Annotated in this window: 55 protein-coding genes and 2 pseudogenes (1 of these 57 cut by a window edge); 28 read left to right on the forward strand and 29 right to left on the reverse strand. The window is 73.1% G+C overall.

The annotated features are described in order from the left end of the window. Positions 1-211 precede the first annotated feature (211 nt). Both AC0VYN_RS18810 and AC0VYN_RS18815 read left to right on the forward strand, forming a co-directional pair. On the forward strand, positions 212-769 hold the full coding sequence (locus tag AC0VYN_RS18810; protein WP_386921053.1) for a YceI family protein: 558 nt from the start codon (positions 212-214) through the stop codon (positions 767-769). Positions 770-900: 131 nt separating this feature from the next. After that, a complete protein-coding gene (locus AC0VYN_RS18815; RefSeq protein WP_475531861.1) occupies positions 901-1866 on the forward strand; it encodes an alpha/beta hydrolase in 966 nt (321 codons plus the stop codon). A 201-nt stretch (positions 1867-2067) separates the two neighbouring features. Here AC0VYN_RS18815 and AC0VYN_RS18820 read toward each other — a convergent pair whose 3' ends face one another. The 6 genes from AC0VYN_RS18820 to AC0VYN_RS18845 all read right to left on the reverse strand — a co-directional run bounded on the left by AC0VYN_RS18820 (position 2068) and on the right by AC0VYN_RS18845 (position 8958). Further along, the gene (locus AC0VYN_RS18820) at positions 2068-3648 is read right to left on the reverse strand and encodes an IS1182 family transposase (RefSeq protein ID WP_475536814.1); all 1581 of its coding nucleotides are present in this window, start codon (positions 3646-3648) and stop codon (positions 2068-2070) included. Between the two features lie 69 nt (positions 3649-3717). After that, positions 3718-5391: a sodium/solute symporter gene (locus AC0VYN_RS18825; protein ID WP_475531862.1), complete on the reverse strand. Its 1674-nt coding sequence runs from the start codon at positions 5389-5391 to the stop codon at positions 3718-3720. Beyond that, positions 5388-5831, reverse strand: coding sequence for a DUF485 domain-containing protein (locus AC0VYN_RS18830; RefSeq protein WP_475531863.1), 444 nt, complete (start codon positions 5829-5831; stop codon positions 5388-5390). Before AC0VYN_RS18830 ends, AC0VYN_RS18825 begins: the two co-directional genes overlap by 4 nt. A gap of 285 nt (positions 5832-6116) precedes the next feature. Next, entirely contained in the window at positions 6117-6728 is a 612-nt protein-coding gene (locus AC0VYN_RS18835; RefSeq protein ID WP_475531864.1) for a hypothetical protein, read from the reverse strand. A 238-nt stretch (positions 6729-6966) separates the two neighbouring features. Then, positions 6967-7938 (reverse strand): hypothetical protein, encoded by a 972-nt coding sequence (locus AC0VYN_RS18840; RefSeq protein WP_475531865.1) that lies wholly within the window; start codon positions 7936-7938, stop codon positions 6967-6969. A 297-nt stretch (positions 7939-8235) separates the two neighbouring features. Continuing rightward, positions 8236-8958 carry a VOC family protein gene (locus AC0VYN_RS18845; RefSeq protein WP_475531866.1) on the reverse strand — a complete coding sequence of 241 codons (723 nt, stop codon included), beginning with the start codon at positions 8956-8958 and terminating at the stop codon, positions 8236-8238. 232 nt (positions 8959-9190) lie between these two features. Here AC0VYN_RS18845 and AC0VYN_RS18850 point away from each other — a divergent pair, with 232 nt between their 5' ends. Together AC0VYN_RS18850 and AC0VYN_RS18855 are read left to right on the forward strand one after the other, a co-directional pair. Next, a complete protein-coding gene (locus AC0VYN_RS18850; RefSeq protein ID WP_475531867.1) occupies positions 9191-11143 on the forward strand; it encodes an APC family permease in 1953 nt (650 codons plus the stop codon). Positions 11144-11279: 136 nt separating this feature from the next. Beyond that, complete coding sequence (locus AC0VYN_RS18855; protein WP_475531868.1) at positions 11280-11774, forward strand: COG4315 family predicted lipoprotein; 495 nt, start codon at positions 11280-11282, stop codon at positions 11772-11774. Between the two features lie 72 nt (positions 11775-11846). Here the strand turns inward: AC0VYN_RS18855 and AC0VYN_RS18860 are convergent, their stop codons facing one another. The 4 genes from AC0VYN_RS18860 to AC0VYN_RS18875 all read right to left on the reverse strand — a co-directional run bounded on the left by AC0VYN_RS18860 (position 11847) and on the right by AC0VYN_RS18875 (position 15112). Next, positions 11847-12569 (reverse strand): dienelactone hydrolase family protein, encoded by a 723-nt coding sequence (locus AC0VYN_RS18860; RefSeq protein WP_475531869.1) that lies wholly within the window; start codon positions 12567-12569, stop codon positions 11847-11849. A gap of 230 nt (positions 12570-12799) precedes the next feature. Then, positions 12800-13798, reverse strand: coding sequence for an aldo/keto reductase family protein (locus tag AC0VYN_RS18865; RefSeq protein ID WP_475531870.1), 999 nt, complete (start codon positions 13796-13798; stop codon positions 12800-12802). A 198-nt stretch (positions 13799-13996) separates the two neighbouring features. Beyond that, positions 13997-14578, reverse strand: a complete 582-nt coding sequence (locus tag AC0VYN_RS18870; protein ID WP_386921071.1) for a TMEM165/GDT1 family protein — start codon at positions 14576-14578, stop codon at positions 13997-13999. Positions 14579-14902: 324 nt separating this feature from the next. Beyond that, the gene (locus tag AC0VYN_RS18875) at positions 14903-15112 is read right to left on the reverse strand and encodes a hypothetical protein (protein ID WP_451689040.1); all 210 of its coding nucleotides are present in this window, start codon (positions 15110-15112) and stop codon (positions 14903-14905) included. A 167-nt stretch (positions 15113-15279) separates the two neighbouring features. Here AC0VYN_RS18875 and AC0VYN_RS18880 point away from each other — a divergent pair, with 167 nt between their 5' ends. Both AC0VYN_RS18880 and AC0VYN_RS18885 read left to right on the forward strand, forming a co-directional pair. Next, the gene (locus AC0VYN_RS18880; protein WP_475531871.1) at positions 15280-15714 is read left to right on the forward strand and encodes a hypothetical protein; all 435 of its coding nucleotides are present in this window, start codon (positions 15280-15282) and stop codon (positions 15712-15714) included. A gap of 74 nt (positions 15715-15788) precedes the next feature. Further along, positions 15789-16340 carry a YciI family protein gene (locus tag AC0VYN_RS18885; RefSeq protein WP_475531872.1) on the forward strand — a complete coding sequence of 184 codons (552 nt, stop codon included), beginning with the start codon at positions 15789-15791 and terminating at the stop codon, positions 16338-16340. A gap of 17 nt (positions 16341-16357) precedes the next feature. Here the strand turns inward: AC0VYN_RS18885 and AC0VYN_RS18890 are convergent, their stop codons facing one another. After that, the gene (locus AC0VYN_RS18890; protein WP_475531873.1) at positions 16358-17245 is read right to left on the reverse strand and encodes a LysR family transcriptional regulator; all 888 of its coding nucleotides are present in this window, start codon (positions 17243-17245) and stop codon (positions 16358-16360) included. A 151-nt stretch (positions 17246-17396) separates the two neighbouring features. On the opposite strand from AC0VYN_RS18890, the gene AC0VYN_RS18895 reads away from it, so the two are divergent. From AC0VYN_RS18895 to AC0VYN_RS18925, 7 genes are all read left to right on the forward strand, one after another. Continuing rightward, complete coding sequence (locus tag AC0VYN_RS18895) at positions 17397-17786, forward strand: VOC family protein (protein WP_475531874.1); 390 nt, start codon at positions 17397-17399, stop codon at positions 17784-17786. A gap of 114 nt (positions 17787-17900) precedes the next feature. Next, positions 17901-19361, forward strand: coding sequence for a hypothetical protein (locus tag AC0VYN_RS18900; RefSeq protein WP_475531875.1), 1461 nt, complete (start codon positions 17901-17903; stop codon positions 19359-19361). A gap of 112 nt (positions 19362-19473) precedes the next feature. Continuing rightward, positions 19474-20742 (forward strand): AAA family ATPase, encoded by a 1269-nt coding sequence (locus AC0VYN_RS18905; protein WP_475531876.1) that lies wholly within the window; start codon positions 19474-19476, stop codon positions 20740-20742. Between the two features lie 194 nt (positions 20743-20936). Further along, positions 20937-22142 (forward strand): vWA domain-containing protein, encoded by a 1206-nt coding sequence (locus AC0VYN_RS18910; protein WP_475536921.1) that lies wholly within the window; start codon positions 20937-20939, stop codon positions 22140-22142. Positions 22143-22303: 161 nt separating this feature from the next. After that, on the forward strand, positions 22304-23095 hold the full coding sequence (locus AC0VYN_RS18915) for an alpha/beta fold hydrolase (RefSeq protein ID WP_475531877.1): 792 nt from the start codon (positions 22304-22306) through the stop codon (positions 23093-23095). 40 nt (positions 23096-23135) lie between these two features. After that, on the forward strand, positions 23136-23897 hold the full coding sequence (locus tag AC0VYN_RS18920; protein WP_475531878.1) for a ZIP family metal transporter: 762 nt from the start codon (positions 23136-23138) through the stop codon (positions 23895-23897). Between the two features lie 221 nt (positions 23898-24118). After that, positions 24119-24523, forward strand: coding sequence for a PGPGW domain-containing protein (locus tag AC0VYN_RS18925; RefSeq protein WP_475531879.1), 405 nt, complete (start codon positions 24119-24121; stop codon positions 24521-24523). On the opposite strand, the gene AC0VYN_RS18930 is transcribed toward AC0VYN_RS18925, so the two are convergent. Together AC0VYN_RS18930 and AC0VYN_RS18935 are read right to left on the reverse strand one after the other, a co-directional pair. Beyond that, on the reverse strand, positions 24474-25106 hold the full coding sequence (locus AC0VYN_RS18930; protein ID WP_475531880.1) for a pyridoxamine 5'-phosphate oxidase family protein: 633 nt from the start codon (positions 25104-25106) through the stop codon (positions 24474-24476). The two genes, AC0VYN_RS18925 and AC0VYN_RS18930, sit on opposite strands and share 50 nt — an antisense overlap. A 130-nt stretch (positions 25107-25236) precedes the next feature. After that, positions 25237-25614, reverse strand: coding sequence for a winged helix-turn-helix transcriptional regulator (locus AC0VYN_RS18935; protein WP_475536922.1), 378 nt, complete (start codon positions 25612-25614; stop codon positions 25237-25239). Positions 25615-25745: 131 nt separating this feature from the next. On the opposite strand from AC0VYN_RS18935, the gene AC0VYN_RS18940 reads away from it, so the two are divergent. From AC0VYN_RS18940 to AC0VYN_RS18965, 6 genes are all read left to right on the forward strand, one after another. Continuing rightward, positions 25746-26603 carry an NAD(P)-dependent oxidoreductase gene (locus tag AC0VYN_RS18940; RefSeq protein ID WP_475536923.1) on the forward strand — a complete coding sequence of 286 codons (858 nt, stop codon included), beginning with the start codon at positions 25746-25748 and terminating at the stop codon, positions 26601-26603. A 143-nt stretch (positions 26604-26746) separates the two neighbouring features. Beyond that, positions 26747-27319 (forward strand): TetR/AcrR family transcriptional regulator, encoded by a 573-nt coding sequence (locus tag AC0VYN_RS18945; RefSeq protein WP_385457400.1) that lies wholly within the window; start codon positions 26747-26749, stop codon positions 27317-27319. Next, complete coding sequence (locus AC0VYN_RS18950; protein ID WP_475531881.1) at positions 27309-28499, forward strand: GDSL-type esterase/lipase family protein; 1191 nt, start codon at positions 27309-27311, stop codon at positions 28497-28499. Before AC0VYN_RS18945 ends, AC0VYN_RS18950 begins: the two co-directional genes overlap by 11 nt. A gap of 165 nt (positions 28500-28664) precedes the next feature. Continuing rightward, positions 28665-28862, forward strand: a complete 198-nt coding sequence (locus tag AC0VYN_RS18955) for a hypothetical protein (RefSeq protein ID WP_475531882.1) — start codon at positions 28665-28667, stop codon at positions 28860-28862. 260 nt (positions 28863-29122) lie between these two features. Beyond that, positions 29123-30106, forward strand: coding sequence for an NUDIX domain-containing protein (locus tag AC0VYN_RS18960; protein WP_475531883.1), 984 nt, complete (start codon positions 29123-29125; stop codon positions 30104-30106). 95 nt (positions 30107-30201) lie between these two features. Beyond that, entirely contained in the window at positions 30202-31242 is a 1041-nt protein-coding gene (locus AC0VYN_RS18965) for a LacI family DNA-binding transcriptional regulator (protein ID WP_475531884.1), read from the forward strand. A gap of 59 nt (positions 31243-31301) precedes the next feature. Here the strand turns inward: AC0VYN_RS18965 and AC0VYN_RS18970 are convergent, their stop codons facing one another. The 4 genes from AC0VYN_RS18970 to AC0VYN_RS18985 all read right to left on the reverse strand — a co-directional run bounded on the left by AC0VYN_RS18970 (position 31302) and on the right by AC0VYN_RS18985 (position 36666). Continuing rightward, positions 31302-32012, reverse strand: coding sequence for a TSUP family transporter (locus AC0VYN_RS18970; RefSeq protein WP_475531885.1), 711 nt, complete (start codon positions 32010-32012; stop codon positions 31302-31304). Next, positions 32009-33424, reverse strand: a complete 1416-nt coding sequence (locus AC0VYN_RS18975) for an amidohydrolase family protein (RefSeq protein WP_475531886.1) — start codon at positions 33422-33424, stop codon at positions 32009-32011. Before AC0VYN_RS18975 ends, AC0VYN_RS18970 begins: the two co-directional genes overlap by 4 nt. Continuing rightward, positions 33421-34749, reverse strand: coding sequence for a uracil-xanthine permease family protein (locus tag AC0VYN_RS18980; RefSeq protein ID WP_475536924.1), 1329 nt, complete (start codon positions 34747-34749; stop codon positions 33421-33423). Before AC0VYN_RS18980 ends, AC0VYN_RS18975 begins: the two co-directional genes overlap by 4 nt. Before the next feature lie 708 nt (positions 34750-35457). Next, a complete protein-coding gene (locus AC0VYN_RS18985) occupies positions 35458-36666 on the reverse strand; it encodes a Cmx/CmrA family chloramphenicol efflux MFS transporter (protein WP_475536925.1) in 1209 nt (402 codons plus the stop codon). A 240-nt stretch (positions 36667-36906) separates the two neighbouring features. On the opposite strand from AC0VYN_RS18985, the pseudogene AC0VYN_RS18990 reads away from it, so the two are divergent. After that, a pseudogene (locus AC0VYN_RS18990) lies at positions 36907-38906 on the forward strand (SpoIIE family protein phosphatase). 48 nt (positions 38907-38954) lie between these two features. Here AC0VYN_RS18990 and AC0VYN_RS18995 read toward each other — a convergent pair. Next, on the reverse strand, positions 38955-39617 hold the full coding sequence (locus AC0VYN_RS18995; RefSeq protein ID WP_475531887.1) for a VOC family protein: 663 nt from the start codon (positions 39615-39617) through the stop codon (positions 38955-38957). A 176-nt stretch (positions 39618-39793) separates the two neighbouring features. Between AC0VYN_RS18995 and AC0VYN_RS19000 the strand changes: the two genes are divergently transcribed. Continuing rightward, entirely contained in the window at positions 39794-40462 is a 669-nt protein-coding gene (locus AC0VYN_RS19000) for a CBS domain-containing protein (RefSeq protein ID WP_475531888.1), read from the forward strand. 43 nt (positions 40463-40505) lie between these two features. On the opposite strand, the gene AC0VYN_RS19005 is transcribed toward AC0VYN_RS19000, so the two are convergent. The 4 genes and pseudogenes from AC0VYN_RS19005 to AC0VYN_RS19020 all read right to left on the reverse strand — a co-directional run. After that, a complete protein-coding gene (locus tag AC0VYN_RS19005) occupies positions 40506-41117 on the reverse strand; it encodes a DUF998 domain-containing protein (protein WP_475531889.1) in 612 nt (203 codons plus the stop codon). A 69-nt stretch (positions 41118-41186) separates the two neighbouring features. Then, a complete protein-coding gene (locus AC0VYN_RS19010; RefSeq protein WP_385457423.1) occupies positions 41187-41744 on the reverse strand; it encodes a TetR/AcrR family transcriptional regulator in 558 nt (185 codons plus the stop codon). Positions 41745-41756: 12 nt separating this feature from the next. Beyond that, the gene (locus AC0VYN_RS19015; protein WP_475531890.1) at positions 41757-42338 is read right to left on the reverse strand and encodes a sugar O-acetyltransferase; all 582 of its coding nucleotides are present in this window, start codon (positions 42336-42338) and stop codon (positions 41757-41759) included. Positions 42339-42417: 79 nt separating this feature from the next. Then, positions 42418-42729, reverse strand: a pseudogene (locus tag AC0VYN_RS19020) (MFS transporter); the annotation flags it as partial. Between the two features lie 216 nt (positions 42730-42945). Between AC0VYN_RS19020 and AC0VYN_RS19025 the strand changes: the two are divergent. Both AC0VYN_RS19025 and AC0VYN_RS19030 read left to right on the forward strand, forming a co-directional pair. Next, positions 42946-43758, forward strand: a complete 813-nt coding sequence (locus tag AC0VYN_RS19025; RefSeq protein WP_475531891.1) for an SAM-dependent methyltransferase — start codon at positions 42946-42948, stop codon at positions 43756-43758. A 65-nt stretch (positions 43759-43823) separates the two neighbouring features. Continuing rightward, positions 43824-44726, forward strand: coding sequence for an endonuclease/exonuclease/phosphatase family protein (locus AC0VYN_RS19030; RefSeq protein WP_475531892.1), 903 nt, complete (start codon positions 43824-43826; stop codon positions 44724-44726). Positions 44727-44949: 223 nt separating this feature from the next. Here the strand turns inward: AC0VYN_RS19030 and AC0VYN_RS19035 are convergent, their stop codons facing one another. Further along, entirely contained in the window at positions 44950-45462 is a 513-nt protein-coding gene (locus tag AC0VYN_RS19035) for a GtrA family protein (protein ID WP_475531893.1), read from the reverse strand. A gap of 281 nt (positions 45463-45743) precedes the next feature. Here AC0VYN_RS19035 and AC0VYN_RS19040 point away from each other — a divergent pair, with 281 nt between their 5' ends. After that, positions 45744-46310: a tellurite resistance TerB family protein gene (locus AC0VYN_RS19040; protein WP_475536926.1), complete on the forward strand. Its 567-nt coding sequence runs from the start codon at positions 45744-45746 to the stop codon at positions 46308-46310. A 65-nt stretch (positions 46311-46375) separates the two neighbouring features. Further along, entirely contained in the window at positions 46376-47311 is a 936-nt protein-coding gene (locus AC0VYN_RS19045) for an aminoglycoside phosphotransferase family protein (RefSeq protein WP_475531894.1), read from the forward strand. Here the strand turns inward: AC0VYN_RS19045 and paaE are convergent. From paaE to paaA, 5 genes are read right to left on the reverse strand one after another with little or no spacing between them, the layout of a single operon-like run. Next, entirely contained in the window at positions 47299-48405 is a 1107-nt protein-coding gene (paaE, locus tag AC0VYN_RS19050; RefSeq protein ID WP_451689083.1) for a 1,2-phenylacetyl-CoA epoxidase subunit PaaE, read from the reverse strand. The two genes, AC0VYN_RS19045 and paaE, sit on opposite strands and share 13 nt — an antisense overlap. After that, entirely contained in the window at positions 48405-48911 is a 507-nt protein-coding gene (gene paaD / locus AC0VYN_RS19055; protein ID WP_385457437.1) for a 1,2-phenylacetyl-CoA epoxidase subunit PaaD, read from the reverse strand. The genes paaE and paaD overlap by 1 nt, the downstream gene beginning before the upstream one ends. Next, complete coding sequence (gene paaC, locus AC0VYN_RS19060) at positions 48905-49732, reverse strand: 1,2-phenylacetyl-CoA epoxidase subunit PaaC (protein WP_475531895.1); 828 nt, start codon at positions 49730-49732, stop codon at positions 48905-48907. The genes paaD and paaC overlap by 7 nt, the downstream gene beginning before the upstream one ends. A gap of 9 nt (positions 49733-49741) precedes the next feature. Next, positions 49742-50035, reverse strand: a complete 294-nt coding sequence (paaB, locus tag AC0VYN_RS19065) for a 1,2-phenylacetyl-CoA epoxidase subunit PaaB (RefSeq protein WP_385457441.1) — start codon at positions 50033-50035, stop codon at positions 49742-49744. Then, positions 50032-51009: a 1,2-phenylacetyl-CoA epoxidase subunit PaaA gene (gene paaA / locus AC0VYN_RS19070; protein WP_475531896.1), complete on the reverse strand. Its 978-nt coding sequence runs from the start codon at positions 51007-51009 to the stop codon at positions 50032-50034. The genes paaB and paaA overlap by 4 nt, the downstream gene beginning before the upstream one ends. A gap of 245 nt (positions 51010-51254) precedes the next feature. Between paaA and paaI the strand changes: the two genes are divergently transcribed. From paaI to AC0VYN_RS19085, 3 genes are all read left to right on the forward strand, one after another. Then, positions 51255-51689 (forward strand): hydroxyphenylacetyl-CoA thioesterase PaaI, encoded by a 435-nt coding sequence (paaI, locus tag AC0VYN_RS19075; RefSeq protein WP_385457528.1) that lies wholly within the window; start codon positions 51255-51257, stop codon positions 51687-51689. Next, entirely contained in the window at positions 51686-53038 is a 1353-nt protein-coding gene (paaK, locus tag AC0VYN_RS19080; RefSeq protein ID WP_475531897.1) for a phenylacetate--CoA ligase PaaK, read from the forward strand. The genes paaI and paaK overlap by 4 nt, the downstream gene beginning before the upstream one ends. A 164-nt stretch (positions 53039-53202) precedes the next feature. Beyond that, complete coding sequence (locus tag AC0VYN_RS19085) at positions 53203-54501, forward strand: flavin-containing monooxygenase (RefSeq protein WP_475531898.1); 1299 nt, start codon at positions 53203-53205, stop codon at positions 54499-54501. Positions 54502-54589: 88 nt separating this feature from the next. Here AC0VYN_RS19085 and AC0VYN_RS19090 read toward each other — a convergent pair whose 3' ends face one another. Next, positions 54590-55473, reverse strand: the 3' portion of a protein-coding gene (locus AC0VYN_RS19090) for a tryptophan dimethylallyltransferase family protein (protein ID WP_475531899.1). 244 nt of this gene lie beyond the right edge of the window; only the last 884 of its 1128 coding nucleotides appear in the window; its start codon lies off the right edge, out of view; the stop codon is at positions 54590-54592.

Below are 55473 nucleotides of genomic sequence, written 5' to 3' on the forward strand. Positions count from 1 at the left end.
CGGGTGACCCGGCAGTGGGGTCCCGGAGGGAAGGGACGCCGAACGGGGCCCCGCTGTGGAGACGACTCAACCGATGGCTCGACATCACCGGTCAGAGTGCACTCCGGGAGTAGTTCGCGCGTCCGGGCGAGCCGGGGACGCGCGACGGCCTAGCGTGCTTCGGGAACGTTCCGGACGATCGCCGCCGTGATGCCGACCTTCAAGGAGAACCATGACCACGCCCGCCGGCCACGCCGACCTCACCGGGGACTACGTCCTCGACCCCGCCCACACCCGTATCGGTTTCGTGGCCCGCCACGCCATGGTGACCAAGGTCCGCGGGGCGTTCCACGAGTTCGAGGGCACCGCCCATCTGGACGGCGCCGAACCGGCCCGCTCCACCGCTCACGTGGTGATCAAGACCCAGAGCATCGACACCGGGGTCGAGCAGCGCGACGAGCACCTGCGCACCAACGACTTCCTCGACGCCCCCAACTTCCCCGACATCACCTTCCGCACCACCTCGGTCGAGCCGCGCTCCGGCACCGAGTACCGCGTCACCGGGGACCTCACCATCAAGGACACCACCCGGCCGGTCACCATCGACTTCGAATACACGGGCAACGCCGTCGACCCCTTCGGCAACCAGCGCGTCGGTCTGGAGGGATCGGTGACGATCTCCCGCAAGGACTTCGGTGTGACCTGGAACGCGGCCCTGGAAGGCGGCGGCGTGCTGGTCGGCGACAAGATCGTCCTGGAGTTCGACATCTCCGCGATCAAACAGGGGTAGGCGGAGCGCGGCCTGGCGAGAGTGGCGAGTTCGTCGGTTCGCGTGGGCAGGCCGCGCCTGTTCCATCGGTCCCGCCGGACGGCCGAGTCCCCGGCTCGCCGCCCACCGCCATCCCCTACGAGGAGCGACCCATGTCCGAGTCCGCCACCCGTCCCGTGCTGGAGCCTGCCGCCGCTGCTTTCGCCGAGGCCACCGCGAACCCGCCGTACCTCTTCGACCTGGGGCCGGTCGAAGGCCGGAAGACGGTCGACGAGGTCCAGTCCGGTGAGATCGGCAAGCCGGAGATCGCGGAGGAGTGGGTGACCGTCCCCGGCGGCCCCACGGGATCGGTCAAGGTCCGCATCGTCCGCCCCGCCGACGCTCGGAGCGTCCTGCCGGTGATCCTCTACATCCACGGCGCCGGCTGGGTCTTCGGCAACGCCCACACCCACGACCGACTGGTCCGCGAACTGGCCGTCGGCGCCGGAGCGGCCGTGGTCTTCCCCGAGTACGACCTCTCGCCCGAGGCCCGCTACCCCGTCGCCATCGAGCAGAACTTCGCCGTCGCCCGCTGGATCGTCACCGAAGGCGCCGCGAACAACCTGGACGCCACCCGTATCGCCGTGGCCGGCGACTCCGTGGGCGGCAACATGACCGCGGCGCTGACCCTCATGGCCAAGGAGCGCGGTGGCGTCCCCCTGGTGCAGCAGGTGCTGTTCTACCCGGTCACCGACGCGAGCTTCGACACCGCCTCCTACCACCAGTTCGCCGAGGGCTACTTCCTGCGCCGCGACGGCATGCAGTGGTTCTGGGACCAGTACACGACCGACGCGAGCGAGCGCGCCCAGATCACCGCCTCCCCGCTGCGCGCCACCACCGAGCAGCTCACCGGCCTGCCCCCGGCCCTGGTCATCACCGGCGAGGCCGACGTGCTGCGCGACGAGGGCGAGGCCTACGCCAACAAGCTCCGCGAGGCCGGCGTCCCCGTCACCGCCGTCCGCCACCAGGGCGTCATCCACGACTTCGTGATGCTCAACGCCCTGCGCGAGACCCACGCCGCCCAGGCCGCCATCACCCAGGCCATCACCACGCTGCGCGACGCCCTGGGCACCAACTGACCAGGTAGCGCTGAGGCCGGCCGTCCCGTTTTCGCGGGCGGCGGGTGGGCCGACCACCGCCGCCCGCTCGGGCCACCGCGTGGAGACACCGCCTGGCCGATCGCCCCCCGTCGGCCAAGAGGTCGTTCACTTGGACACCTAGAAGACTCATGAAGATCTTGGTGAGGGGCTGTCCGGCCGTAGGCCGGGCGGCCCCTTGGTCTATGCGGTTGCTGGGTTGATCGTCCAGGTGCTGCCTGTTCGGGTGAGTCCGAGGTTGATCAGTCGGCGGAGGTTGAGGGCTGCTGCTCGGGTGTGTAGCCAGGTGTTGTTGGCGATGGTGCCGCGATAGCGCAGGCGGCGGTTACCGTGCTGGACGAGCCAGGCGACGGCGCGTTCGACCGGGGGTCTCCAGCGCCTGTAGTGGGCTTGCCAGTCGGGGTCGGTGGCGGCCTGGTCGCGGGCGGCTGCCTGGAGGTCGTGGTGCGGGCGGATGGTCAGGATGCGTCCGGCCTTGGCCTTGGTGCACCGCTCGCGCAGGGGACATCCGGAGCACAGGTCCTTGAAAGCGGCCTTGCGCTGCTGGTGCTGTCCTCCGGACTCGGAGAGGGGAACGGTGTGTCCGGCCGGGCAGGTCACGGTGGCGGCGGTGGTGTCGATAGCGAAGTCGTCGGGGGTGAAGCCGCCGGGGACGGCCGGCCGCAGCGGGGCCGGTTTGAGGAACAGCCGGTGACCTTGCTGCTGAAGGGTGTGGCGGACGTCGCTGGTGGAGTAGGCGGTGTCGCCGAAGAGATCGAGGGCAGTGTCCTCGTCGGCGAGCAGGTCCAGGCCCACCTTGGCCTCGTGGTGCTCGGGCCCGGCCCCGGGTGTGAGGGCGACGGCGGTGTATAACCCCGTCTCCGGCTCGATCGCGAGGTGGGCTTTGTATCCGTCCTGCCGGCGGGTGCGGCTCTTGTGGACGTGCCGGGACTGAGGATCGACGGTGGAGACGGTCCGGTCGTAGGCGGTGCCGCGGGTGATGCGCCAGCGGCCGTCGCGGCCGTCGGAGTCCTCGGCCGGCTCCACGTCCTGCCCGGCGACCAGGGCCAGCAGGCCGACCGCGTTCGCGGCCCTCTCGCCCAGTTCCTGCTCGGGAAGGTGGCCCAGCAGCCTGAGCGCGTCGCCGACGAGGGCGTCGACGAGAGCGGCGCGGGCCTGTTCGTCATTCCAGGCGATGCGGGGTTTGCCGGGATCGGTGTAGTCATGGGCGGTGCACTGCACGGCCGCGACCCGGTCGGCGCCGGGGACTTCGCGGATCACCGCGCGGACGGCGGCGATCAGCTGGGTGACGGTGTCCTGGGTGGCGACCGCGTCGTCCAGCACGGTGGAGTCCAGAGCCCGCCGGTGCTTGCCCTTGAGGACCCCGGTGGCCTTGACCACCTCCCGCACCGCCTCGAAGACGCGGTCGGGCCGGGCGGAGCGGGAAAGGCGGCGCCGGAAGTAGGCCAGCAGCGAGGGGTCGAACGCCATGTCATGCAGACCGAGCCCGCAAGCGGCCTTCCACCGCAGGTCACACCGCAGCTCCTGGACCGTCTCGAAGTCCGACAGCCCGTGCAGGGCCTGCAGTGTGATCGCCGAGGCGAGGATCTGCGGCGGCATACTCGGCCGCCCGTTCGCCGAGGGGTACATGTCCGCGAACATCTCCGCCGGGAACAGCGCACCACGGTGCTCGGCCAGGAACGCGAACACACTCCCGGCCGGGATCAACTCCCGGCAGGTCTCCCACACATCCGGCCCGACCGTCTCCCCGGCCCATTCCCCCATCACCACGAAACGAGTCTGGCCCCGCCGCTCACGCGGCGGGGCCAGAACCCCAAGATCTTCATGAGCCTTCTAGGGCTTGTCCCGCCGATCACGTACGGAGCGGGAGATCGCGGTGGTCCCGTCCGGGCTCCATTCCGGCCGGCGCCTCGGTGGGCCGGCGAGGATGCGGTGCTCGACGGCGGCGTACCGGTCGCGCTCGCGCCGTGCGCCGCGGCGGCCGCCCAGGAGGGTGCCCAGCCAGCCGAACACGAAGCCCAGCGGCACCGACACCAGGGCGGTCGTCGTGAACGGGAACCAGTCGAAGTCGGCCTCCGGGAAGGCCGAGGTCGGCGAACCGGAGACCAGCCGGGTGCCCGACATGAGCACCAGGACAGTGACCGAACCGCCGATCAGCGTGCACAGCAGACCGGTGCGGCTGAAACGGCGCCAGAACAGCGAGTACACCAGGGCCGGGGCGATGGCCGAGGCGCCCATGCAGAAGGACAGCGTCGCGAGCGGCTGCAGGCTGCGGTGCTGGAAGAGGGCCGCCAGCAGGACCACCGGTACGCCGACGACGAGCGCCGAGACGCGTGCCAGGGTCATCTCGCGCGGCGGCGCCATGCCGGCGGACCGGGAGGCCGCCACGTCGTGCGCCAGCGAGTTGGCGCAGGCGAGCGTCATGCCTGCCACCGACGCGAGGAGGGTGAGGAAGACCGCCGTCGTGACCGTGCCGAACAGCAGGCTCTCCACGCGGGACACCTCGGGCCCGAACGCCGCCCGCGCGCCCAGCAGATAGGCGGTGCTGCCGCGCGGGTCGGCCGCGGTGATCCGCTGCCGGCCGACGAGCGCCGTGGCGCCGATGCCGATGACGGTGATCACCAGCATGAACAGGGCGACCGCCGACACCGCCCAGGACATGGTGCGCATCACCTGCCGGGCACTGCCCGCGGTGTACATGCGCATGGTGACGTGCGGCAGATAGGCGCCGCCCAGCACGATGGCGACCTGGGTGCTGACCATGTCGGCCGCGGGGTGCGGCCCGTCCGCGAACTGCAGTCCGTAGCGCAGGAACGCCTCACCGGCCCCGCTGCGCCGTGCGGCCGTGTCGACCATCGTCCCGGGGTGCCAGCCGAAGGTGTGGAGGATGAGCACGGCGACCACGAGACCGGAGCCGAGGAGGATCACCGTCTTGAGGATCTGGATCAGTGCGGTGCCCTTCATCCCGCCCAGGGCCGCGTAACTGATCATGAGCGTTCCCGCCCCGACGATGCAGCCCGTCTTCAGGACGCTGCCGGAGAAGCCCAGGACGAACGCCAGCAGCTGTCCCACGCCCGCCAGTTGCACGATCATCATCGGCATCAGCGACAGCAAGGTCACGGCGCAGGCGGTGACGCGCACGGACCGGCCCGCCGTGCGCCGGCCCAGCGCGTCGCCCATCGTGAAACGGCCCGTGTTGTGCAGCGGTTCGGCGAACAGGACCATCAGCAGCAGCAGGGACAGCAGCGTGCTGAGGGCCAGTACGACACCGTCGTAGCCGCACAGCGCGATGACGCCGCCGATGGTGAGCACCGTCGCCGCGGAGATGTAGTCGCCGGCGACGGCCAGGCCGTTGCGCATCGGGGACAGCGAACGGTAGCCGGTGTAGAACTCCTCCAGGTCGTCGCGGCCGGGGCCGGTGACCACGCACAGCAGCAGCGTGACGGTGACGACACTGCAGAAGGCGACGAGGGACCAGGACTGCGCGGAGCCGCCGAGTTCCGTCATCCGCGCGGCTTCCCGTCACCGTCGTCCGGGGCTGCGTACCGGCCGACTCTCCGGGCCAGGGGATCGACGTACCGTCGCGCCGTGTACTCGAACAGGACGACGGCCAGCCAGGTCACCGGAACCTGCACCAGGGCGAGCAGCAGTCCCGTGGGCAGACCGCCGAGGACGGGGCGCGCCATCAGGGCGGGGGCTTCGACGGTGAGCGTGAGGAAGACGGCGAAGTACCCGAGGGCGACGAGGGTGGCCACCCTTCGCTGCCATCGGCCGGCGCGGCGCAGTACTCGCAGCGCGCGATGGTAGCCGTAGGCCGAACCACGACGGGCCCCGCTTCCCGGTCGCTCGTCGGCCGGTGGGAGCTGAACCGGCAGGTACGAGGAGGCGGAGGGGGCCCGTCCGTTCTGCTGTCGTAAGGGGGGTGACTCGGAGCGGTCGTAGGACATCTCGAACTCCTGGGGCGGCCGGGGCCCGACGTGCACGGACCGCGCGAGGGTGGGGGCGGTTCGGGTCTCCGCACGCTATGCGGGCGGTCGGCCCACGCGGAGGGTTTCCGTTGAACTTCGCGAGGGCGGCCCGGGGCGGCGTCGCCCTCGGTCGTTGCCCGTGGTGCTGCTGTGCCGCCGGTGTCCTGAGGGGCTGGCGGCGACTCCCCCCCCCCCCCCCCCCCCCCCCCCGCACACTGTCGATCCCCAGTTCGTCGTACAAATGCTCGGACGCCTGTCCACGGCTCAGCGGAGATCGATCAGCCGGTGCAGCGGGGTGCCGTACGCCCAACGCCTCAGCAGGCTGCCGTCCATCAGGCGGGTGTTCTCCTCGGCCCGCGCCCACCGGACGTCGCGCCCGGTGAAGGTGCCGCGGTGCACGACCAGCCGGAGCCGTGGCGGGAGGCCCCCGCGGTGTGCCGGGGCGGGCGGCGGATCCTCGTCCGGGAGCGGCTCGGCCACCGGGCGGAACGCGACCTCCAGCCGGTGCCCGCGGTCGTGGCGGGCCCGTACTCGCGGCCGGACGCCGTCGTCTGCCGACCGCCGCACGGTCCAGCCGTCCCGGCGGAGCATGCGGCACACGGCCAGCGCGAGGCCGTCGGTGTCGAGTTCCGCGATCTCCTGCGGCGTGTAGTACCCGCGGCGGCGCCGGGTCAGCGGCCGACGGCGCCGGACGACCACCGGTACGACGACCGCCCCGAGGGCGAGCACGGCCAGCGGCACCGCCGGGCCGAGGAAGCGGTAGGCCACCACGAGGCCGGTGAACGCGCCGCACGCCGTGAGGACCGTTCCGGCCAGCGCCGGAAGTACCTCCCGCAGCTCGGGTCCGTACGTGCCGCCGGCTCTCAGCAGGCGCACCGCCTGGCGTCGCCGTGCTCTCCTGGACTCCTGGACTCCGGTTCCCGGACGGCACCATGTCACGGGCCAGTTCCCCCCAACCCCGCGCACGCACGCGTGGACGAGACATACCCGAGGTGTCAGGGACGCATCCCCGAGGGGGCGGCTTTCGGACAGGCCTCCCGACGCCTGCGCGGCACACGGCTGTTCCCGGCGAGCGCCCTGCCGCCGGACGGGAGACGGTGAGGACCATGAACCGTCACCGACGCCCACCCCGGCGGGCCCCCTGGATCGCCGGCGGCGCCGCCGTGCTCGTCCTCGGTGGCGTCGGCGTGTGGGCGTGGGTGGCGCAGAACGGCGGTACGCCGAGTCCGGCGCCGTCGGCCTCGGCCGACCTCTCTCTGCCGACCCTGGCTCCGCTGCCGTCCCCGTCCTCCCCGTCGCCCTCGTCGTCGACGCCCGAGACGTCGAGCACGGCGCTGCCGAGACCGCCCCGTGCCTCGAACCCCGCCCCGAAGACACCGGCCGGTCCCCGGCCGCCGGCACCGCCCAGCGACCAGACATCGCGTTCCCGGGGCGCCGTCGCCCCGTCGGCCGCGCGGACACCCGGAGCGGTGCCCGTCCCCTCCCCCGCGTCTTCGCGGACCGGGACAGCCGCGCGCCGGGAGCCGACGCCGCCGCGATCGCGTCCCAGCGCCGGTCCGACGCCGCCGCGATTGCACTCCAGCGCCGCCCCGACGGCCCCACGATCGCGGACGACCACTCCGACGGCCCCGCGTCCCCGCACCACCACCGCCCCGACGCCCCGGAGGACGGCCGCCCCGTCCGCAGCGTCCTCGCGGGACGGGACCAGCCCACGGCCGCCTCGGACGCCGTCGCCTCCCAGGACCACCACCGCTCCGGAGACCGGGCGGACACCGAAGGCCACGCCCGGTTCCCCCGCGGCACCGTCCTCCCGGGCGAGGGCGACCCCCACGCGCTCCGCAGCACCGTCCTCGCGCGGTGCGGTGCCGCCCCCCGCCCGGAGCACGGCATCACCGCCCGCACCGCCAGGGGCGTCGGTCACCCGCGCACCGAAGCCGAAGCCGACGCCGAGGCGCCAGGCCTCCGCCGCACCGACGTCGAGCACCGGCGGGACGGCGACCACGACGTGGTACACGTCCCCGGCCGCGGTGGCCGCCGCCCGGCGGATGGCCGTCGCGGGAGTGGTGGGCGACCCCGCCTGCTCCATGGCTTCCGTCGGACGACCGGACCCGGTCCTGCTCCCTCGCACCGGCCGCATCGGCCTCGGACAGAGCGGCCGCTACACGTGCCTCATCGCCTGAGGCCGGGCGTGCCTCCGGCGTCCGCGGCGTCCCGGAGCCGCGCACTCGGCCGGAGGTAGAGAAGTTCGGGATCTCCCTCGTCCAGGCCGTGGAGCAGACCGGCCGGGCGCCAGCAGGCGCGTCGGAGCAGCCGCTGCATGGGGTGATTCGACACGTTGGTCGAGGTGAACAGCTTGGCGGTGGTGCACGCGGCCTCACCCCCGTTACCGGGACCTCCGCACGAAGAACTCGTTGCCGTCGGGGTCGAGCAGGAGCGCCCGGCCGCCGGCGCTCTCGCCGGTGCCGGTGCGCGTCGCGCCGAGCGAGACCAGGCGGGCGGCCTCCGCCTCCCAGTCGGCGCCTGCGGGGAGCGCCAGCTCGAAGCACAGCCTGTTCGTGCCCTTCTTCGGCGCCACCGGCGGACCACCCCAGGTGATCTTCGTACCGCCGCCCGGTGACTGGATCGCGGTCTCCTGGTCCTGGTCCCAGACCAGGGGCCACCGCAGCGCCTTGCTCCAGAAGTAGCCGACCTCCTGCGTACCGTCGCACGCCAGCGCTCCGATGAAGCCGGTGTCGGCGAGGAACCTGTTGCCGGCCTCGATGACGCAGAACTCGTTGCCGTCCGGATCGGCGAGCACCACGTGTCCCTCTTCGGGGAGTTGACCCACGTCGATGTGCTTCCCGCCGAGCTCAAGTGCCCTGGCCACGGTCCGCCGCTGATCCTCCGGCGAGGCGCTCGTCAGGTCGAAGTGCGCGCGGTTCTGGCCGTTCTTGGGCTTCTGGCCCGGCAGGAAGAGTATGCGGAACCCGGCGGGACCGGGCGGCGCGATCGCGACGTCGCCGTCCGGCTCGTCGGCCTGCTCCCAGCCCAGGACCCCGGACCAGAACCGCGCCAGGTCCGAGGGTCGGGTCGCGTGGAAACAGATCGCGGACAGTCGACTGGTCATACCCCGTGCATCTCCGATCCACCAACGACGGCACGGGGCTTCGCCTCCCCCGCGAGCGCAGCCTAGGGTGGCCGGTCGGTACCCGCATCCGAGTTTCCGCCGCGGGCCCGGCGGCTCTGCTGACCTGCCGCTGCCGGGTCCCGGGCCGGCGCCCTCCCCCGCTCGCCGCAGCCTTCGGGCCTGCCGGTGGTGTCTGCCCGGTCCCGGGGCGAACGCCCGCTTGGATGGCGGCATGACCCTCGACCGGCCCGCGTACCGCGTCAAGCGACGCCTCCTCGGCGAACCGCTCACCACCGAGCACGTCAGCGACGAGAAGCTGACCAACCGGACGGCGCTCGGGGTGCTCGCCTCCGACTGCATCAGCTCGTCGGCGTACGGCTCCGAGGAGATGCTCCGCGTCCTCGTCCCGGTCGTCGGGGTCGCGGCCTTCACCATGATCCTGCCGTTGACCGGCGCGATCCTGCTGGTCCTGCTGCTCCTGACCCTCTGCTACAGCGACGTGGTCACGCTCTACACCCGGGCCGGCGGCTCCTACGTGGTCGCCCGGGAGAACTTCGGGCCGAACGTCGCGCAGGTCGCCGCGGTGGCGCTGCTCGTCGACTACATCGTGACCGTCGCCGTCCAGGTGTCGGCCGGCACCAACGCCCTCATCTCGCTCGCCCACCTGGCCGGCAACGGCTGGACGGGCCTGGACCACCTGCAGCTGCCGGTCTCCGTGGCGGTGATTCTCCTGCTCGCGTACGGCAATCTCCGCGGAGTGCGCGAGGCGGGCCGGATGTTCGCGCTGCCCGCCTATCTGTTCATGGCCGCCATTGGTCTCGTCCTCCTCGTCGCGGCCGTACGCGGGCTCACGGGCGAGCTGCCGCACGCCGACCTGGAGGCCGCCGGAGTCGTCCCCCTGGGGAGCCCCGGCGACGGGTGGCTCCAAGGGGCGTCCCTGTTCATCGTGCTGCGCTCCTTCGCCAACGGCGGCTCGTCCCTCACCGGGCTAGAAGCGATCTCGAACGGCATCTCCGCCTTCCGGGAACCGCAGGGCCGCAACGCCCGGCGCACCCTCATCGCCATGAGCTGCGTGCTCGCCGTCCTGGTCCTGGGCGTGTCCACCCTGGCGCACTACACGCACGCCGTCCCCTACACCGACGGCACCCCGACCGTCATCGCGCAGGAGGCACGGCTCGCCTTCGGGGCGGGACCGCTGGGGACGGCCGGACTGGTCCTCGTCCAGCTCGCGACCGCGCTGGTGCTCTACACCGGCGCCAACACCCCGTTCACCGGTTTCCCGTTTCTGGCCAGCTTCGTCGCGGAGGACCGGTTCCTGCCGCGGGTACTGACCCGGCGCGGGCACCGGCTCGCCTTCTCCAACGGCATCATCGCGCTGACCGCCGTCTCGCTGGCTCTGCTGCTCGTCACGGGCGCCAACGTGGACAGGCTGGTGGCCCTGTACGCGATCGGCGTGTTCACCGCGTTCACCATGGCGGGCTCCGGTCTCACGGCGTACCACCTGCGTCGGCGTGAGCCCATGCGCCGGGTGAAGATCACGGTTAACGCGCTGGCGGCGGTCATCTCCGCGGCCGTGGTGCTGATCTTCGCGGTGACCAAGTTCACCGAGGGCGCCTGGCTGGTCGTGGTGATCTTTCCACTCGGTGTCTGGGCGCTGGTGCGGATCAACCGCGAGTACCGGCACGAGACCGCCGCGCTGCAACGGCTGCCCGCGCACGGAGACCGGCCGCGGTCCCGCCGCCACCGTGTTCTCGTCCTCGTCGAGACGCTGGACCTGGCCACGCTGAAGGCCCTGCGCTACGCCCATGAGCTGCGGCCCGACAGCGTCCTGGCGGTGCACTTCGCCATCGACGAGGCGCACGCCCAGCGGTTGTCCGACGCGTGGGAGTCGACGTCCGCGACCTCGGTGCCTCTGGAGCTGGTGGCGTGTCCGGACCGCCGGCTACGTCACGCGATGCGGGAGCTGGCCGTCCGTACCACGCAGGACGGGGACACCTCGCTGACCGTGCTCGTGCCCCGCCGGATGTACGCCAACGCCCTGGGCAAGCTCCTCCACCGGGGTACCGGCGAGGCGATGGCCAGGACGCTGGAGCAGTTGCCGCACGTCGCGGTGACCATCCTGCCGTTCGACGCGTCACGCGCTCTGAAGACGCTGGAGTCCGGCCGGACGCCCGGGCTGGACTGACTCGACCCGAACGTCCGGCTCTCCGCGTGCCCGGCCATTGCGCTGGAGGAGTGCTCTTGGCCGGAGCCCCGGGGGCTTCCCGGCGCCGGAGGGAAGGCATACCGGGCCCCGTCGCACCGACCCCCGGAGCCCTCTGATGAAGCGCACCATCCCGACCGCGACCTGCGCCGCCGCCGTTCTGCTCGCCGCCGTCCTCACGGGCTGCTCCGACAGCTCCGCCGGCTCCTCCGAGGCGGGCTACGGCACGACCTCGAACTCGGACACGAAGCAGGCCACCGTCGACACGAAGAAGGCGGGTGACCTCGGCACCATCCTCGTCGACGACAAGGACCGCACCCTCTACCTGTTCCTCGCCGACAAGAAGAACAAGTCGAACTGCGACGGTGACTGCGCCAAGGCGTGGCCGCCGCTGCTCACCAAGGGCGCGGCCAAGGCCGGCAAGGGGGTGGACGACAAGCTGCTCGACACCGCCAAGCGCTCCGACGGCGCCGAGCAGGTCACCTACAACGGCCACCCCCTCTACTACTACGCCGGTGACTCCAAGCCGGGGCAGACCAACGGCCAGGGCCTCGACCAGTTCGGCGCCGTCTGGTACGTGCTGAACGCCAAGGGCAAGCAGGTCGGAGGCTGAGCCCGGGGTACGGCCGGTACGGCGGCCTGGCCGACGGCGCCTACCGGATGCTGTCCGCCGGACGGACCCGGCTCACTTCAGGTGGCGGTCCAGGAAGCGGCACCCGTCCTCCAGCTCGAACGCCGGCGTGCCGGTGTGTCCGCCCAGGTTGGCGTGCAGTGTCTTCTCCTTGCTGCCGAACGCGTCGTACAGCTCCAGGGCGTCCCGCCGGGAGTTCCCTTCGTCGTCCCACTGCAGCAGGAACAGCAGCGGGACGGTGATCCGCCGGGCCTCCTCGCGCTGGGCGCGGGGCACGTATCCCCCGGCGAAGAAACTCGCGGCCGTGATGCGCGGTTCGGCCACGGCCAGCCGGATGCCGAGGGCGGTCCACCCTCCGGCGTAGCCGACCGGGCCGCCGATCCCGGGCAGCTCGAGGAGGGCGTCCAGAGCGGTGCGCCATTCCGGGACCGCGTTCTCGACGAGCGGGCCGATGAAGGACTCGAAGATCTCGTCGACCGGCTCTCCGGCCCGCATCGCCCGCCGGAGGTCGGCGCGTGCCTGTTCGTCGGCGGCGGAACGGGGCCGGTCACCGCACCCGGCGGCGTCGATGGTGGCCACCGCGTAGCCGCGTTGCGCGGTGTACCGGGCCCGGGCGACCAGCCGGGGTTCCGCCTTGGGCAGGCCGTTGTTGTGGGCCATCAGGACCAGCGGGGCCGGTGCGGTCCCGGGCGTCCACAGGGTGCCGGGGATCTCGCCGAGCGTGAATTCGCGCTCGAGGACGCCGCCGTCGAGGCGCAGTTCGGAAGTGAAGCGCATGATCGTGCCTTTCGGGAGTGCTGCTGAACGGCGCTCCCGGACGACCTACCGACCGACCGTGACCCCTGAGGGGAGCACCCATGTCGATACTGCGTTCACGGGTACCACCTCCTCGATCTCTCGCACGGTCTCCCGGAGGTTAGCAACGGCCGCCGTGGTCCGCCAGCTGTTTTCCGGGGAGGCCGCGCACCACCCGAGCGCGAGGGCCCGCTGATCCCCGCGCCGCCCGGTCAGCGGTGTCTGACGCCGGTCCGGGCGGCGGGGGCGAGGGTGGGTTCGGTGACGGGGGCGTCACCGAGGGCCCGGTCGACGGCCGCCAGCACGTCGGCGGAAAGGGTCGCACCGGACGCCGCGGCGTTGCTGCGCACCTGCTCGGGGCGTGAGGCGCCGGTGATCGCGGAGGCGACCTCGGTACGGCGCAGGATCCAGGCGAGGGCGAGGGTCGGCAGACTCATGCCGGCCTCTTCCGCGATGGGGACGAGGCGCTGAACAGCCTCCAGGGTGGCGTCGCTGTAGACGAGGTCCTGGGACACGGTCATGTCCGCCGAGGCGAACCGGCTGCCCTCCGGCACGGGCTGCCCCGGCTTGTACTTGCCGGTGAGGACCCCCTGGGCGAGCGGGGACCACACGATCTGGGAGATGCCGTTGTCCGCGCACAGGCCGAAGACCTGGGCCTCGGGGGCCTGCCACAGCATCGAGTACTGCGGCTGGGAGGAGACGAACAGGTCGGGTCCGGCGATGTCGATGCCGGCCTGGATCTGTTCGGGGGTCCACTCGCTGAAGCCGACGTAGCGGGCCTTGCCCTGCTCGACGACCTCACGGAAGGCCTCGACCGTGTCCTCGATCGGCACCGTGGGGTCGAAGCGGTGCGCCTGGTACAGATCGACGTGGTCGGTCTTCAGGCGGGTGAGGGAGGCGTCGATCTGCTTGGCGATCTGGGCCGGGGACAGACCCTGGTCGGCCGGGTCGTCCGACATGGGGAAGTAGACCTTGGTGGCCAGGATGTAGGAGTCGCGGGGGTGGGCCGAGAGGATCTCGCCCCAGGCCGTTTCGGCGGCTCCCTGGCCGTAGACGTTGGCGGTGTCGAAGAAGTTGATGCCGGCGTCGAAGGCCGCCTCGGTGCAGGCGCGGGTGGCGTCGGCCTCGACGCCGCCGGAGTAGGTCAGCCACGAGCCCAGCGAGATCTCCGAGACCTCCAGGTCCGAGCTGCCCAGCTTTCGGTACTGCATGATCGCTCCTTCCTCGGGACGGTATGAGTACCCCGAACGCCCGGAGTACCGCTCCGGGAGCAGGGCAGCACCGCCGGGCATGGACGCCCGGCGGGCCGGCGGGAGCGGCAGGTGCCGTTCCCGCTCGGCCCCGGGGGCCGCCCCTGCCGAGCCCGGCTCCCCCGAGGGAGTGGCGGGCAGGCGCGCGATCGGCGCGTTCTAACCGGTGAAGGCTTCGACGAGCGTCCACAGAGCCAGGGCGGCCATGCACAAACCGCCGAAACGCTGGACGGTCTTCAGCGGGACACGCTTGGCGATGAACCGGCCGGCGAGCAGGGCCAGGGCCGAGACGGACATCAGGGCCGCGGCGGAGCCGATGGCGGTGGGCAGCCAGCCGTTGGTGGCGGCGAGGTTGGCGGTGGTGATCTGGGTGAGGTCACCCCACTCGCTGATGAAGACGGCCATGAAGGCGGTCGTGTAGACCGGCCAGAAGCCCGTTACGGTCTTCGCTCCGTCCTCGTCGTCGTCGTCGCCGCCACTGCGCAGCAGGACGACGGCGCCGAAGGCGAAGAGGGCGGCGGAGACCAGCTTGACCGCCATGCCCGGGAGCAGGCTCAGGAGACTGCCGGCGCCGACGGCGATGGCCACGTGGACGATGAACGCGGTCGAGGTACCGAACCACACGTACAGGGGCCGCATGCGGGTGCCCATGGCCAGGGAGGCGAACATCGTCTTGTCCGGTAGTTCGGCAAGGAAGATCAGCCCGAAGGCAGTGAGGATCGCCAGGGGGTCGAAGGTCATCCTGGTGCTTTCTGCTGGGCCGGGCCGCCGGTTCACGCAGCACCTGGGCGGGCGGCGAGAACCAGTTCGGCCCGGTACGACGGATCAGCCCGCACGGATGTGCGGACATGGTGGTCATACAGGCCGAAGGTCTCGTCCGCCGCGGCACGGGTGCCGGGGCCCGATGGCCGGGACAGGCAGGCTGTCCAGTGTGTCGACCAGCGGTATTGCGGGACTACTCCCCTTCGCAGCCCCCGACCTTACACGCTCGCACCCGCCCCGCGGCAACCGCCGCACACACCAGCCGCCGCCCCGAGGGTGCCGTCGGCCCGCCACAGGGGCGCGCTACGTCCGGACCGTCCATACTCCCGGGCCGCCGCCGCGCCACTCGATCAGGTCCGAAGAGACCACGTCGATGTCCTCCAGACCGGCCCGGCGGAGGAACTCCTCCACGTCCCGCAGGTCGTAGGCGAGCCCCAGGATCTCCCCGTCCGCACGGACCCTGCGTCCGCCGCTCGGCGACGGCCGCCCGACCACCACGGGACGCCTGGCCATGACTCCATGGTCCACCCGTCGGGGCACCACCGCAGCTCGTCCCCGAGCACGTCGTCGACCGTCACAGGTGACGAGTCGCAGCGCGTCACGGGTCCGGGCACGTACGGCGGCGACGACGGGGCATACGGCTTTCCGAGCCTGAACGTCGCCGACCACTGGGAGCTCCCGTGCAGCCGAGCCTGTGCACCTTCCGCACGTGCAGTGCGGTCGCCGTCCTGCTTCTCGGATGTGCCGGTTACGCGGCCACCTTTCATCCCTTGCTGGCCGTGCCCGGCCTGCTGGGCGCGGCCCTCTTCGTCTGCTGTGCCGCCGATGCCCGCGCGGAGTACCGGCGGCAGATCACGCGGGCACGGTGGGAGGAGCGGCTCGCCCGGCCCCAGCCGGAAGGACCACTGGCCGTCCCGGCACCGTGCTGCGCGTTCTGGCGGTCTGCGGACACGCTCGCGCACGGTCCCGGGTGCACCCGGTCCGCCGCGTATCCCCGCCCTGCCGTCCATGACTGCTGCGAGCGGTGGTGGACGTCGCTGGGCGAGCTGCACGACCGCTCCTGCCGCCGGGGCGCCGACGCGTCGGCCGACCGGGAGTCGGACGCACGGTCCTGACCGCGCCGTCACCCGCACCGCGCCGCGGGGAAACCCGCTCGCCCGGGTCGGCCCCCGGAGGGGATCCTCGGGCCATGGAGTTCCTCTGCTACCACCGCGACCGGCCCGGCTCAGCGGCCCTGCGCCACGAGTTGAACGAAGAGCACCTGTCCTACATGGACCGCTACGCGAAGGTGATGATCGCGCGGGGTCCGACGCTCGCCGACGACCTCGACACGCCCACGGGCAGCCTGCACATCGTCGACCTGCCCGACTCCGCCGCCGCCCGGGCGTTCGCCTTCGACGAGCCGAACTACCAGGCCGGCGCCTACCGGGACGTGCTGCTGCGGCGGTGGCGCAACATGCTGGGGCGCACCATGTGGGAGTTCCCCGGCGGCCGGACCGGCGGGAGCCGTTACCTGGTGCTCGGCCTCGGCGCGGGAGAGGCGGCCGACCTCGCGGTGCCGCACGACCGGGACGAGCTGATCGCCTACGGGCCTCTGCTGTCCGACGACGGCGTCACCTGGCTGGGGACGGCGGCGCTGGTGCGGGCGCCCGACTCGCGGACGGCGCGCGCCGTCCTGACCCCGGACCGGTACGCCGGTGTCGAGGTGCACAACTGGGACTTCGGTGGGCGCCCCTCGTAGTTCCGACGGCCGGCGGGCTACGGCAGGGGGCGGGCGGCGCGCACGTCCAGCAGGAGGAGGAAGGCCGAGGCGGCGGGTGACGGGGGGACGCGTCGCCAGATCAGGTGTTCCGTCCGTACGGGTCCGTCGGCGACGACCACGCAGCGCAACCCGTGCAGTTCGGTGGTGAACGCGGCGGGCAGCAGGGCGATGCCCAGTCCGTGGCGGACCATCCGGACCATCAGCTCGACCCCCGACACCTCGAAGGTGACCTCGCGCCGCAGGCCGGCCGCCGCGAACGCCCGGTCCGACTGGGCGCGGGCGGCGCTGCCCTCGGCGAAGTCCACGAACACCTCGTCGGCGAGGCGGTGCAGGTCCACCTCGTCCTCCGAGGCCAGCGGATGGTCCGGGGCGACCACGGCGACATGCCGGCCCTGGGCGAGTTCCCTGTCGTGGACGCCCTCGAGCCGGAACCCCGGCTGCAAGCCGAGGAAGGCCGCGTCGAGTGTGCCGTCGCGCACCTGCTCGACCAGGCCCTCGCTGGAGCCCGCGCGGAGACTGATCCGCACCTGGGGGTGGCGCCGGCGATAGTCGCGCAGCAGTGCCGGGAGATCGACGGCCGCGACGGTGGGGATCGACCCGACGGTCAGCCTGCCCCGTATCTCGCCGGTCGCCGCCGCCACCTCCGGCCGGGCACGCTCGGCCGCTTCCAGGGCCTCGCGGGCGGCCGGCAGGAACGCCTCGCCCGCCGCGGTCAGCCGCACCCGCCGGCTGGTCCGCTCGAACAGCCGGGCTCCCAGTTCCTTCTCCAGCCGGGCGACCTGGTGACTGAGCGCGGACTGGACGACGTGACACCGTTCGGCGGCGCGGGTGAAGCTGGCCGTCTCCGCGACCGCGAGGACGTAGCGCATCTGCTGGAGATCCATGCGTGGATCGTGGAGCACGATGGATCGGATGACAAAGATGCGTTGGACCGCCGAACGACCGCTCCGCCATGCTGAAGGCCGGGCCGGACGGCAATGACCGGCTCCTCGCGGTCCCTCGGCGCCCCGGGCGCCTTCACCAGTGGAGACACCCATGCGCGTGATCGCCTTCGACCACCTCGTCCTCAACGTCGCCGACGTCGAGCGTTCGCTCGCCTTCTACACCGGTCCCCTGGGCCTGGATCCCGTGCGGGCTGAGGAGTGGCGGGCCGGCAAGGCGCCCTTCCCCTCCGTGCGGGTGAGCCCCACCACCATCATCGACCTCGTCGAGGGTCCCGCCGACGGGCCGCGTGGGGCGAACGTCGACCACATCTGTCTGGTGGTCGAGCCCCTCGACTGGCAGCAGGTCGTCGACTCCGGCGTCCTCACCGTCCTGGACGGGCCCGGCGAGCGCTTCGGGGCCCGGGGCACCGCCGTGTCGCTCTACGTGGCGGACCCCGACGGCAACACCGTGGAACTGCGCTGGTACCCGCAGGACTCCTGAGGGCCGTGCGGCACAACATGAGTGACAGATCATCACACCGGCGGCTACCATGCCCGCGATGACGAACTTCACCTCGCACGGATTGGGGGAATCGTCCGCCGAAGGTGAGTGCTGATGGCACATCACTTCGCGAACGGTATTCCCGCCCACCTGTTGATGTGGCAGCGCGTGCGCGAGTACGCCGTGCCACCGTCCATGATCGAGACCGCGACCGCACGGCGTGCGGTCGGTGACTGGGCGGGGGCCTGTGGCGCCGCCCGGATCGACGTCGACCTCGATCTGCGCGCCGTGCGCGACCGCCACGGCACCGACCTCGCCCACCGCCTCCGCGCGGACCTGCGCCGGCTGGCGCCGGATCTGCTGCGCTGGCACATGCCCCGGATCGCCCCCGACGGACGGCTGCGACCCGGCCTCACCCTCTCCCTCGCCCGTTATCCCGGCTCCGGCACCACGACGCCGCATCTGGTGGTGCGCACACCGCCCGCCCGGGCGGACGCCGGCCAGCGCATGTCCCTGAGCCTGTGGGACGGGTCCGGCGGTGACCCCGCCGGGCATCATCCGCATCCGCATCCCGACCGGCGCTTCCGGCTCGACCTGCACCGGCACCTCTGGGACGCCGACCGGAGCGGTGAGCTGGCCCGGCGGTGCGGCGCGGTCGGGGCAGGGTCCGCGCCGGCGCCCCGCGATGTCACCGGACACGCCACTCCTGACCTGCCCAACGAGGCTTGGGCGGTGGGGCGTTGGGCCGTCGAGGCGGAGTACCTGTTGCGTGCGGAGGAGCGCCCCCGGGACTCCTTCACCGTACGGCTCGGGCCTCGGACCCGCGCCGTGCTCCGGCTCGTGGCCCCCGACGACAGTCATGTCCCGTCGTTCCGGCCCGTGCCCGAAGCGCTGCCGTCCCAGGAGGTCGCGGCGCTCCCGGTGCTGCCGGAGGCGGCGGCCCGGGTCCTGCCGGACCTGGAGCTGTTGCGGGCGGGGCTCGTCACGGCCGGTGAACTGCATCCGCTCGTCGCCCCGGCCCTGACGGGTCACGGCGTACCGTCCGGGCCGGCTGCTTCCGGTCCGCGGGCCGGACTCGTCCCCGGGTCCGGCGATCCGCACCGGGTGGAGTGCCGGGGCGAGATCCACCGGATCGCCCTGCGGGACGGTGTGCTGACGGCGGTCGACCACGACGCGGACCAGTTGCGGCGGGAGGACCTGCTGACGGCGCTCGGCGGACCGCCGCTGCCCTGCCTGCGGGCCATCGACGCCGTACACCGCAGCCCGGAGGCCCTGCCCGCGGTCCGGGAGCGACTCGGTCACGGTGACGCGGCCGGGGCGCTGGCCGTGGTCGAGGCGCTGCTCGGTCCGGGAGCGGTCCTGCGCGACGGGCCGCTCCGGGACGCGCTGGAGTCGGCCGCGGCCCGCCGGATCGAGCACGGGCTCTACCGCTCGGGGCTGGTCGCCGCGCATCCCGCCGCCGGAGCGGCGCGCACCGAGGCGGGGCACCGTCCCCGGGCGGACCGCCGGATGCCGCTCGCCATGCGCCGCAAGCGGGCCAGCCGGGTCCGGCCCCGCACCGGCCTCGCCTCCTGACCGGCCGGCCCACCCCCTTCCCCGTGCCGTTCCGCGGCTCCCGCCGTATGTCCCCCATGACCTCCGGGACGGGCCCTCCCGTCCCTCCGTCCCACACACCCAGGTGATGCCCATGACTTCCCGCACTTCCCTGCCCGGATCCACCGGGAGCACCGACTCCGAACTCGTCCTGGCCGAGGCCCTGCTGTCCCTTCTGCGGACGACCACCACCGAGCCCCGCCCCGACGAGAACCTCGAAGCGCTCACCCTGGCGGTCGCCGCCGACCTGCCCGTCCTGCTCTGGGGCGAGCCGGGCATCGGCAAGACCGCGGCCCTGACCCAGCTCGCCGACTCCCTCGACCTGCCCCTCACCACGGTGATCGCCAGTGTGCACGAGCCGTCCGACTTCTCCGGGCTGCCCATCGTGGGTGACGACCCGGCCGTGCAGGGGGTGCCGATGGCGCCGCCGCAGTGGGCCGTCGAGCTGGTGCGGGCCGGGCGGGGCCTGCTCTTCCTGGACGAGCTCTCCACCGCCACCCCGGCCGTCCAGGCGGCCCTGCTCCGGGTCGTCCTGGAGCGGAGGGTGGGCGCACTGCAACTGCCGCCGGGGGTACGGATCGTGGCCGCCGCCAATCCGCGGGCCTCCGCGGCCGACGGGTGGGAGCTGAGCCCGCCGCTGGCCAACCGGTTCGTGCACCTGTACTGGGCGCACGACCGGGAGGTGGTGGTGCGTGGGCTGGGCGGGGTCTGGCCCCGGGCGGAGCTGCCCCGGCTGGATGCCGAACGGCTGCCGGAGGCGGTGGCGTTCGCCCGGCGGGCGGTCTGCGGTTTCCTGAAGGCCCGGCCGACGCTGATCCACCGGCTGCCCAGCAGCGAGGCGCGGCGCGGCGGTGCCTGGCCCTCGCCCCGCAGTTGGGAGGCCGCGTTGACGCTGCTGGCGTTCGGCACGGCCGCCTCCGTCTCCCGGGACGTGCTGGCGCTGCTGGTGCGGGGGGCTGTCGGGGACGGGCCGGGCCTCGAACTGCTCGCGCATCTGGACCGGATGGACCTGCCCGACCCGGAGTCGCTGCTCGCCGACCCGGCCGCCGCCGAACTGCCGGAACGGGGGGACCTGAGGCAGGCGACGCTGGAGGCGGTGGTCGCCGCCGTCGGGGCGCGTCCGCGGCGGGAGCGGTGGGAGGCCGGCTGGGCGGTGCTGGTGCGGGCCCTGGAGACCGGCACCCCGGATCTGCTGGTCGCCCCCGCGACGGCGTTGGCCGCGCTGCGGCGCGACGACTGGGAAGTGCCGGCGGCGGTGGAACGGATGGCGGGGGTGATCGGCCTCGCCCGGCGGGCGGACCGGTCGGTGGAGCGGGTCGCGGCGGCGGCCGGCACCGCGCGGGCGGCGGGGACGCGCCGATGACGGGGGCCGGGCGGCGACCGGAGCCGCGTCCCGCGTCCCGCCGGAAGCGGCCGGTGCCGTACCCGATGAGGCCGGTCGCGCCACCGCGTCCGGTACGGGCCGAGCTGCCGGAGCCGTGGAACGGAACCAGGGCCGGGGAGGGTGAGCCGGCCGTGCCCGGGGAACGGGCCGGCGGGCCGGAGCTCCGGCTGGACATGGAGAAGCTGCTGGCCGCCCGGCTGTACGCGGTGAAGGTCCGGCCCTACCTGGCCGACGCGCTGTTCGCGCTGCACGTGGTGGAGGACCGGTCGGTGCCGACGATGGCGGTGGACGCGCACTGGCGCTGCTACGTCTCCCCCGGCTTCGTGGCGCGTATGCCGCTGGAGGAACTGGCGGGCGTCTGGGTCCATGAGGTCTCCCATCTGCTCCGGGACCATCACGGGCGGGGTGAGCGGTACGCGCGGGAACACGAGGAGCACGGGCCGGGCGAGCGGCTGCGGCGGAACATCGCCGCCGACTTCGAGATCAACGACGACATCTACGGGGACGGCCTGCCCCGGCCCGAGGGCGCGGTGCTGCCCTCGCTGCTGCGGCTGTCCTCCGGTCTGCTGATGGAGGAGTACTTGCGGACCGCGTCGATGTCCGGGCTCGCCGCCGGCCTGGCCTGGCTGGACTGCGGGAGCGGCGCCGACGGGCAGGAGCGGCCGTGGGAGCTGGGGCCCGACGGCGCGCACGGGTTGAGCAGGCAGCAGCGGGACGCGGTCCGCTTCCGGGTCGCGGAGGGCATCAAGTCGCGGCCCGGTGACGCACCGGACGGGTGGCGCCGCTGGGCGGACGAGGCCTTCCACCCGCCGCAGCCGTGGCGGCAGTTGCTGGGAGCGGCGGTCCGCTCGGCGGCCGGTGCGCCGGGGGCGGGCGAGAACCACAGCTACCGGCGTCCGTCCCGGCGGTCGGCGAGCGTGCCCGGGGTGCTGCTGCCGAGTCTGCGCCGTACGCCGCCCCGGGTCTGCGTCGTGATCGACACCTCCGGGTCGGTGAGCGACGCGGAGCTGGGCAGCGCACTGCTGGAGGTGGCGGCGATCTCGCAGGCGGTCGGCGGGCGGCGCGACCTCGTCTCGGTGGTCTCCTGCGACGCCGCGGCCGGGGTCGCCGCCCCGCTGTGCCGGGCCGAGAACATCGAGCTGCTCGGCGGCGGCGGAACGGACCTGCGTTCCGGTTTCGCGCAGGCGCTGCGGTCCCGGCCCCGCCCGGACGTGATCGTCGCGCTGACGGACGGTCAGACGCCGTGGCCGTCCGCGCAGCCTCCGTGCCGCACGGTGGTCGGGCTCTTCCCCCGACCGGCCGGCGGCGTCGACGAGAGCGACCCGGACTACGTCCCGGACACTCCCCCGGCCTGGGCACGTGTTGTCACCATCGGCTGACGCGGGCGGAGCAGGATGCTCGCCAGGCCCGTCCGGATCGCGGCACAGCGGCGGGAGGCACCGGCGCGACAGGCGGTCCGGTTCCGGCACGCTGTTGCGGGTGCGGGGGCCGCGCCGGAGACTGGCCCCGCGGGGACAGCCGTGGAGAGGGCCGGGACACGATGGGCGACTACGCGGACCTCCCTGGGGTCCGTACCTGGTACGAGACCGAGGGGACCGGCGATCCGCTGGTCCTGCTGCACGGCGGCTTCTGCACCAACGACACCTGGGGTGCGCAGCGCGCCGACCTCGCCGCCGCGTACCGCCTCTTCCTCCCCGAGCGGCGGGCGCACGGACACACCCCCGACGTCGAAGGGCCGCTCACCTACCAGGACATGGCCGACGACACGGTGGACTTCCTCGAGACGGTCGTCGGGGCAGCGGCCCACCTGGTCGGCTGGAGCGACGGGGGCATCGTCGCCCTGCTCGTCGCCGCCGCACGGCCCGACCTGGTGCGCAAGGTCGTGCTGATCGGGGCGAACTTCCGTCCGGGCCCGGAGTGCTTCGTCCAGCCGTCGATGCTGGACGCGATGGCGCCGCAGAGCCCCGATCTCGCGTTCTTCCGCGAGTTGTACGAGGCCGCCACGCCGGACGGCGCGGACCACTGGCCGACGGTCGCCGCGAAGCTGACCGACATGTGGCGCACCCAGCCGACGATCACCGTCGAGGACCTGGCCCGCGTCCGGGCACCCACTCTCGTCCTCGTCGGCGACGACGACATGATGACGCTGGAGCACACGACCGCGCTCCACCGCGCGATCCCCGAGTCGGAGCTGGCCGTCGTCCCCGGCGCCTCGCACCTGGTCCCGCTGGAGAAGCCGGCCCTCGTCAACCGGCTGATCCTCGACCATCTGGCGCAGGACTCGGTCGAGACGATGATGCCCATCCGGCGCGCCCCCGCCCCGGGCTCCTGACGCACGGCATCAGGGGGGCGCCGCCGGGTACCGGCAGGGGATGATCGAGGTGGTGCAGGCGGGGCTGTGGGGACTGCTGGCGGGCTCGGCCCTGCTGCTGGGGGCGGTGGTCGGCTTCGGGGTGCGGGTGCCGCAGAAGATGATCGCCACGGTGATGGCGTTCGGCGCGGGGGTGCTGCTCTCGGCGGTCTCCTTCGAGCTGGTCGGTGAGGCCTACGACGAGGCCGGGCTGGCTCCGGCCGCGGTCGGGACGATCCTCGGCGCGGTGGCCTACACCGTCGGCAACCTCTGGCTGGCGCGCCGCGGCGCCCGGCACCGCAAGCGCTCCGGCCACCGCACGGCGCAGGCGCAGCCGTCCGAGGCCCAGCAGGGCGGGTCCGGTCTCGCGCTGGCGCTCGGGGCCCTGCTGGACGGGGTCCCGGAGTCCGCCGTGATCGGGGTGAGCCTGCTCGACGGCGGCGCGGTGAGCCTGGTGACCGTCGCGGCGGTGTTCATCAGCAACGTACCGGAAGGGCTGTCGAGCTCCGCGGGGATGAGGAGGGCCGGCCGGAGCAAGGGGTACGTCTTCGGTGTGTGGGGCGCGATCGCGGCCGCCGGCACCGTGTCCGCCGTCCTCGGCTACACGGTCGTCGGGGCCTTCTCCCCGGCGGTGATCGCCGCCGTCACCGCCGTGGCGGCCGGGGCGATCCTCGCCATGATCGCCGACACGATGATTCCGGAGGCCTTCGAGGACGCCCACCTGGCCATCGGCCTGGTCACGGTGAGCGGCTTCCTCGTCTCGTTCGCCCTGTCCCACGCCTGAGCCGCGAAGCGGCCGTACGGCGGCGGATCAACCGGACGCGGGCCGCCGTGATCCGCCGGGTGGTCCGGGCGGCGATGCGGGGATCGACGGCACGACGCGGTCGCCGCTGCGGCAGGGGCATGGTTTGCCGCCGTACGGGGAACAGTGGCGCGGTGGCATCGGCCGCACGGACGCGCGTCACCGTGGGGCCGTCCGCGCTGAGCTCAGGAGAGTGGGACGACATGGCGCGAAGCGTCGAATCGGTCCGGCGAGTGGCGCTGGGTGTCCTCGGCGCGGTGCTGGTGCTGGTCGGTGTGGCCCTGCTGGTGCTGCCCGGGCCGGGGCTGCTGCTGGTGTTCGCCGGAGTGGTGCTGCTGTCCCGCGCCGTACCCGCGCTGGACCGGTATGTCGCCCCCGTTCGCAGGCAGGCGATGCGCGGGGTCGAGGAGAGCGTCTCCTCGCCGTGGCGTATCGCCGGGTCGGTCACGGCGGGACTGTGCCTCGTCGGGGCGGGTCTGGTGTGGGGGCTGGTCCCCCGGGTCCCGTTCGCCGGGTGGGGCACGGGAGCGAGCCTGATCCTTTCGGGCCTCGTCCTGTTCACCCTCCTCGCCTGGAGCTACCGCCGCGTCCACGGCGGCCGTCGCTGAGCCGCGGTCCCGAGCGGGCCGGTCGTCGGAACACCCACCGCGTGTGGCTGTACACCCCGCCGTCGCGGCCGAAGCCGTACGCCGTGGCCGGGGCGACCGCGTACACCGTCGCGTGCCCCTCGCGGAACGCGTCCCCGATCCCGTGGAAGGTCCCTTCGGGTGAGGTGATGTGCCGCCCGTACTTCGCCTCGTACGCCGCGATCACCTCCTCGACGACGGCCGGATCGACGACCGGTTCCGCCGTGCCCTCGACGACGAGGTCGAGCCCCCGGGTGAGTGAGTTCCCGCCGGTGGTCAGCGCGCAGTGTCCGTCGTGGGCGAGGTTCCTCGCCTTCTGCTCCCCCACGCCGGTGGAGAAGTACAGCGTCCCGCGGTGCCAGGCGGCGATCACGGGGGTGACGTGCAGGCGCCCGTCGGGCCGCACCGTGGACACCCAGAAGATCTCGGCGGTCTCCAGCTGCCGCTGGGCCTCGGCCCACTCGGTCGCCGTGACGTCCGCGGCACCCGGACGGGGATTGAGCGCCGAGCTGTAGCGGGCGTCCAGCTCGGTCGTGGGCCGCTCGGGGCGATCTTGTGCCGGCATGGCGGTTCGCCTTCCCTCTCGGTATGAGGCCTCATGAGGCGCTCTCCTCATGAGGACCGGTTCCGCGCGCCGGAATCATCGCGGTCGTCGCGGAACCAACCCTCGAGGCCGTGGTCGGGGCCGGGTGCGCTCACGCCGGGGCGGCGGCGGTTCCGGGGACGTCGACCGTCTCGCAGCCCTCGCGACGCATCCGTTCGCTCCCCCAGGCACCGAGCGGCCCGAGCGCCTGGTTGAGGGTGTGCCCGTGCTCGGTCAGGGAGTACTCCACGCGCGGCGGCACTTCGGCATACACCTTCCGCAGCACCAGACCGTCCGCCTCCATCTCACGCAGGTGCTGCGTCAGCATCTTCTCGCTCACCCCCGGCAGACCGCGGCGCAGCTCGGCGAAGCGGCGCACGCCATGAGTGTCGAGTTCCCAGAGGATCAGTCCCTTCCACTTGCCGCTGACCACATCGAGCGCTGCGTCGACGCCGCAGATGTAGGGCCCGTTCCTCGGCGCCTTGGCCATCATCGATCCCCTTACGAAAAGGTAAGTACCGCAGTAAATAGTGGGTACTTCCGAGCCTAGTCACGCTCTTCGAGGATGGAGGCGTGAACGAACAGAACCGCACCACCAGGCAGAACAGCGCCGTGACCGTGATGGGGCTCGGCCCGATGGGTCAGGCGATGACCCGTGCGCTCCTCGCCGCGGGCCACCGGGTCACCGTGTGGAACCGCACCGCCGGCCGGGCCGACGGTGTCGTCGCCGAGGGGGCGACGCCGGCGGCGACGCCCGGCGCGGCGGCCGAGGCGAGCGACCTCGTCGTCCTCAGCCTCACCGACTACCGGGCGATGTACGACGTCCTCGGCACCGCCACCGCGTCGCTCGCCGGCCGCACCCTGGTCAACCTGAGCTCCGACACCCCCGACCGCACACGCGAGGCCGCGACCTGGGCGGCCGGCCACGGCGCCGCGTTCCTCACCGGAGGTGTGATGGTGCCCGCGCCGATGGTCGGCACGGAGGCGTCGTACGTCTTCTACAGCGGCCGCGAAGAGGTGATGGAGCGTCACCGGGAGACACTGGCGCCGCTCGGGACGCCGAAGTACCTGGGTGAGGACCCGGGCCTGGCCCAGATGATGTACCAGGCGCAACTCGCGGTGTTCCTGACCACCTTGTCCGGCCTGATGCACGCCACCGCGATGCTGGGCACCGCCGGGATGAAGGCCGAGGAGTCCCTGCCGGAGCTGCTCTTCTTCACCGACTCGATCGGCGCCATACTGCGGGCCGGTGAGGAGCGTCCCGGTGCCGCACTCGACGCGGGAGAGCACCCCGGCGACCTCAGCACGGTCACCATGATGGGTGCGACGTCCGACCACATCGTCGAGACCAGTGGGGCGCTCGGCCTCGACCTCGCGCTCCCCCTGGCGGTACAGGCCCACTACCGTCGCGCGATCGAGGACGGGCACGGCAGCGACAACTGGACGCGCATCATCGACGGCATCCGGGGACCTCGCTGACCGCGCGGCACGGCGTACCCGTTGCTCCCTGAGTGATGCCCGGCCGGCGCCGCACCATCCGCGACTGCCGCCCGAATGACCCCGCGCTTGCCTAAAGGTATTAGGCATGAGCATAATGCCTTTCGGTGAACGGGAGGCAGGTCATGGTTCGAGCAGGGCTGACGCCGGAACGGCTGACCCGGGCGGGCGCGGAACTGGCCGACGAGGTCGGCTTCGACCAGGTGACCGTCTCGGCGCTCGCCCGGCGTTTCGACGTCAAGGTCGCGAGTCTGTACTCGCACCTGAAGAGCTCCCACGACCTCAGGACCAGGATCGCCCTGCTCGCGCTGGAGGAGCTCGCGGACCGGGCGGCCGCCGCGCTGGCCGGGCGGGCCGGCAAGGACGCCCTGGCCGCCTTCGCGGACGCCTACCGGGACTACGCCCGGGAGCACCCCGGCCGCTATGACGCCGCCCGGCTACGGCTCGACCCCGAGACGGCGGCGGCCAGCGCCGGCGTCCGGCACGCGCAGATGACCCGGGCCATCCTGCGCGGCTACGACCTGACGGAGCCGGACCAGACCCACGCGGTCCGGATGCTGGGCAGCGTCTTCCACGGCTACGTCAGCCTGGAGATGGCCGGAGGCTTCAGCCACACCGCCGTCGATCCGCAGGAGTCGTGGGCCTGGATGCTCGACTCACTCGACGCCCTACTACGGAACCAAGGCAATGAGCACTGACCACGACACCGACCACGACTGGGTCACCACACCCGTGACCGCTGACCTGCTGCGCGGTCACCTCGACGTCGAGCGCACCGCGCAGGGCCTGCTGCCGCACCGGCTGCCCGCCGGGGCCCGCCGGCAGATCCCCGACGACCAACTGGCCGTGGCCGAGGCCCAGCCCTCCGGCGTACGGCTGGTCTTCCGTACCCGGGCCACCACCGTCGAACTGGTCACCCTGCCCACCAAGCGGGCCTACCGAGGCCTCCCCGCCCCGGCGGACGGCGTCTACGACCTGCTGGTCGACGGCCTCCTCGCCGCCCAGGCCACCGTCGCGGGCGGCAACGTCCGCACGGTCGTCGACATGGTCACCCAGCGCGCCGAACTGCACGAAGGGCCTGCCGGCACCGCCCGGTTCACCGGTCTGCCCGCACGGGACAAGGACGTCGAGATCTGGCTCCCGCACACGGAGATCACCGAGCTGATCTCGCTGCGCACCGACGCCCCGGTCGAAGCGGCGCCGGACCGCGGGCGCCGGGTGTGGCTGCACCACGGCAGTTCCATCAGCCACGGCTCGAACGCCACCCACCCCACCGCCGTCTGGCCGGCACTGGCCGCGAGCCGGGGCGGAGTGGAGCTGGTCAACCTGGGTTTCGGCGGCAGCGCGCTGCTGGACCCGTTCACCGCCCGCGCCATGCGGGACACGCCCGCGGACCTGATCAGCCTCAAGGTCGGCATCAACATCGTCAACGCCGACGTGATGCGCCTGCGTGCCTTCGTCCCCGCGGTGCACGGCTTCCTGGACACCGTCCGCGAGGGGCATCCGGGCACGCCGCTGCTCGTCGTGTCGCCCGTCCTGTGCCCCGTCCAGGAGGACACTCCCGGCCCTCTCGCGCCCGACTTCGACGGTGGGACGGTGCGGTTCAAGGCGACGGGCGATCCCGCCGAACGCGCGGCCGGACGCCTGACCCTGAACGTCATCCGCGACGCGCTCGCCCGGATCGTCGAGCAGCGGGCCACCGACGACGTGAACCTGCACTACCTCGACGGCCGTGAGCTGTACGGCGAGAAGGACTACGCGGAGTTCCCGCTGCCGGACGAGGTCCACCCCGATCCCGCCGGTCACCGCCGCATCGGCGAGAACTTCGCCCGGCTCGTGTTCGCGGACGGCGGTCCCTTCGCCGCGACGGGCGGCTGACGCGTCGCCCGCGCGGTCGCCGAGGCGTTCACCCGGCCGGGCGTGTGACGGTGTCCCGAAGTGGGGACTGTTCAGGGCGATGTGTTCCTCGTCGGGGGCGCGGGCGCCCCACCGCCGCCGTCCCGCCCGGGCGTGCGCGGGCCCGCCACGAAAGGGCCGCGCCTCATGACGTCGTCCGCCGACCCGCCGTACCGGGTGCGCGGCGCCGCCTCGTCCTGGGAGCCCGTCCGGCAGCGTGGCCGGTGCTACCGGGCCGTCGACAGCGCCGAGTCCGAGGCGGTGCGCCGGCATCTCGGCTGCGGCGACGGGGACCTCACGGCGCACCTGGACCCGTCCTTCCGCTGCTACGCCCTGCGGACCTGACAGTGCGCCCGCCCCTCTGGACAAGGAGCCGCCCATGACGACGGACCCCGACTACGAGCAGTGCTGGACCGTCTACGGTCAGCGGCAACTGGACCACGGCTGGTCGCCTCCGGTGCCCGACCGCATCGACTGGGGGTTCTGGCCCGGCGTGGGTCCGGGAGCGGAGGTCCTCGGCGACATCCGGGGCAAACGGGTCCTCGACGTCGGGTCGGGGCCCGGTCACCACGCCGTCCACCTGGCCCCGCACGTACGGCGCCCTCGTGGACGGCGTCGACCTGTCCCCCACCCAGCACCGGCGCGCGCTCGACGACCACGGTGCGGAGCCCGGGGTCCGCTTCGTGTGCGCGGACGTCGCCGAACACCTGCGGCGGGAGCGGCCGTACGACGCGGCGTACGGCCTGCGTACGTTCGCCTGCATCGACCCCCGTCATCTGCTGCCGGCCCTGCGGGACGGACTGGTCGACGGCGCTCCCCTCGTCTTCTCCGCCCTGCACACCGACTCCGACGGGAAGGGTCCGTCCGAGCAGGTGGAGTCGCGCCCGGAGTTCGTCCGGCTGCGGCAGGAGGAGCCGATCCCCACCCTGATGTGGGTGCTCGCACCCGGGCTGTGGGAGGAGTTGCTGAACGATCACGGGTTCAGGGTGGAGGGGTGCGAACTCCTTCGGGCCCCGGACGCGGACAACCCCTCGGCACTTCATCTGATCCGGGCACGGCGCCACCGCGCGCCCCGCGGCACGGCCTTGTCCAGCCGGCCCCGGACCCACCGGCCCCCCGCGCCCCACGCCGCGATCGGTGTCGGCGCCGTCGTACTCGGACCGCACGGCCTGCTGCTGGGCCGCCACCGGCACGGCACGTGGGAGTTGCCCGGTGGAACCGTCGAGCCCGGGGAGTCCCTGCGGGAGACGGTCGTGCGGGAACTGGACGAGGAGACCGGACTGCTCGCCCGCCCCGAGGACGTGACGCTGCTGGGCACGCTCGTCGACCACGTCGGTGACGTGGTGCGCGTCACCGTGGGCGCCGTCGTCGCGGCGTGGCGGGGCGACCCCCGCGACCAGCCGGGCGAAAGCGTGGGCGACTGGCGCTGGTGGCCGCTGGACGGGCTGCCGCAGGGACTGTTCGAGTGCAGTGCCCAGATCCTGACCTCCTGGCGCGGCGACCTGCCGCGCATCGATCATCCGCCCGCGCACTTCACGCCGTTCGCGGAGGGGCCGTCGCTCCCCGCTCGGCCGGCCGGGGCGGACTGACCCGGGCCCGGGCCGGGGACCTTGTCCGGCCGGACGGCGCGTCGGCGAAGATGGTCGGCGTCAACCGTCCACGCCAGCGAGGAGTCTTCGCGCAGATGGCTACTTCCGCCCCCGGCCCGAAGCCGCCGACGATCGCCGATGTCGCCCGCGTCGCCGGTGTGTCGCGCACGACCGTGTCGCATGCCCTGAACGGGCTCGGCAAGGTCGACCCCCGGACCCGGGAGCGCGTCCGGCAGGCCGCGGCGGACCTGGGCTACCGACCGAATCTGCGGGCGCAGCGGTTGCGGCGCGGACAGGCGAAGGCCATCGCGCTGGCCTCCTCGATGCCGTTCGCGGTGGCGGGCGGGCCGTCCCGGCTCGGGTTCTACATGGAGGTCGCGGCGGCCGCCGCGGAGAGCGCCCTCCTCCACGACTACGCCCTCGTCCTGGTGCCTCCCGTCCAGTCCGGCTCCGCGCTGTACTCCGTCGACATCGACGGGGCCATCGTGGTGGAGCCCGAGGTGGGCGACGCCGCGGCCGCGCAGCTGCGCGAACGCGGGCTGCCGTACGTGGCGCTCGGCAGGCCGGTGTCGCCGGACGACGACGCGCCCTACGTCGACCTGCGCGGCGATCTGGTGGCGGAACTGCTGCTCGAGCACCTGCACGAGCAGGGCGCGGTACGTCCGGCGCTGATCGTCGGCTCCGGTACCCGGCACTCGTCCGTCGACGCGCTCGCCGCCTACGAACGGGTCGCCGGACGGCACGGCTGGACGCCCGTAGTGGCGAAGGTGCCGGAGTCGGGGGGCGAGCAGGCGGGGTACGAGAGGTGCGCGGCCCTGCTCGCCGAGCACCCGGAGACCGACGCGGTGTGCGCACTGGTCGACGCCTTCGCGGTGGGCGCGGTCCGGGCCGTCCGGGACAGCGGGCGGAGGGTCCCGGACGACGTCATGGTCGTCACCCGCTACGACGGCCTGCGGGCCCGTACCTGCGAGCCGCCCCTGACCGCGGTCGATCTGCACCTGGACCGGGCGGCGGCCGACGCGGTGGAGCTGCTGCTGGGACGGCTGCGCGGGGACACAGCCACCGCGTCGGTGGCGGTGTCCCCGCGGCCGCGGGTGATCGCCCGGGCCTCGTCGGTACGGATCGCCCGCCCCTGAAGTCCGCCACGGACCGGGCCTGGCGGCCCTCAGGCCCCGGGCCCCGGGCCCCGGGCCCCTCAGGCTCCGAACATCAGGACCACGCCGGAGACCAGCGCGAAGACCAGGACGAACAGCCGCATCCTGCGTGCGTCCAGTCGGTGGTGCACCAGGCGGCTGAGCCACGCGCCGACGGCGATCGCCGGCAGCAGCAGGGTCGCCTGGCCCAGCTCCGCGGGCTGCGCCTTGCCCGTCGCGAACAGCAGTATCAGGGAGGCGACTTCCCCGACGAGGAAGCAGGCGGCAACGGTGGAGCGCAGCTCGGCGGGCGGCCGGTGCTGGTAGACCAGCGCGAGCGGGGGCCCGCCGACGCCGGTCGCGGTCTCCGTGAGCCCGGTGACGGCACCCGCGCCGACGTACGCCACCCGCCCGGGCGCGAACGCCGGCGCGGTCAGGCTGACGACCGCGGCGAGTACGGTGGCCACGCCCACGAACAGGCCCAGACTGCGTTCCGGGATCAGCCACAACAGGGCCAGACCGGCCGGGGTGGCGGCGAGCCGCGCCCCGGTGATCCAGCCGGCGCCGCGCAGGTCGATCGACGCCCGTTCCCGCCAGGCGACGTACAGATTGAGCGGGATCATCGACGCCAGGACGAAGACCGGGACCAGTCCGGGGTCGACGATCCCGGCCACGGGCGCGACGATCAGCGCGAAGCCCAGTCCGCTGCTGCCCTGGACGAACGCGGCGACGGCCACCGTCACCGCGAGGACCGCCAGCATCTGCGTACTCACTGTGCCGCGCTCCGCTCCTGGGTCGTGCTCAGCGCCCGTGACGCCGTCGACGTGGGGTGCACCCGGGTGACGCCGGCCCTGGCGACGGTGGCGCGGGCCAGGTCGGCGGCCCGTCTCACCAGTGCGGGCCCGTCCCAGCCGACGGGGCGGCCGTGCCACATGCGCAGCCGCCCGGCGACGAACACGGCCGTTATCTGGTCCCGGTTGCCGCGCCGGACGAGCTCCCAGGGCAGGTCCCAGGAGAGCGCCGTCTCCGGGGTGTCGGCGTCGACGAGGAGGAAGTCGGCCGCCGCGCCCGGTGCGACGGTGCCGGTGAGGGTGCCGAGCCCGACGGCGTCCGCTCCCCCGCGGGTGGCACGGTCCAGCCACGTCCAGCCGGCTCCGCAGGACGAGTCGCCGGTCGCCAGCCCGTAGGCCAGCCGCTGGGCGAACTCGGCGGCGTCCGCCAGCCGGAAGCCGTCGCCGCGGGTGCCGTCGGTGCCGAGTCCGAATCGGACGCCGCGCTCGGCCATCGCCGTCGCGGGGGCCACCGCGTTGCCCTTCCACGCGCTCGCGACGGGGTTGTAGCTGACGGCCGTTCCCGTGTCGGCGAGCAGGCTCAGTTCGCGCGGGGTGAGGAGCGTGGCGTGCGCGGCGAGCAGTTGGGGGCCGAGCGCGCCGATGCTGTGCAGGTGCTCGAGGGGGCGCAGGCCGTGCCGCACCAGGGAGCGTTCCACGCCGGCGAGGTGCTCGTTGACGTGGATCTGTACGACGGTCCCGGCCTCGGCGGCCAGGCGGGCGGTGGCGCGCAGGGTGTCCTCGGTGGCGGCCTCGGGGATCGAGACGGCCAGCGAGGGGTGGATCAGGGCGTCGCCGGTGTAGCGGGCGAGGTGCTTCTCGGCGTGTTCCAGGACGGCCGGACCGGTGCCGTCACCGGCGTCCGCGTCGTTGCAGACCAGCCCGAGTACGCAGCGGATCCCGGCGTCGCGTGCGGCCGAGGCGATGACGTCCACGTCGACGTCGGCGCGGGTGCCGGCGTCGGCGACGGTGGTGAAGCCGCCGCGCAGTGCCTCGAGTGCCGCCAGCTTGGCCGCCGTGTAGGCGGACTCCTCGTCCAGCGCGCCCTCCAGCGGTACCCAGACCCGGCGGAAGATCTCGGACGGCTCCCCGAAGGCGAGGGCCGCGCCGAAGCTCTGGGTGAGGTGGTGGTGGGCGTCGACGAAGCCGGGCATCAGCAGGTGGCCGGGCAGCCGTACGGTCCGCTGCCGCGGGTGGGCGCGCTCCAGTTCGGCAGCCGGTCCGACGGCTTTGAAGCGGCCGTCGTCCACCAGGACCGCGCAGCCGTCGACGGGGCCTTCCGGCAGCAGGACCGCGCCGGGCAGGAGGAGCAGCGGGGCGGGGTGGGCGAGGGCGTCACGGTCGGATGGGTTCATCGGTCGCTTCCTGTGCGTGCGGAGGTCAGGCGGGCGACGGCGCCGGGCCTGACGTGGTGGAAAAGGATGTTGAGGACGGCGGCGGTGAACGTGCCGACGGCGACGCCGCTTTCGAGGAGGATCCGGACGTTGGCGGGGAAGGCCCCGTACACGCCGGGGACGAGGATGGGCAGCAGTCCCAGCGCGAGGGCTACGGCGCAGATGAAGGTGCTGGTGTGCCGGTCGAGGTCGGAGCGTCCGAGCATCTGGACGCCGAGCACGGTGATGACGCCGAAGACGACCATGGCGGTGCCGCCGACGACCGCGGTCGGGATCACGCTGATCGTGCGGGTGACGGGGGCGAGGAATCCGACGACGATGAGCACGACGCCGGCCGCGGCGGTGACGAACCGGCTGCGGACCCCGGTGACGCGGACGATTCCGATGTTCTCCCCGCTGGTGACCATGAGCGGCAGGCCGAAGAAGCCGCCGAAGAGCGAGGTGAGCGCGTCTCCGCGGACGGTCTTGGGCACATCGGTCCGCTTGTCGATCTCCTTGCCGACGGCTTCGGCGTTGATGACGGTCTGGCCGGTGGCCTCGGCCATGGACGCCAGGCTGTAGAGCATCAGCGGCAGCGCGGCGACGAGGTTGAACTGGGGTGAGCCGAAGGGCATCAGGTGGGGCACGTTCACCAGGCTGCCCCCCGCCGCGCCTCCCCCGTGGAGCACACCGGTCACGGCGGCGAGCGCGGTGCCGGCGAGCAGGCCGAGCATCACGGCCAGTTGGCGCACGACACCGCTGGAGAACAGGTAGAAGACGACGGTGAACCCGATCGTCGCCATGCCGAGACCGAGGTCGGCGGGGTCGGCGAAGCCCGGCGCGCCGGGCTGCCCGGTGACGAGGACGGCGCCGACCTTCACCAGGTTGACGCCGACGATGACGATCATCGTGCCGATCACGAGGGCGGGGAAGTATCTGAGCAGCCGGGAGAAGACCGGCAGGACGACGAAGGTGAACACCGCCGTCAGGACCACCGCGCCGGTGGCGGTGCGCAGTCCGTGCTGTTCGGCGATCGCGAGGAACAGGATGAGCGGTGCCCCGCCCGGCAGCATCACGAACGGCAGCCGCGGTCCGAACTTCCACAGTCCGAGCGACTGGAGCAGCGATCCCGCCCCCGAGAGGACGAAGGCGGCCGAGAGCAGGTCGACGGTGAGGTCGGTGTCGAGGCGGAGGGTGGCGCTCATCAGGAAGATCGCCGAGATGGGGGTGGCGGCCATGACGAGGACGTGCTGGATGCCGAAGAGCAGGATCCGCCCCACGGGCCGGGCCTCGTCCACGGGGTGCACGGCGGGCCGGGTGACGTCCCCGGACGGCGCCTCGGCGGGGTCGGGCGAGGCCTGGGCGGGGCCGCGGCCGGGCGGGGTCCGGTCGGGGCCGGTGGTCTCCTCGACGGTGGGGCGGCGGTCGGCCGTCCCGGTGGGGGCGACGCCGGATGCGACCGGTGGTTGTGCGGCCGCTTCGCCGCCGGGGTTCGGTGACGCTCCGGCCGGGGGGCGGTTCTGGCGGGGACTGGACACGTTCGGGCTCCGTTCGGGCATACGGGCACGCTCGGATTTCAGCCGCGATCCGGCCCTGGACCGAGAGCCAAATCGATTTGGCCAAATCGATTTGGCCGCCAGTATGTGATCCCTCCGGCCGAGCGTCAAGGGGCGTGGGGCGGCGGAGCGGGAGGGGTGGGGCGCGCTGGGAGCCGTGAGACAGGACGGAGAGGCGCGCGGGGAGGAGGCTGGGGCGCAACGATTTGCCGGCGTGCCCTCCGGCGGGGGCATCACGCCGGCGCGGCCGCCCGCCGAAGGGATGCGCGGATCAGTCCGGAGTACGGAAAGCGGCAGGGCGCGGGCGGCGCGCCCGCTGGGCGTGCACCGGCCGCGCCACGCGCCGTCCGCACCGCCCACCGTCCACACCGCCCACCGGCCGCACCACGCGCCCTCCGCACCACGCGCGCTCCGCGACGGCGCGCGGCGGACGGGGGCGGCCGGCCGGCTGCCCTGCCGTCACACGCGCTGCGTGTGCTCCGTGCCCGCGGGCTCCGCGGCGAGGCTTCCCATCACGACGCGGGAACGGCTGTGCAGGCGCAGCGAGACGGCGACGAGGCCGATCGCGACCGCCGTCATCGCCGCGCCGGCCCAGGCCGTGGAGGCGTAGCCGAGGCCCGCGTCGATCACCGTGCCGCCGAGCCAGGGACCACCGGTGTTGCCCAGGTTGAAGGCGGCGGTCGTCGTCGCGCCCGCGAGCGTGGGCGCGGCGCCCGCCACGTTGAACATGCGGGCGTTGAGCGCCGGCGCGGTGTAGAACGCGGAGACGCCCAGGAGGAACGACAGGGCGATGGCGACGGCGGGACTGGAGGCGAACAGGGCCAGCGCGGTCAGCAGCACGGTCGAGGCGGTGATACCGGACAGGAGCACGCCGAACAGGTGGGCATCGGCGACGCGTCCGCCGATCGTCGTACCGACCAGCGCGCCGATGCCGAACAGCGCCAGCACGGTCGGCACCCAGCCGTCCTCCAGGCCGGCCACGTCCGTGAGCAGCGGCGCGAGGTAGGAGAAGGCGCAGAACACGCCGCCCGCCGCGAGCGCGGTCACCACGATGGAGAGCCACACCTGGCGGTCGCGGTAGATCGCGAGTTCGCCCTTGAGTACGGGGAGCCGCTCCGGCAGCGGGATGCGGGGGATCTTCGTCGCCACTCCGACGAGGGCGATCGCGGACGCCGCGCCCACGGCCCAGAACGCGGAGCGCCAGCCCAGGTGCTCACCGAGGAACGCGCCCGCCGGGACGCCGAGGACGTTCGCGATCGACAGTCCGCCGATCATCACCGCCATCGCGCGGGCCCGCGACGTCTGCGGCACCATCGCGATGGCGACCGCCGCGCCCACCGCCCAGAATCCCGCGCACGCCAGGGCGCTGACGACCCGTGAGACGAAGAGGACCTCGTACGTCGGTGCCAGGGCGCCCGCGACCTGGCCGAGGCCGAAGACCGAGATCAGGGAGACCAGGGTGGTCTTCCGCGGCAGCCGCAGCGTCGCGACGGCGAGCAGCGGGGCGCCGATCACCATGCCGATGGCGAACGCCGATATCAGCAGTCCGGCCCGGGGGATGGACACGCCCATGTCGTCCGCGATGGGCGGCAGCAGGCCGGACAGCATGAACTCGCTGGTACCGAGCGCGAAGACGGAGAGGCCGAGGATGTAGACGGCGAGTGGCATGCGGGGCGCCACGGGCCGCGCGGAGGATTCGGGCATGACAGGTGCCAACCAAGATCTTCCTCCTGTCATTCCCCCACGGCCCCCGGTCTCAGGATGCGGTCGGCCTCCCTCACCACCACCACCGGACGCGCGCCGCGGACCGCGGGCGCGCAGAATGGGAGGAGGACATGCCGGCTCGGTGGCGTCCGGCCGCCTCGGGACGGGGCGCACCGATGCGACGCGACCTGCCGGGAGGCAGTGATGGAGCACTCCGGGAGCCGACGCGGTGAGCACCGGCCGCGAGGCGACCGACGGGCTGCCGCGCATGTGGCCCTGGCCGTCAACGGCATGGGCAGTTTCACCTGGGACGTGCCCAGCGGGGAGATGCAGTACGACGACGCCGCCCTCGCCGTCATGGGCTTCCGCCCGGGCGAGTTCGACGGCCGGCTGAGCACACTCGGTGAACGGATGCTCGCGACGGAACTGCCCGCGGTCCGGGCGAGCGTGGACCGGGCCCTCGAGGACCGGTCCGGCTTCAGTCTGTACTTCCGCGTCCGGCACCCCGACGGCTGGCTGCGCTGGAATCACACCCAGGGCCACGTCGTGTGCGACGCCCAGCGGCGTCCCCTTCAGGTCATCGGCATCGTGCGGGACGCCAGCCAGGAGCTGCGGGCCATCGACCAGACCCAGCAGCTGCGCCAGGCCAGACAGGACCGGCGCCGGCAGGCGGACATCGTCGCGCACCTCAGTGACGCCCTCATGCCCACGGTCACGGTGGAGGACGTCGCGGAGGCCCTCACCTCGGCCAGCCTGATGGAGCGGCTGGGCGCCTCGAGCATCGTCCTGGGGCTGGTCGACAACGGCCGGATGGAGCTGATCGGCTCGAACGGTCTGAGCCGGCAGCTCGTCCGGGACTTCCACCTGTCCCGGCTCGACCAGCCGCTGCCGCTCAGCGAGGCGGTGCGCACCCGTGAGCCCGTCTTCGTCACCGAGCGCGACGAGTTCGTCGAGCGGTACCCGGCGCTGCTGCCCTATCTGAAGATGTTCTCGCGGGCGACGGGCGCGGTGTACCAGCCGCTGATCGCCCACGACACCCCGATCGGTGCCCTTGGCCTCACCTTCGACGGCAAGGGCATGTTCACGCACGACGAGCGGACGGTCCTGAACGCCCTGGGCAAGGTGGTCGCCCAGTCGCTGCAGCGGGCCCTGTTGTACGACAGGGAGCACGAGCTGGCGGCCGGGCTGCAGACCGCGATGCTTCCCGGTCACATGCCGCCCACTCCCGGGCTGGTCTCCGCCACCCGCTACCGTCCGGCGAGCGCCCGCGGCGGGATCGGCGGCGACTGGTACGACGCGCTCACGCTCCCGGACGGCCGGGTCGTCGCCGTCGTCGGCGACGTGCAGGGTCACGACGTCACGGCCGCTGCCGTGATGGGCCAACTGCGCATCGCCCTGCGGGCCTACGCGGCCGAGGGCCACAGATCGACCCGCGCACCGGACGCACCGTGATCGTGCGTGCCGGTCACCTGGGTCCCGTGCTGCGGCGTCCGGACGGCACCTGTACGTGGCTGGAGACCCCCGGCGGCCTTCCGCTCGGTCTGTCGAACCCGGGGTCGCGGCCCGGGCATCCCGCCCTCGAGATGGTGCTGAGCCCCGGTTCGACGCTGCTGCTGTGCACGGACGGGCTCGTCGAGTCGCGCACGGCCGACATCGGCGAGGGCTGCCGCAGGCTGCTCGGCGCCGTCGCCGCCGGGCCCGTGGAGCCGGACGGCCTCGCCGACCACGTGCTGAGCTCCATGAGCGCCCACACGGGCGAGGACGACGACGTGGCGTTGCTGATCATACGGCGCGACCGCCATGCGTCCGAGGCCAGCGAGCGGCTGGAGGTCGCCATCCGTCCGGTCGACCCCGACACCCTGCGCACGGCCCGGCTGGCGCTGCGGACGGCGCTGGCCGACTGGTCGCTGGGCCCGCTGTCCGAGACGGCGGAGCTGCTCGCCTGCGAGCTGGCCACGAACGCCCTGCTGCACGCCCGGGGCGACTCGACCCTCACGGTCTCGCCGGTGGCCGGCCGGGGCCCCACCGTGCGGCTGGCGGTCACGGACACGTCACCGGTCTCGCCACGGCGCCGGGCCGCGACCGAACGTTCGACGTCGGGCCGCGGACTGATGCTGATCGAGGAGCTCGCCTCCGCCTGGGGGGTCGAGTCGCGGGGCAACGGCAAGACGGTGTGGTGCGAAGTGACCCTGCCGCCGACCTGACCGGCCCCCTCGGCGCGGACGGGTGCGGCGGCCGGGTGGCCGTCCCCGTCAGCCCGCCTTGTGGCCGTCCGGGCTCCCCGGGCGGGTTGCGGTCGCCGGGACGGTGGCCTCCCAGACGAAGCCGTCCGGGTCGGTGAACGGGCCGGTGGCGCAGGAGAGCACGAGCCGGTGCGAGCCCGTGCCCCCGACGGGGACGCCCGCGACCTTGGCCAGCGCGCGGCGCTTGTACAGGGACAGCTTGACGGTGCCCGCCCCGGGGGTGAACTCGACGTACTTGCCTCCGAAGCTCTTGCCCACGCCGAAGCCCTGCTCGACGTAGTACTGCTTGCAGGCCTTCACGTCCTCGACCCCCAGAAGGAGCACGATCTCGTCGACGTTCCGGGTGACCGGCCCGCTGTCCTTCTTCGCCGACGTCGCGAGCTGCCAGATGGTGCCGTCCGGGGCCTGGACGACGCCGCCGTAGCCCCACAGCGACTTCGCGGCGGGCTTGAGGACGGTGGCACCCGCATCCACCGCCGCGGCGGCGAGCGCGTCGACGTCACCCGGCTGGGACACCACGAGCGAGAGGGTGAAACCGCGGAAACCGGTCGTGGGGGCGTCGGAGCCGCGGAGCCGCACCTGTGAGGGGTCCAGACCGAAGGCGTCGTCGTAGAAGCGGGCGGCGGCCGCGGTGTCGGCCACCTCCAGGGTGACGTAGTCGATGGCGTTCATGTCATCGACGGTACGGGCGGCCGGGTCACCGGCGCTTCTCGAAAACTGACCGGCCGGGCGGCGCCCGTGTGCGCTGCCGGCGGACAGGGGCACGCTTCCGGCTCGCGGGACGTTTCAGGTGGTGAGAAGGTCGGATGCCGGTCGACGCGCCCCGGCAGCGGAGAGGAAGTCCTGGAATGAAGCACCAGAGGGTGTGCGATGTGATGAGCGACGCCGTGGTCCGTGTGCAGCACGGAACGCCGTTCAAGGAGATCGCCCACCTGCTGCAGGACTACGACATCACGGCGGTCCCCGTGGTCGACGGGGCGGACCGGCCCGTGGGGGTGGTGTCGGAGGCGGACCTCCTGCAGAAGATGTGGGGCGCGGAGCCGGACGGGCCCGCCGGGCCGGGCGCGGGAGCCGGGTCCGTCGGCGCCAAGGCCTCCGCCACCGACGCGGCGGGGCTGATGACGTCGCCCGCCGTCTGTGCCCGCGAGGACTGGAGCGTCGTCGAGGCCGCCCGCGTGATGGCGCGGCACGGCATCAAGCGGCTCCTGGTGGTCGGCGAGGACGGGCGGCTGATCGGGGTGGTCAGCAGGAGCGACCTGCTGCGGGTCTTCCTGCGCAAGGACCGGGCGATCCGGACCGAGATCATCGAGGAGACCCTGGTGCGCACCCTCGGCCTGCCGCCCTCCTCCGTGCAGGTGGACGTGACGCACGGGCACGTCGTCCTGAGCGGCGGGCTCCCCGAGGACGTGTCCGTGTCCGCACTGGAGGAGCTGTGCCGGCGCGTGGACGGCGTCGTCGCCGTGGAGTTCCGGCCGACGGGCGAGGCCGACGGCGACGGTCCGGCGTCCGGTCGCTGATGGCGGGCGGGGCCGGCCGCCCGGGGCCGACGCGGGCTCTGCCCTACCGTCTCCGCCCGACTCCTTCGTCACGTCTTCCGGAGCGCGGCAGGCAGGACGTGACCACCACGAAGGGCCACAGGGACTGGGCGAACGTGACCACCCGTTCCGCTAGGCCGGCCGCGCCGTCGCGCGTCATCTCGAACAGGAACCACGCGCCGCCGACGGCCATCAGCACGGTCGCCGTGATCGACGGTGCGGGCCGCAGGGCCCACGGGGCGCCTCCGTCGCCGTCGATGGCCAGGACCGGCCACAGCGCGAGCAGCGTGAAGCCGACCACGGCCACCGTGCCGTGACGCAGGGAGCCTCCGCTGCTCGGCGCGGGCAGCAGCACCACCGCGAACGCCGCCAGTCCTCCCCCGCCGAGCGCCAGCCGGCCGGCGGCCGAGGCCGCCCGCAGCCCGCAGGCGGTCAGCAGATGGCAGAGTCCCAGCGCGAGGAACGCCCCGTTCATCACCCAGAACCCCGAGGCCCCGTAGGATCCCAGAACGCTGATCGTATCGGCGGACGGGTCGTAGGCGGGCCCCATCAGCAGGGCCGCGATCGCCCACCCTCCGATCAGCAGGATGGGCGCGCACCCCGACGTGAACAACACCCACCTGGGAACGATTCGCATCGAACCACCATAAGACGCCCTCCTTCCGGCATCTTCCCACCCGGACGCGGGTCGACCCGGCGGCCGGCCCTATGCGGCGGGCCGGCCGGTGGTGGTGATGCGGGTGACGGCTTCGAGGGTGAGGGCCCGGTCGTGCGGCTCACGGGCCAGGGCGCGATGGAGCGTCAGGCCCTCGATGAGGGCGTCGAGCTGACGGGCCGTGCCGGGGTCGAAGTGCTTCTCCAGATGGGTGCGGCTGCGCCGCATCCATTCGTGGGTGAGTTCCCGGTAGGCGGGCCGGCGTGCCGCGAGGGTGTAGAGCTCCTGGGTGAGCACGAGGTCGCGCGGGCTTCCCTCGGAGAGGGCGTGCACGAGGTCCGTCACGGCCCGTCGGGCCTGGTCGCCGTCGGCCGGGGCGGCGAGGTGGGCGTCGAACACGGCGACGATGTGGTCGGTGAAGCGGCCGAACGCCTCGCGGAGCACCTGGTCCATGCCGCTGAAGTGGTAGGTCATGGACCCCAGGGGGACACCGGCGCGGGCGGCGATCTTCCGGTGGGAGACCTGGGCGAGGCCCTCTTCGGCGATGAGGTCCAGGGTCGCGTCGAGAATGCGCTCGCGGCGCTGGGGGTCTGCGTGTCCGGTAGCCATGGCGGAAGAATCTCAGAGGTCGCGGACCGGGCGCGCGGGGTTGCCGACGGCGACGACGCCGGCGGGAACGTCCTTGGTGACGACCGCTCCGGCGCCGATGACGGAGTTGTCGCCGATGGTGACGCCGGGCAGCACGACGGCGCCTCCGCCGAGCCAGACGTTGTCCCCGATGGTGATCGGGCGGGCGGCCTCCAGCTTGTCGCGTCGTGGCTGCGGCTCCAGCGGGTGGGTCGGGGTCAGCAGTTGCACACCCGGACCGATCTGGCAGTCCGCGCCGATGATGATCGCCGCCACGTCGAGTGCGGTCAGGTTGTAGTTGACGAAGGTGCGGGCACCGATGGTGATGTTGCTGCCGTAGTCGACATACAGCGGCGGCCTGACGTGTGCCTCCTCGCCCAGGGAGCCGAGCAGTTCGGCAAGGATCGGCCGGGCGGCGTCGACGTCCTCGGCGTAGGCGGCCTGATAGCGGGCGGCCAGCCGCACGGCCAGCTGCTGCCGGCGCGCGATCTCGGGATCGTCGGCGATGTAGAGGTCGCCCGCCAGCATGCGCTCGAGGTTGGTGCGGGGGTCCTGTGCGAAGTAGTCCGTCGCCATGCGTACGACCGTACACCTTGGATCGGAGGACCTCCCGCACCGCCGTACGAGGGAGACGGCGCCTCGCTCCGGCGTCCGGTCAGCGCCGCTTCGTCCCCAGCACCCCGGCGGTGAGGAGCACGACGACGCCGGCGAGGGTCACCACGAGCAGGCCGGCCCGGAGACCGGCCGTGTCGGCGACCAGCCCGACGACGGGCGGCGGCAGCAGAAAGCCCAGACGCATGAGCCAGGAGACGACGGTCAGCCCGGTGCCGGGCGTCAGTCCCGGCAGTTCGTCGGCCTCGTGCATCGCGGCGGGCACCAGGGTCGCCACCCCGGACCCGGCCGCGGCGAAGCCGAGAACCGTCCCGGGCACCGTGGGCAAGGCCAGTGCCAGGCCCATGCCGAGCGCGGGCCTTCCGTTCGACGGGCCCGGGCGGGCGCAGGACATCGACAGTCATGCGCGGAGCTCATATGTTGGACGTACGAACGTACACTCCGGGCTCCCGGCCTCCGAGGCACGCACCCCTGCGCGGCCCGGTACGCGAACCCCCGTACACGGAGGGAACGTTGAGACGTAGGTTGGGTCGGGACAGTTCACGCCTCGGCCGAGAGACGGACCTTCCTCATGAGCGACCCTGTGACGACGCCCGGACCCGCGCACCCGAACATCGACGCCTCGGTGCCGCACTCGGCCCGCATCTGGAACTACTGGCTGGGCGGCAAGGACAACTACCCCGTCGACGAGCAGGCCGGGGACGCCTACACCGCCGTCTTCCCCGGCATCGTCACCATCGCCCGCAGCAGCCGCGCCTTCCTGCGCCGCAACATCACCCACCTGGTCGCCGAGGCCGGCATCCGCCAGTTCCTGGACGTCGGGACCGGCCTGCCCACCGCGGACAACACCCACGAGGTCGCCCAGCGGATCGCCCCGGACACCCGGATCGTCTACGTCGACAACGACCCGATGGTCCTGGCACACGCCCGCGCGCTGCTCACCTCCACGCCCGAGGGGGCTACGGCCTACATCGACTCGGACGTGCTCGACCCGGACCGCATCGTGGCAGCGGCGGCCGGCACGCTCGACCTCGACCGTCCCGTCGCGCTGGTCCTGAGCAACATCCTGGGCCACATCCCCGACTACGACGTGGCGCGCTCCGTGGTCACCCGGCTGATGGACGCGCTGCCCTCGGGCAGCTACCTGTCCGTCAACGACGGTTCGCGGGGCGTCGACCCGGACTTCGAGCAGGCGCAGGACTCCTACAACGAGAGCGGTGCCGCGCCGTACGTGCTGCGCACCGTGGACCAGATCACGGCGTTCTTCGACGGTCTGGACCTGGTGGAGCCCGGAGTCGTGTCGGTCCCGCTCTGGCGCCCGGACGTCCTCTCCCCCGCACCCGAGCCCATCGGTGAGCACGGCGGCCTCGCCCGCAAGCCGTGATTCCCGTGACCGGCCGCCGTCCGCCCTTCGCCGCCACGGGCACGCCGGCCCGGACGGGGGGCCGGGTGGCGGCCGCTTCGGCGGTGCTGACCGCGGGGCTGCTGGCCTTCCCGGCGGTGGTCCCCAACTCCGTGGGGCGGGCGGGCAGTCTGCTGGAGACGTTCCTGCCGTGGCTCGGCCTGGTGGTCGTGGTGCTGCTCGGCCTCGCGCTGCTGCGCCGCTCGGCCGTCGCGCTGGTGGCCGTGCTGCTGCCGGTCGCCGCCTGGACGCACCACTTCGGCGTCCTGCTGCTGCCCGCGGCGCGGGCCGGCGGTGACGACCTGGTCGTGGTGCAGCACAACGTCAGCGACGAGAACACCGACCCCGCCGGCACGGCCCGTGCCCTGGCCGGCGCTGGGCCCGACCTCATCGCCCTGGAGGAGCTGGTGCCCCGGGCGCTGCCGGAGTACGAGGCGACCCTCGCCGCCCGGTATCCGTACCACGCGGTCCAGGGCACCGTCGGGCTCTGGTCGAGGCATCCCCTGACCGGAGTCCGGCCGGTGGACATCAGACCGCGCGGGATCACGGAGCCGTGGGACCGTGGGCTGCGGGCGGTGGTGCACACGCCGCACGGCGAGATCGCCGCGTACGTCGCGCACCTGCCGTCGGTGCGTGTCCGGCCGACCGGACTGGCGTCGTCGTGGCGCGACGAGAGCGCCCGCCTGCTGGGCGAGGCCGTCGGCGCCGAGGAGCAGAGGAGGGTGCTTCTGCTGGGCGACCTCAACAGCACGGTCGACGACCGTGGACTGACCCCGCTGACCGCCCACCTGGAACCCGCGGAGAGAGGTCTCGCCTTCAGCTTCCCGGCCGGTTTCCCGCTCGCCAGGATCGACCAGGTGATGGCCCGTTCCGCGACGGTCAGTCACATCCGCACCCTGCCCGCCACCGGAAGCGACCACCTGCCGGTGGCCGCCGGCATCACGCTCTGAGCGGGCACACGCGAAACCCCCGCCCCTGGGACCCAGGGGCGGGGGTTCGGAATGGAGCGCCGGGCAGGCCTTGCACCTGCATTTCCCCGCAGGAAGCGGGACGTCTTGCCTTAGACGACCAACGCACGGACATCCACCGGGTTCCGGCGGGACGACCTGGGAAGACTGTAGCGCAGCCGCCCCGGGGACGCACATCCGGGCCGGCGGCCCGGCACCTGCCGGGTCAGGCGCGCCGGGGCCGGCGCGGGCCGCGGAAGACGGCCAGCCGCAGGACGACGAAGCGCACCACGGTGACCACGACCGACGTGCCGGTCAGGACGACGGTCTCGGCGGCCGGGGACGCGCCCGGGTCCGCGTGTCCGAGGCCCAGCACGGCACCGGAGGTCACGAGGTAGCCGAGCAGGAAGAGGCCCCCGGCGCCCAGGTGGGCCCGGGCGGGCCGCACGGAAGCGTGCCGGAACGTCAGGCGCCGGTTGGCCTCGGTGTTGAGCACGGTCAGGACGAGCAGGGAGACGAGGTTGGCGACGACCGGGGGCCACCAGGTGCGCAACAGCCAGTAGAGCAGGGCCTGTCCGACGGTCGACACGACGCCGATGGCGACGAACCAGCCGACCTCCCGCGACCACACCCCGCGCCGGGGGGCGGCGTCGGGTGCCCCCTCACCCCGCCCGGCATTCCGCACCGGACGGCGGCCCACCGTGGTGCGGGCGGTACCGGACGTCCACGGCCGAGCCACGCGTCACCCTCCACCGCAGATCACCGGCCGCGGCATCGCCACGTCGCCGTAGGTTCCGGTGCCCGCCGCCCCCGTCCGGCACCCGTGGCTGCGGAGCCTACTACGGGCACCCGCGGGGCCTGCCCGGAGTCCGTCCGGGTGACGTCCCACAGACCGTTTTGCTTTTCCTTTACGATCAGGGAACCGCTCCCGGCCCGGGAGCGTTCAACCTGACGGACCGCGACCCGGCACGACCGCGGACCACGACGGGATACGCAGCAGAAGAAGCCGAGGTGGCACGAGTGGCGATGTGGGACCGGATCAAGGACCAGGCCAGGACGCTCCAGCAGTCCCAGGGCACGCGTGGGACGGGCGGGCACGGGCCGGGACAGCAGGCGTCCGGCCGTCCGGGCTCGTCGTCCGGCGGCTCCAAGGCCCAGCTGATCGGGCTGTTCAAGTCCCAGCTCGCGTCGGTGAAGACGGAACTCAAGAGCGGCGCCTACCGGGACGCGAGCATGGCCATGTGCGCGCTGGTGGCGGCGGCCGACGGGCGGGTGGACCCGGCGGAGCGGCAGCGGGTGGAGGAGCTCATCGTCTCCAACGAGGTCCTGCAGAACTTCCCCGCGGACCAGCTCCGGCAGCGGTTCAACCAGCACGTGGACCGGCTCCTGAGCAACTTCGAGGCGGGCAGGGCCGAGGCGCTGCAGGTGATCGCGAAGGCCGCCAAGAAACCCGCGGAGGCCCGGGCGGTCGTCCAGACCGGCATGGTCGTCGCCGGCGCGGACGGGGTCTTCGAGGCGGCCGAACAGTACGCGGTGCGTGAGGCGTGCACCGCCCTGGGGCTGTCTCCCGCGGAGTTCGGCGTCTGAGCGCCCGGGGCCGCCGGGCGGAAAGCGTTTGACGCGCGTCCGCGCCCGGCGATCGGATGGCGTCCATGAGTTCAGGGCAGCCGCGTCCCGGCACGCACCCCATCGACGACGACCTCGTACGGCGGCTGGTCGCCGGACGGTTCCCCCGGTGGTCCGGCCTGCCGGTGAAGCGGTATCCGTCCGGCGGCACGGTCAACGCGATGTACCGGCTGGGCGACCGGCTGGTCGTGCGGCTGCCGCTAGTGGAGGGCGGGGCCGCCGACGTGCTGGCGGAGCGTCAGTGGCTGCCGCGCCTCGCGCCCCTGCTGCCCGCGGCCGTCCCCGAGGTGGTGGGGACGGGTGAGCCCGCCGAGGGGTATCCGTGGCCCTGGTCGGTCTACCGGTGGCTGCCCGGGGAGATTCCCGAGGAAGGGGCGCTGAGCGATCCGGTGCGCCTGGCGGAGGATCTGGCCGGGTTCGTGGCGGCGATGCGGAGCGTCACCCTGCCGGGGGCGCCGCCGGCGTACCGCGGCGGCCCGCTCGCCTCGCTCGACGCGTCGACGCGGGCGGCGATCGAGGAGCTGCGCCGCCTTCCGGAGGAGGGCGTCGACGGCGACGCCTTGGCCGCCGTCTGGGACGACGCGCTGCGCGCCCCGGCCTGGGGCGGGCCGCCGGTGTGGCTGCACGCCGACCTGATGCCGGGCAATGTGCTGCTCGAGGCCGGCAGGCTCTCCTCGGTGATCGACTTCGGCTGTGCGGGCGTGGGCGACCCGGCCTGCGACCTGTTCCCGGCGTGGAACCTGCTGCCGGCCCGCGCGCGCGAGGTCTTCCGCCGGGCGCTCGGCGTGGACGACGCGACCTGGCTGCGCGGCCGGGGGCGGACGCTCTCCCAGGCACTGATCGCACTGCCCTACTACCGGAGGACGAACCAGGCGATGGCGCGCAACGCCCGGCACGTGATCCGGGCGGTGCTGGAGGAGACCGGAGGGGGAAGCGCCGTGAAGCCGGGTCAGCTGTCGTAGTCGACGGTCAGCGTGTCGGACGCCGGGTACGACTGGCAGGTCAGGACGTAGCCGGCGTCGACCTCGGCGGCTTCCAGGGCGTAGTTGCGCCGCATGTCGGCCTTGCCGTCGGTGACCAGGGCTCGGCAGGTGCCGCAGACACCGCCCTTGCAGGCGAACGGCAGGTCGGGGCGGCTCTTCTGGGCTCCGTCGAGGACGGTCCGCTCCCGGGACAGCGAGGCCGTCGTGGACCGGCCGTCCAGGGTGATGGTGACCTCGCTGACCGGCCCCTCGGGTCCGGCGTCCTCGTGGTGGACCTCGCGCACCGGCTCGTCGTCGGCGAAGAACAGCTCCCGGTGGACGCGGTCCGCGGGTACGCCGAGGCCGGTCAGGACCTGCTGCGCGTCGAGGACCATGCCGTGCGGGCCGCACAGCCACCAGTGATCGGCGTTCGGCACGTCGACCAGGGCGTCGACGAGCGCCGAGAGCCGTTCGGCGTCCAGCCGGCCGGAGAGCACCTCGGCCTCCCGGGGCTCTCGCGAGAGCACGTGGGCGAGCTGGAAGCGGGCGGGGTGCAGGTCCTTGAGGTCGGCCAGTTCGTCGGCGAACATCACCGTGTCGGTGCGACGGTTGCCGTAGAACAGGGTGACGGTGGAGCGGTCGTCGGCGGCCAGCACCGACTCGGCGATGGACAGCATGGGCGTGATGCCCGAGCCCGCCGCGATGAGCACATGGTGGCCGGGCGCGGTGAGGTCGGGGGTGAAGAGGCCGGTGGGGGCCATCACCTCGACAGTGTCACCGGGCCGTACGTCGTTGACGAGCCAGGACGAGAACAGGCCGCCCGGCACCACCCGCACCCCGATGCGCGGCGACGATCCGGCCGGCGAGCAGATCGAGTAGGAGCGGCGCTCGTCGCGGCCGTCGATCTCGCGCCGCAGCGTGAGCGACTGTCCCGGCGCGAAGGCGAACTCCCCGGCCAGCTCGTCCGGGATGTCGAAGGCGACGGCGACCGCGTCGGCGCACAGCCGCTGGACGGCGGCGACGCGCAGACGGTGGAAGGCCGGGCGGCGGCGGACGCGTGCCGGGACGGCCGAGGCGGGGGCGGTCGGGGCCATCAGATCTCCTTGACGTACTCGAACGGCTCGCGGCAGGCCCGGCAGCGCCACAGCGCCTTGCAGGACGTGGCGGCGAAACGGGAGGTCTCCTCGGTGTCCGCCGCACCGCACCGGGGGCAGGGCACCGTGCGCCGGGTGGGCGACAGCACGAGGGGGACCGGGCCGCGGGGCGCGGCGCCGGGCGGGGCGATACCGTGCTCCGCGAGCTTGCGGCGGCCGGATTCGGTGATCCAGTCGCTGGTCCACGGCGGGCTCAGCACCGTGCGGATCTCCACCCGCGCGTACCCGGCGGCACGCAGGCGGGCGGCGACGTCCGCCCGCATCTCGGCCATGGCGGGGCAGCCGGAGTAGGTGGGGGTCAGGCTCGCGACCACCGCGCCGTCCTCGGTCATCTCGACGTCGCGCAGCACACCGAGGTCGGCGAGGGTCAGCATGGGCAGCTCGGGGTCCGGCACCCGCTCGGCGATGCGCCGGGCCTGCCGGGCGTCCAGGCGGGTGGTCACCATGTCGCCTCCGGGTGGGCGCGGGCCACGCTCTGCAACTCGGCGAGCAGCGGCGCGAGGTGCTCGGTGTGCTCGCCCTCGCGACCGGAGCCGGGCAGCGGCCGGTACACGGGCATCGGCAGTCCGGCCGCCTCGGTGACCTGGCGCAGGACGTCGGTGAGCTCGTCGCGCACGTCGTAGGCGGTGTGCAGCTCGCCGAGGTAGGGGGCGACCTGCTCCAGGGCCGTGCGCATCCTGCGGTGGGACTCGTCCGTGCCGTCGCCGAGTCGCACGGCCCACTCGGCCGCGTACTGCCGGTGGTACGTCAGTTCCTTGACGCCCTTGGCCGCGACGGCCGCGAGGACCGGGTCGGGGTGGGAGGCGAGCCGTTCGAAGTGCGCGAGCCGCCAGGTGGAGAGCACCAGCAGCCGCACGACGGCGAACGCGAAGTCGCCGCGCGGCAGTTCGGCCAGGCGCACGTTGCGGAAGTCGGCGGCGTCACGGAAGTAGGCGTAGGCGTCCTCGTCGCGGCCGGTGCCGTCGGTCTGGCCTGCCCGCGAGTAGAGCAGGCGGGCCTGGCCGAGGAGGTCGAGGCCGATGTTGGCCAGCGCCACCTCCTCCTCCAGCTCGGGCGCGCGGGTGACCCACTCGGCGAGCCGCTGGGACGAGACCAGGGCGTCGTCGGCGAGGGCCACGCACTGGGCGGCCAGTTCCCCGGTGTCGACGCCCTCGGGCACGGCGGTGTCCACGCCGTGCAGCGGGTCCTCGAAGCCGGTGCCGTAGGCCCACCGGGTGTCGTCCTCGTGTCCCTCGGCGAGGGTCATGTAGACGTGGTCGTCGCTCATGCCCTGCTCCTAGATGTGGGGGACGTCGTCGGGGATGTCGTAGAAGGTGGGGTGGCGGTAGACCTTGTCGGCGCTGGGGGCGAAGAAGGGGTCCTTCTCGTCGCGCGTGGAGGCGGCTATGTGCTCGGAGCGGACCACCCAGATGCTCACGCCCTCGTTGCGCCGCGTGTAGAGGTCGCGGGCGTGGGTGAGCGCCATCGTGTCGTCGGCGGCGTGCAGCGAGCCGACGTGGACGTGGTTGAGGCCGCGCTTGCCGCGTACGAACACCTCGTACAGCGGCCAGTCCCGCTTCTCGGAGGTCATGCCGCCGCTCCCTTCTCCGTACGGGCGGCCTGCTTGGCCGCGTGGGCGGTGGCCGCCTCGCGGACCCAGGAGCCCTCTTCGTGGGCGGAGCGCCGCCGCTCCATCCGCCGCGCGTTGCACGGGCCGTCGCCCTTGATGACACGCATGAGTTCGTCCCAGTCGGGGGTGCCGAAGTCGTGGTGCCCCGTCTCCTCGTTCCAGCGCAGCTCGGGGTCGGGCAGGGTGACGCCGAGCTTCTCGGCCTGGGGGACGGTCATGTCGACGAAGCGCCGGCGCAGTTCGTCGTTGCTGTGCCGCTTGATCTTCCAGGCCATGGACTGCGCCGAGTTGGGCGAGGCGTCGTCGGGCGGCCCGAACATCATCAGCGACGGCCACCACCAGCGGTTCACCGCGTCCTGCACCATCTCGCGCTGCGCGTCGGTGCCGCGCATCATCGTCATCAGCAGCTCGTAGCCCTGCCGCTGGTGGAAGGACTCCTCCTTGCAGATGCGCACCATCGCGCGCGCGTACGGCCCGTAGGAGCTGCGGCACAGCGGGACCTGGTTGCAGATCGCCGCGCCGTCCACGAACCAGCCGATCACGCCGACGTCGGCGAAGCTGAGGGTGGGGTAGTTGAAGATCGACGAGTACTTCTGCCGGCCTTCGATGAGCCGCTCGGTGAGGTCGGCCCGGTCGGCGCCGAGCGTCTCGGCCGCCGAGTACAGGTAGAGGCCGTGGCCGGCCTCGTCCTGGACCTTGGCGAACAGGATCGCCTTGCGGCGCAGCGACGGCGCCCGGGTGATCCACTCGCCCTCGGGCTGCATGCCGATGATCTCCGAGTGCGCGTGCTGGGCGACCTGGCGGACGAGCGTCCTGCGGTAGCCGTCCGGCATCCAGTCGCGCGGCTCGATCCGCTGGTCGTGCGCGATCGTGGCGTCGAAGTGCTCCTGCAGCCCCTCGGGGGGCGGCGCCTCGGCTGCGTGTGTCGTGGTCATCGATACCAGCTTCCCCTACCGACCATTCGTTCGGTACCAGTCTGACGTGTTTCCCGGGACCGGGCAAGACCCGCGGCCGGCCGCCTCCCCGGCCGACGGGCCACGGCACGGGCGTCCGGCTCTTGACAGGCCCCGATGCGACTGGATTACTAGGCCGTGCCGCACGGTAACCGAATGTTCGGTCGGGAAACAAGGTGGTGGATGACGTGGCGCAGGCCGTTGAGACGACGACGTCGGCGGAGGTGATGTTCGCCGCGGACGAGGCGTCCCGTCGGCTCGGCATCGAGCTGCTCGAGCGGGGCGAGGGCACGGCCGTGGTCCGCATGACCGTGACCCCCTCGATGGTGAACGGCCACCGGATCGCCCACGGCGGCTATCTGTTCCTGCTCGCGGACACCGCCTTCGCGTGCGCCTGCAACAGCCACGGACCGGTGACCGTGGCCGCCGGTGCCGACATCGTCTTCGTCGCCCCCGCCCACGAGGGTGACGTACTCGTGGCGACCGCCGAGGAACGCACCCGGTACGGCCGCAGCGGCGTCTACGACGTGAGCGTGCGGCGCGGCGAGGAAGTGATCGCGGAGTTCCGCGGGCGCAGCCGGAGCGTCCGGGGCTCGACGAAGGACACGACGGCGGACCCGGCCGCGGACGGGGCGCCGAGCACGACGAAGGAGTCGCGATGAGCAGCGAACCGACGACCGGCGGACCGACGGTCACCGCCCCCCGCCTCGGGGGACCCCTCCCCCGGGACCTGCGGGACGACGGCGAGCGTCTCACCGGCGAACAGCTGCGCGAACTCCAGCTCGACCGTCTGCGCGCGACCCTGCGGCACGCCTACGAGAACGTGGAGCTGTACCGGAGGAAGTTCGACGCGGCCGGGGTGAAGCCCGACGACTGCCGCAGCCTCGCGGACCTGGCCCGGTTCCCCTTCACCACGAAGGCCGACCTGCGGGAGACCTACCCCTTCGGCATGTTCGCCGTCCCGATGTCCGAGGTGCGGCGCGTCCACGCCTCCAGCGGCACCACCGGCCGCCCCACCGTCGTCGGTTACACGGACAACGACCTGTCCATGTGGGCGGACGTCATCGCGCGCTCGATCCGGGCCGCCGGCGGCCGCCCCGGCCACAAGGTCCACATCTCGTACGGCTACGGCCTGTTCACCGGCGGCCTGGGCGCCCACTACGGCGCCGAACGCGCCGGGTGCACCGTGATCCCCGCCTCCGGCGGCATGACGGCCCGGCAGGTGCAGATCATCCAGGACTTCCGGCCCGAGATCATCATGGTCACCCCGTCCTACATGCTCACCCTGCTCGACGAGTTCGAGCGGCAGGGCATCGACCCGCGCACCACCTCCCTCGAGGTGGGCATCTTCGGCGCCGAGCCGTGGACCGAGGAGATGCGCCGGGAGATCGAGGAGCGCATGGACATCCACGCCGTCGACATATACGGGCTGTCCGAGGTGATCGGCCCGGGGGTGGCGCAGGAGTGCGTGGAGACCAAGGACGGGCTGCACGTGTGGGAGGACCACTTCTACCCCGAGGTGGTCGACCCGCTCACGGACGAGGTGCTGGCCGAGGGCGAGGAGGGGGAGGTCGTCTTCACCTCGCTCACCAAGGAGGCGCTCCCCGTCGTCCGCTACCGCACCCGTGACCTGTCCCGGTTGCTGCCCGGGACCGCCCGCCCCGCCTTCCGCCGGATGGAGAAGGTCACCGGCCGCTGCGACGACATGATCATCCTGCGTGGTGTGAACGTCTTCCCGACCCAGATCGAGGAGATCGTGCTGCGCACACCCGGTGTGGCGCCGCACTTCCAGATCCAGCTCACGGAGCGCGGCCGCATGGACCACATGGTCGTCCGGGTCGAGGCCCGCCCGGACGCCGCCCCCGAGCAGCGCGAGGCCGCCGCGCGGACGATCGGCCAGGGGGTCAAGGACGGTGTCGGCATCACCGTCGAGGTGGCGGTCGTCGATCCCGAGACGCTGGAGCGCTCGGTCGGCAAGCTCCGCCGGGTGCAGGATCTCCGCCGGCCGTGACCGCCCGCCCGGTACGGCGTCCGGTGGGGTTCACCGGACGCCGTACCGGGCGAAACGTGAGCACGGACACAGCGGTTCGGCGGGGGTACTGGTGTGCGGGGAGACACGGATGGGCAATCAATGCATGATCGGGGGAGGTTGTGTTCGTCCTGAGGGGAAAGCCCGTGCGAGTGTGTGTGATCGGTGCCGGTCTGTCGGGGTTGGCTGTGGCCCGTGCCCTCAACGACCGCGGCATCGAGTTCGTCTGCCTGGAGAAGGCTCCCGACGTCGGCGGTATCTGGCGTCAGCCGCAGGCGGGTGAGCGCGGCCCGGGTTACCAGTCACTGCACCTCAACACCGCCAAGCAGCTCACCTGTTACGCCGACTACCCGATGCCGTCCACGTACCCGCTCTACCCGCGGCACAGCGATGTCGCCGCCTATCTGCGGTCGTTCGCCCAGTGGGCCGGGATACTGGACCGGGTCGAGCTGCGCACCGAGGTGGCCTCCGTGCGCCAGGACGCGGACGGCATGTGGACGGTCGTCAGCCGGGACGCGGCCGGGGAGGTGGCGTCGCGGCGGTTCGAGCACGTGATCGTCGCCTCGGGACACCACAGCGAGCCGGCCCTGCCCAATCCCCTTCCGCCGGGCGCGGCCTCCTTCACCGGGCGGATCCTGCACTCCCTCGACTACCGGGACGGCAGCGACTTCGCCGGGCAGCGCACCGTCGTGGTCGGACTGGGCGCGTCCGCGGTGGACATCGCGGCGGACCTCTCCCGGCACGCGGCGCGGACCGTGCTGTCGGTGCGCCGGGGACTGCACATCGTGCCCAAGCAGCTCTTCGGGATGTCCGTCGACGAGATCGCCGACGCGCCCTGGTGGGCCGCCATGTCCTTCGCCGAACAGCGCAGTTTCGTGGAACAGGCCCTGCACGTCGCGCGGGGCAGGCTCTCCGACTACGGGCTGCCGGAGCCCGACCACCCGGTCTTCTCCTCGGCCGTGACCCTGTCGGACGAGATCCTGAGCCGCATCCGGCACGGCGCGGTGACACCGAAGCCGGCCATCGGCTCCTTCGACGGCAGCCGGGTCGTGTTCACCGACGGCACCGCCGTGGAGGCGGACACGGTCGTCTACTGCACGGGCTTCCGCATGGCCTTCCCCTTCCTGCCCGCGGGCTGCCCGCTCGGGCCGGACGGCTCGGTCGAGCTGTACCGACGGGTCGTCCCGGCCGGCCGGCCCGGCCTGTACTTCGTCGGCCTCGTCCGGCCCGTGGGTGCGATCACGCGGCTGGTGGAGGCCCAGGCACAGTGGGTGACGCGGCTCATCGAGGGCCACGCCGCGCTGCCCGGCCAGGACACGATGCGTGAGGAGATCGGCACGTACCTCGCCGGGATCGCCCAGCGTTACGGCAGGACGCAGGGCGCCTCGATCCAGGTCGACGTGGGCCCGTACCTGAACGAGTTCCGCGAGACGCTCAACGTGTAGCCGTCCTGCGCGTCCACGCGCGCCGTCCACGCCCAGGGCCCCTCGGTGACGTCCACCGGGGGGCCCGCGGTCCTGCCGGGCGCTTCGCTCAGCGCGCCCCCACCGCGTCCCGGACCTCCCGGGCGGCCGGCGGCCTGACCGCGTACGCCTCCGAGGAGAGGTACGCCGTCACCCGCGGCGCGCGGTCCCGCTGGTGGGCCAGCGCCAGGTAGGCGATCAGGCCCACGCCGTCCTCCGGCCGGCGCCCGGTCACGGCGGCCAGCGCCCGGCCGAGCACGGGGCTGTCCACGCCGTACCGGCGCAGCACGCTCACCCCCCGCGCGAGGGCCTCCCCGTCGTGCCGGGCGTAGTCCCGGACGGGGATGTGGAGGGTGAAGCCGCTCGGCCGTGCCGAGCCGGTGTCGGTAAAGGAGTGGCACGTCAGGCCGGGCCGCCCGTCGAGACGCGCCACCCGCGTGGCCGCGCCCGCGGCCGTGAGGAAGAAGTCCTCGATCGCGGCGGGGTGGGGGCTCGGGTCCATGCGGGACAGCAGTCCCGCCCGCCCGGCGGTCAGGTCGTCGTGCCGCAGGTAGACCTTCACCCGGGGCTCGTCCCAGTCGCCGAGGTCGAGCGCGACGAACGGATACCCGTCGGCGGCGGGGAGCGTGGCGAACGCCTTCCTGTGTCCCAGCCGGTACAGGGCCTCGCGCACCGTCTCGACGGTGCGCTCCGCCCCGGAGGCGGCGGGGTTCAGGTACACCTTGACCTTGGGCACGCCGCCGGGCCTCAGTTCGAGCGCGCACCACAGGGCCAGCGGGCCCTGCGGGGAGCGCGGCAGGAACAGGTCCCGCACCGCGTCGAGCGGGCCGGTGCCGAAGTTCCAGCGTTTCGCCATCGCCCGCACCGTCTCGTAGCCGGCGCGACCGTTGTGGGCCAGGCTGTCTGCGCCGCAGCCTGGTTCCAGGAGCACCCGCAGAGCGGGGGCCGCGCCCG

The organism is Streptomyces sp. 63XJN7_1_ISO-PGPR-S23-121 (genome assembly GCF_056173025.1).

Coding starts and splice junctions, on each gene's coding strand:
- AC0VYN_RS18815 (WP_475531861.1), top strand. CDS start 901: ATGTCCGAGTCCGCCACCCGTCCCGTGCTGGAGCCTGCCGCCGCTGCT.
- AC0VYN_RS18810 (WP_386921053.1), top strand. CDS start 212: ATGACCACGCCCGCCGGCCACGCCGACCTCACCGGGGACTACGTCCTC.
- AC0VYN_RS18995 (WP_475531887.1), bottom strand. CDS start 39,617: ATGAACGCCATCGACTACGTCACCCTGGAGGTGGCCGACACCGCGGCC.
- paaA (WP_475531896.1), bottom strand. CDS start 51,009: ATGACCACGACACACGCAGCCGAGGCGCCGCCCCCCGAGGGGCTGCAG.
- AC0VYN_RS18920 (WP_475531878.1), top strand. CDS start 23,136: ATGATCGAGGTGGTGCAGGCGGGGCTGTGGGGACTGCTGGCGGGCTCG.
- AC0VYN_RS18855 (WP_475531868.1), top strand. CDS start 11,280: ATGAAGCGCACCATCCCGACCGCGACCTGCGCCGCCGCCGTTCTGCTC.
- AC0VYN_RS18950 (WP_475531881.1), top strand. CDS start 27,309: ATGAGCACTGACCACGACACCGACCACGACTGGGTCACCACACCCGTG.
- paaC (WP_475531895.1), bottom strand. CDS start 49,732: ATGAGCGACGACCACGTCTACATGACCCTCGCCGAGGGACACGAGGAC.
- AC0VYN_RS18890 (WP_475531873.1), bottom strand. CDS start 17,245: ATGGATCTCCAGCAGATGCGCTACGTCCTCGCGGTCGCGGAGACGGCC.
- AC0VYN_RS18930 (WP_475531880.1), bottom strand. CDS start 25,106: ATGCCGGCACAAGATCGCCCCGAGCGGCCCACGACCGAGCTGGACGCC.
- AC0VYN_RS18955 (WP_475531882.1), top strand. CDS start 28,665: ATGACGTCGTCCGCCGACCCGCCGTACCGGGTGCGCGGCGCCGCCTCG.
- AC0VYN_RS19005 (WP_475531889.1), bottom strand. CDS start 41,117: ATGCGAATCGTTCCCAGGTGGGTGTTGTTCACGTCGGGGTGCGCGCCC.
- AC0VYN_RS18915 (WP_475531877.1), top strand. CDS start 22,304: ATGGGCGACTACGCGGACCTCCCTGGGGTCCGTACCTGGTACGAGACC.
- AC0VYN_RS18840 (WP_475531865.1), bottom strand. CDS start 7,938: ATGGAGCAGGCGGGGTCGCCCACCACTCCCGCGACGGCCATCCGCCGG.
- AC0VYN_RS18850 (WP_475531867.1), top strand. CDS start 9,191: ATGACCCTCGACCGGCCCGCGTACCGCGTCAAGCGACGCCTCCTCGGC.
- AC0VYN_RS18905 (WP_475531876.1), top strand. CDS start 19,474: ATGACTTCCCGCACTTCCCTGCCCGGATCCACCGGGAGCACCGACTCC.
- paaB (WP_385457441.1), bottom strand. CDS start 50,035: ATGACCTCCGAGAAGCGGGACTGGCCGCTGTACGAGGTGTTCGTACGC.
- AC0VYN_RS18935 (WP_475536922.1), bottom strand. CDS start 25,614: ATGGCCAAGGCGCCGAGGAACGGGCCCTACATCTGCGGCGTCGACGCA.
- AC0VYN_RS18925 (WP_475531879.1), top strand. CDS start 24,119: ATGGCGCGAAGCGTCGAATCGGTCCGGCGAGTGGCGCTGGGTGTCCTC.
- AC0VYN_RS19000 (WP_475531888.1), top strand. CDS start 39,794: ATGAAGCACCAGAGGGTGTGCGATGTGATGAGCGACGCCGTGGTCCGT.
- AC0VYN_RS18895 (WP_475531874.1), top strand. CDS start 17,397: ATGCGCGTGATCGCCTTCGACCACCTCGTCCTCAACGTCGCCGACGTC.
- AC0VYN_RS18870 (WP_386921071.1), bottom strand. CDS start 14,578: ATGACCTTCGACCCCCTGGCGATCCTCACTGCCTTCGGGCTGATCTTC.
- AC0VYN_RS18820 (WP_475536814.1), bottom strand. CDS start 3,648: ATGGGGGAATGGGCCGGGGAGACGGTCGGGCCGGATGTGTGGGAGACC.
- AC0VYN_RS18860 (WP_475531869.1), bottom strand. CDS start 12,569: ATGCGCTTCACTTCCGAACTGCGCCTCGACGGCGGCGTCCTCGAGCGC.
- AC0VYN_RS18865 (WP_475531870.1), bottom strand. CDS start 13,798: ATGCAGTACCGAAAGCTGGGCAGCTCGGACCTGGAGGTCTCGGAGATC.
- paaI (WP_385457528.1), top strand. CDS start 51,255: ATGTTCGCCGCGGACGAGGCGTCCCGTCGGCTCGGCATCGAGCTGCTC.
- AC0VYN_RS18825 (WP_475531862.1), bottom strand. CDS start 5,391: ATGACGGAACTCGGCGGCTCCGCGCAGTCCTGGTCCCTCGTCGCCTTC.
- paaE (WP_451689083.1), bottom strand. CDS start 48,405: ATGGCCCCGACCGCCCCCGCCTCGGCCGTCCCGGCACGCGTCCGCCGC.
- AC0VYN_RS18875 (WP_451689040.1), bottom strand. CDS start 15,112: ATGGCCAGGCGTCCCGTGGTGGTCGGGCGGCCGTCGCCGAGCGGCGGA.
- AC0VYN_RS18845 (WP_475531866.1), bottom strand. CDS start 8,958: ATGACCAGTCGACTGTCCGCGATCTGTTTCCACGCGACCCGACCCTCG.
- AC0VYN_RS19045 (WP_475531894.1), top strand. CDS start 46,376: ATGAGTTCAGGGCAGCCGCGTCCCGGCACGCACCCCATCGACGACGAC.
- AC0VYN_RS18945 (WP_385457400.1), top strand. CDS start 26,747: ATGGTTCGAGCAGGGCTGACGCCGGAACGGCTGACCCGGGCGGGCGCG.
- AC0VYN_RS19010 (WP_385457423.1), bottom strand. CDS start 41,744: ATGGCTACCGGACACGCAGACCCCCAGCGCCGCGAGCGCATTCTCGAC.
- paaD (WP_385457437.1), bottom strand. CDS start 48,911: ATGGTGACCACCCGCCTGGACGCCCGGCAGGCCCGGCGCATCGCCGAG.
- AC0VYN_RS18910 (WP_475536921.1), top strand. CDS start 20,937: ATGGAGAAGCTGCTGGCCGCCCGGCTGTACGCGGTGAAGGTCCGGCCC.
- AC0VYN_RS19025 (WP_475531891.1), top strand. CDS start 42,946: ATGAGCGACCCTGTGACGACGCCCGGACCCGCGCACCCGAACATCGAC.
- AC0VYN_RS18900 (WP_475531875.1), top strand. CDS start 17,901: ATGGCACATCACTTCGCGAACGGTATTCCCGCCCACCTGTTGATGTGG.
- AC0VYN_RS18830 (WP_475531863.1), bottom strand. CDS start 5,831: ATGTCCTACGACCGCTCCGAGTCACCCCCCTTACGACAGCAGAACGGA.
- AC0VYN_RS18940 (WP_475536923.1), top strand. CDS start 25,746: ATGGGGCTCGGCCCGATGGGTCAGGCGATGACCCGTGCGCTCCTCGCC.
- paaK (WP_475531897.1), top strand. CDS start 51,686: ATGAGCAGCGAACCGACGACCGGCGGACCGACGGTCACCGCCCCCCGC.
- AC0VYN_RS18985 (WP_475536925.1), bottom strand. CDS start 36,666: ATGCCACTCGCCGTCTACATCCTCGGCCTCTCCGTCTTCGCGCTCGGT.
- AC0VYN_RS18965 (WP_475531884.1), top strand. CDS start 30,202: ATGGCTACTTCCGCCCCCGGCCCGAAGCCGCCGACGATCGCCGATGTC.
- AC0VYN_RS19015 (WP_475531890.1), bottom strand. CDS start 42,338: ATGGCGACGGACTACTTCGCACAGGACCCCCGCACCAACCTCGAGCGC.
- AC0VYN_RS18885 (WP_475531872.1), top strand. CDS start 15,789: ATGGAGTTCCTCTGCTACCACCGCGACCGGCCCGGCTCAGCGGCCCTG.
- AC0VYN_RS18975 (WP_475531886.1), bottom strand. CDS start 33,424: ATGAACCCATCCGACCGTGACGCCCTCGCCCACCCCGCCCCGCTGCTC.